Here is a 55,313-nt window from a genome sequence, read left to right on the forward strand (position 1 = left end):
CCCCCGCTGGTGGCCCACCGGCCGGAGACCACCCCGCCCACCACGTATTCGGGGCGGAAGCGGCCGGCGCGCACCCACTGGTCGGCCCACGCCCACCCGTGGGCGCTGAACAGCCTGGCCAGCTCCTTGTAAGCCAGCAGCGGCGCCACAGCGGGGTGGTCGACCCGTTTCAGCTCCCACGACCTGGTCGTCTTCAGCGTCACCCCCGCCGCCTTGAACGCCTTGACGAGCTGCTGCACCGAGTCGGGGTTGACCGGGTGGCCGAACGCCGCCGCCACCTCGGAGGCCAGCGCCTGCAGCCTGGCCGGCCGCATGCCGTGCACGGGCCGCGGCCCGAGCAGCTCGGTCAGCAGTTCGTCGTGCACGTCCGCGCGCCACGGCATGCCGTCGTGCGCCATCTCGGCCGCGATGAGCGCCCCGGCGGACTCGGCGGCGACCAGCAGCCGGAACCTTCCGGGCTCGGGCAGCGCGGCGATGCGCCCGAGCTGGTCGGCCAGCACCTCCGCGACCGCCTCCGCGCCCAGCGGCTCGGGCGAGAACAGCGTGCCGGGCGCGCTCGGCTCGTCGTCGGGGACCGCCAGCCCGTGGAGCCTGGCGTACGCGGCCCTGGCGGAGCGGGCCTCGCCGTAGCGGCCCTCGTGCGCCAGCAGCAGCCCCTCGGTAAGCGCGATGTCGTGGCAGCGCGCGACCCGCACCCCGCGCGCCACCAGGGGCGCGTAGTCCTCACGGGCGTCGGCCCAGACCCAGCGCGGGCGCTCGGACGCCTCCAGCTCGGCGACCGCCCGCGCCGGATCGGCGGGACGGCGAGCGACGCCACCGACCGGGAGCAGCGTCTCCCCCGCGACCACGACATGCACGGGTCAAGAGTGCCAAACGCCTCCGACAAAGCCGGGCCCGGGCCGGTCTCACGCCAGGCTGATGCGTACCTCGTCCTCCAGCGGCGGTTCCAGCTCCTGCCCCAGGCACCCCGTGGCGGCGAAGCAGCGCAACGTCAGCTCCTCCGGCGTGACCGTGACGTGCATCAGCTGCTTGAAGAACGGCGGGGTGTCCCAGTCGGAGAGCTCCGACAGGTAGCGGTGGAACACCCTGTCCACGGGCAGCCTGAACGGCCACGGCCAGGCCCCGAGCAGCCGCGCCGCCCACCGCATCCTGCGGGTGATCGCGACGGTTCCCTCGGGTGTCCTGACCGGCTGGTTCTTGACGTGCTCCGACATGACGCACGCGGCCTCGGCGGGGGTGAGGTAGAGCCACTTCATCCGCAGCCTGGTGGCGTAGAGCTGGCTGTAGAACGACAGCGAGTCGCCGCGCAGCGGGTAGCACCGGAAGTCGTCCTCGTGCACGCCGGCCACGTCGACGCGCTGGATGGTGTGCGTCGCGTGCATGAACGCGCCGCCGCCTCCCGACACGATGTACTGGATCACCCGGTCGCCCACCTTGACCGGATAACGCTGGTAGTTGTGCACGTCTCCGCCGATGGCCGCGACGTACCGGTGTGCGGGGTCGCGCACGATGTCGTCGATCGTGCCGCCTTCCTCAAGCGGCGACGGTTTGTACGCGTTGGCGGTGTAGATGGGCTTGCCCGTCACCAAGATCTTGGGACGGGGGTCGAGCGAGACACGCCGCAGCCACGCGGTCTGCCCTTTGTCGATGGTGTTCCTGATGCCGGTGTCGACCCCCACGATCAGCAGGCTGTCGCTCTCGATCACCCAGTACGGCCCCGGCTGCTCCGCCTGCTGGGACGGCCTGCCCCTGAGCTCCCGCGCCTCGGCCAGCCGCGCCTCGTCGATCGGCTCCGGTCTGCGCCACAGCAGCCCCCGCAGCCCGCGGTCGGGCTTCGGCTTGAGCCGGGCGTCGCAGAAGACCCGCATGAACCCGCCGAGGCCGTCGTACCAGTCGTGGTTGCCGGGGATGGCGTAGATGGGGGCGTCATAGTCCTTGTACGGGCGGAAGAACTTGTCGTCGTACTCGTTGCCCGATCCCGTCGGATAGATCACATCGCTCGCGATGACGGCGAACGACGTCTCCTTCCCGAGTTTTAACATTCCCGGAACAACGGCGTACTGGGAGGCATCTCCCTCACCGGTATCACCGAGCAGCAAGAAACTGAAATTTCCGCCGGCAGGTGCCTTGATACGAAATTCCGGATCGATCCCGCGTGCTTCCTGAGCCGCCACCCACTGCGCCCGCACCTGCCCCGACGGATCACCGAGCAACCCGGCCAGCACCTCATTACGCGAGCGCCACAACGTACGGAGATTGAGCCAGCTGAAACCCCGCCTGTCCGGTCTGAGCTGCTCGAACGTCCCCACTTGCGGACACGCCCACCCGGCGCCCGCCTCCGACACCCGCGAGGAGAGCTGCTTTGCGCGTTCGGCCGCGACTTCCACCATGACCACAGTTTTACCGTGATCTACCGATCACGCATCTTGAACGCTCCGTGCCGCCAGGGACGCGGAGGGTGCACCATGGTGTACCCTCACCACCCCAAGCAAGCGGTTGGGACCGCCGAGGGGAGGCTCCCATGACCCGTAACGGCCCTGATGACGCGACCCGCAGAGGCACATCCGAAGTGGACGCTATTGAGGGTTTACTGGCTTATGCGCAGACTCGGCCCCGTTGGGGTGGAGCGGCGTTCAAGAGCCTGGACGAAGCCATCGCGAGGAGCCGGGTTCTGGTCGGGAAGTCGCCTGAGGAGTACTCGGGGCTGCTGGCCAGGTGCCTGGCCACGGGGGCGCGGCTGATGCTTCGGCGGGGGCGCCCCATGGAGGCGCTGCCGATGGCCCAGGAGGCGGTGGCGCTCACCCGTTCGGCCGGCGGCGCCCCGCTGGTGGCCTCGCTGCACCGGCTCGCCGCCGTCCTGGAGGCCCTCCACCGCTACAGCGAGGCCGCCGCGCTGGTGGCCGAGGCCGACCGGCTCCTCCCACCCGACTGACGACCCGACGCCACCCGGCCGGCCACCCGGCCGGCCACCGGACCACCCGGCCGATCGGCCGTCCCCGGCACCCCGTGCCCCCGCCACCGCGCACACCCGCCGCCGCTGCCCGCACGCCGGCCCGGGAGGCTCAGCAGCCCCCGGCCGGGGGCACGAGCACGCCCGGGTTGAGCACGCCCGCGGGATCCAGCCGGGACTTGACCGCCTCCAGGACGCTCACGCCGACGGGACCCAGCTCGGCCGCGTACGCGTCGCGGTGGTCGCGGCCGACCCCGTGGTGGTGCGTGATGGTGCCGCCCGCCTCGACGATGGCCGTGTTCACCGCCGTCTTGGCCCGCTGCCACTGGGCGAGCGGGTCGGCGTCCTGCGGGGTGACGACGGTGAAGTACAGGGAGGCGCCGGTCTCGTACACGTGGGAGATGTGGCACATCACCAGCGGCGAGCCGAGCGCCCCGAGCAGGGCGAGCCGCACGGCGTCGTAGAGGCGCGGCAGGTTCGCCCAGAACCCGGCCGTCTCCAGCGTCTCGACGGTGGCTCCGGCCGCGAGCAGCGAGTCCCGCAGGTACGGCGCGGAGAACCGGCCGCGTTCCCACGCCACGCCGGGGTCCGCGCCGAGCGGCTCGCCGCCCAGCCGGGCCAGTACGGCGGCGCCGGCCCCCTGCCGATCCGCCACTGTGGCGCCTTCGTAACCGGCGATCAGCAGGCAGCCGGAGCCGCCCGCGCCGATGGCGTCCGGCCTGGCCGGCCCGATCATGGTCTCGGTCTCGTCGGACAGCCGCAGCACGGCCGGAAGGGGCCCCTCCTGCGCCAGCGCCCGCACGGCCGCGGAGCCGGCGGCGAACGACGGGAAGCGCCATCCCTGGTAGCGGCGCTCGGCGGGCGCGCGGCGCACCCGCAGGCGCAGCGACGTGATGACGCCGAAGGCGCCTTCCGAGCCGAGGACGAGCTGCCGCAGGTCGGGCCCGGCCGCCGACCTGGGGGCGCGGCCGAGGTCGAGGGTGCCCGCCGGGGTGGCGACGGTGAGGCCCATGACCATGTCGTCGAAGCGGCCGTACCCGGCGGAGGCCTGGCCGCTCGAGCGGGCCGCCGCGAAGCCGCCGAGCGTGGCGTACTCGAAGGACTGGGGGAAGTGCCCGAGCGTCAGCCCGCGCGCGGCGAGCAGCCGCTCGGCCTCCGAGGCCCGCACGCCCGGCTCGAACTCGGCCACCATCGACTCCGTGTCGACCGAGCGCAGCCGGTCGAGCCTGGCCAGGTCGAGCGCGACGACCCCGGCGAACCCGGCGCGGGCGGCGGCGAGCCCGCCCACGACCGAGGTGCCGCCGCCGAAGGGCACGACCGCGATCCGCTCGGCGGAGCACAGCCGCAGCAGCGCGGCCACCTCCTCGTGCGAGCCGGGCAACACCACGGCGTCGGGCGCGTCGGAGCCGTCCCCCGCACGCATCCGCAGCAGGTCGGGGGTGGACTTGCCGCGGGTGTGCCGTACGCGGGCCTCGTGCGTGGTCAGGACGTGCTCCGCGCCGGCCACGCCGGCGAGGGCCTCGACCATCGGCCCCGACAGGGCGACCGGCGGGAGCCGCACCGACTCCAGGGAGGCGGCGGGGGTGGCGGGCGCGCGTACGCCGAGCAGGTCGTGCAGCAGCGTACGGACCTGCTCGGGCAGCTCCCGGGCGCGGGCGGGGTCGCCCCAGCCCGACCATGACATGGGTTCACCAGGCATGGGTACACTGTGACACATGACGTCGATTCGTCACAATGACGGCGTTCTGGACGCCGCCCGCGACTGCGTGCTGGCCTACGGAGTGCGCAGGACGACGCTCACGGACGTGGCGCGCAGGGCGGGAGTGTCACGGATGACGCTCTACCGCCACTGGCCGGACGTGCGCACGCTGGTCGCCGACGTGATGACCAGGGAGTGGGTACGAGTGGTCGCGGAGCTTGACATGTCCGACCCGGTCCGCGCGGTCGTCGCGGGCGTGCGAGGGCTGCGCGCGCACCCGTTGTGGCGCAAGATCGTGGAGGTGGATCCCGAGTTGCTGCTCCCCTACCTGCTCGACCGGCGCGGGGCGACCCACGAGGCCGTGCTGGAGGTGCTGGAGCGGGGCTTCGGCGATCCGCGCAGGGCCAGAGCGGTGCTGCTGGTGGCCCAGTCGTTCCTGCTGTCGGCTCCCACCATGCTCGACCCCGTGACCGTGAACGACCTCGACACCGAACTCGCCGCCTTGCTGGAGGGATACCTTGACCGACGAGAGAGCAGCTGAACGTGCCACCGCCGCCCGCCCCGCGGAGAGGGTGACGGGCTGATGACCGAGCCTGCCGCCGGAAGTTCGCTGAACGCCCGCAGACGGGCCCGCGAGCTGCGCCGGGTCGCCGAGGAGCGGATGGACGTGCTGGTGGTGGGGCTCGGCGCGACCGGCGCGGGGGCCGCGCTCGACGCCGCGTCCCGGGGGCTCCGCGTGGCCGCGATCGACGCCCACGACCTGGCGTTCGGCACGTCGCGATGGAGCTCGAAGCTCATCCACGGCGGGCTGCGCTACCTCGCCAGGGGGCAGGTCGACGTGGCCCACGAGAGCGCGGCCGAGCGTGGCGTCCTGCTCCGTACGACGGCTCCGCACCTGGTCAAGGCGCACCCGTACGTGCTGCCGCTGACGCCCGCGGTCTCGCGGGGCCGGGAGCTCATGATGGCGGCCGGCTACCGGCTGGGCGACGCGCTGCGGGCCGCCGCCCGCACCCCGCGCCGCCTGCTGCCGGGCCCCACGCGGCTGACCGCGGCCCGCGCCCGCACCCTCGCGCCCGTGCTCGACGGCGACGGCCTGCGCGGCGCGCTGCTGTCGTGGGACGGGCGGCTGCTCGACGACGCCCGGCTGGTGGTGGCGATCGCCAGGACCGCCGCCGCGCACGGCGCCCGCGTGCTGACCCGCTGCCGCGCGCTGCGGCTCTCGCCCGAGGGCGCCGACGTACGCGACGAGCTGACGGGCGAGGAGTTCACCATCCGGGCCGGAGCGGTGATCAACGCGACGGGGGTGTGGGCGGGATCGCTGGATCCGCAGGTGAGGCTGCGTCCGTCGCGCGGCACCCACCTCGTCCTGTCGCCGGGGACGCTGCCCGGGCTGATCGCGGGCATGCACGTGCCCATCCCGGACGAGAGCAACCGGTTCGCCCTCGTGCTCCCCCAGCACGACGGCCGCATCCACGTCGGGCTCACGGACGAGCCGGTGGACGGACCGGTGCCGGACGTGCCCGAGGCGCCCGAGGAAGACGTCAGAACGCTCCTGGAGGTGCTGAACGGCGTTCTTGAGGCTCCGGTGACCAGAGAGGCGGTTGCGGGCGCGTACGCGGGCCTCAGGCCCCTTCTGGCGGCCGACGGGCGGACGTCCGACCTGTCCCGGAGGCACGCGGTGGTGTCCGAGGGCAACCTCGTCACGGTCGTGGGCGGCAAGCTCACGACATATCGGCGTATGGCCGAGGACGCGGTGGATCGGGCGGTCTCGGCCGCGAGGTCGCCGGGCCGGCGGAGCCGTACGAGGAAGATCCCGCTCGTGGGGGCGGGCCCGCAGCCGCCGGGGGTGCCGGTGGGGCTGGCCGAGCGGTACGGCAGCGAGGCGGAGGCCGTGCACGAGCTCGTCAAGGCGCACCCCGAGGAGGTCGGGCTCGGCATCACCCAGGGCGAGCTGCTGTGGTCGGTGCTGCACGAGGGCGCGCTCGACGAGAGCGACCTGCTGGACCGCCGGACCAGGATCGGCCTGGTCGAGCGGGACAGGGAGCGCGCGCTGGCCGCGACACGGGACGTACTGCGCGGAACACCCCACGCCCGGTAGCACCGACCCGTTAGATTAGGCTTACCTAATCTGACGGGAAGGGAGCACAGGCGTTGGCGAGGAGCTGCGAGCATCCCAGCGGGTGCCACACGGGGGAGGTGCCCACGTTGGCCAGTGCCACCGTGGGGGCCAGGCTCTGGCTGCTCATCGAATACACCGGCGCGTGGCCTTCCCGCCTGGAAAACTTCGAACTTCCTGAAGAAATCTCCGAACTCGTCCGCCGGGCGCTCGAACGCGGTATCAGGCCCCAGCTGATCCGCCGCCCGGGGAAGCGGACCCGCCAGCAGGAGCAGGGCATCCGTGTGCTATTGGGACACGCCGCAGGTGATCGTCCGTGGCTCGCGGGGGGCGTCGTCGCAGGTCCCGACGATCTTGACCTGGACGCTTTCGTGACCGGAGTGGTCCCGGAGTCCTGCATACTTGAAGACGAGCCGGTATTTCTGGTCTGCACGCACGCCAAGCGCAATGTGTGCTGCGCCCGCATTGGACTACCCCTCGCTCGGTCACTGGCCGAATCTTTGCCGGACAGAGTGTGGGAAACGTCACACGTTGGCGGCGATCGTTACGCCGCCAACCTCGTGTGCTTGCCACACGGAATTTTCTACGGCAGCATGTCTCAGGCTGCTGCACTGGCAGCGGCTAACGCGTACCGGTCGGGCGAGATCATTCTCGACCGCTACCGGGGACGCGCAGGCATCCCTGAGCCATTGCAAGCCGTGGAGCACTTCGCCCGAGCCCATACGGGAGAGCGCTCCGTCGGCGCGGTGGCCGTGGAATCCTCCAGGTCGGACGGCGACGTCACCGAAGCCATTGTGCGCTGCGGCGACGTCCGGTTCCAGGTTGTGGTTGAGCCATCGGCGTTCACAGCGCCGTGTGGCACGGCTTGCGCCGAGACGATCACCACCTACCGGCTGGTTTCGCTGGACAGGCTCACGCCTGTGCGGTACGCCACGCCTGCTCTCGCCTGACCAGGGAACATCACGGCCCGACCTTGCGTTGGAACAGTGACGCCACAAGCGTCCAATGCGGCTTAATTCCGAAATACCTCTCACGAAGGTGGTTTTCTCATGTCTCAGGTACGTCGGCAGCTCGCCCGCCCGCGCCCCAGCTGGGGTTGGCAGGATGATGCCGCGTGCCGGGGTGAGGACCTCGTGCTCTTCTTCGGCCCCGACGGGGAGCGGCAGCCCGAGCGTGACGTACGTGAGCGGAAGGCGAAGGCGATCTGCGCCCAGTGCCCCGTCCGCACCGAGTGCCTTGACTACGCGCTGTCCCGGCCCGAGAAGTACGGCACGTGGGGCGGTCTCAACGAGGACGAGCGCGCGAGCGAGCGTCGCCGTCGTATGCGCCGCGCGGCCAGCGCCGGCATCTCCGCCGCCTGACACACACCCGGCTGCGTCACCAGCATCGCGTGATCACGCAGTTGTCCCGATGAACCAGAGCCTGGCCCTCCATGTCCAGGCTCTGGCGAACCCGGTCGGAACAACTGCCTGATCAGGCACCTCACCTGGCACCATCAGCACCACCCAGCGGTCCGGCCGGGCGACGCCCGGCCGCGATCCACGGCGGCCGCCGGAAACCCGGCGTGCCCGTCACGGAGCCCGGCACCCGGCGCGTCCCCCGCGCGGGTCCGGGCTTTCGGCGTTCCCGCGCCCTCCGGGCGCGACGGCCCGTCACCCGCGCCGGCCCGGCGCGTCACGCACACCACGTCGCCCGCGCCGGCCCGGCGCGTCATGCACGCCTCATCCGTACGTCGCCCGCGTCGGTCCGGCGGGCACACGCCCGCGCCCGCACGCCCCTGCCTCGCTGACCGAAAAGAAACGCCGGGCGGACCGTAACCCGGCCCACCCGGCGACGAAACCCCGCTTCAGACGATCAGGTCGTCGAACTCTCCGTCCTTCGCTCCGAGGACGAACGCGGTGATCTCAGCCTGCGTGTAGACGAGCGCGGGCCCGTCGGGAAAACGTGAGTTGCGCATCGCTATCTCCCCCGTGGGCAGGCCGGCGACCTCGACACAGTTGCCGTTGGGGTTGCTCTGCTTGCTCTTGCGCCAGACGACGGGAAGGCGGCCGGCGGGCGTTCCGTTCCGGAACTCGTGCATGGGGGCGACTCCTCGCGATCTTACGGATGCACGTGCATCCGCGCTTGCGAGTTGACAATACGACAGCGTGCCGAGGCGCATATACCGGACGACCAAAAATCCTGGTATGCCGTGGATCACAGGCATATCAGCAGCTCAACCGGAAATGAGCCGCTCCAGGAAACGCCGGGTCGCCTTGGGCTCCTCGGCCTGGATGCTGAGCCGGTCCATGACCTCCATGTAGTGGTCGGAGTCGGCGGGTTTGTCCAGGTAGAGGGCGCTGGTCAGCTGCTCCATGTACACCACGTCGGGCAGCTCGCGCTCGGGGAAGCGCAGGATGCTGAACGGACCGCCGGCCGCCGCGTGCCCGCCGCGGTCGAACGGCATGAGCTGCACGGTGACGTTGCGCTCCGCCGTGACGTCGAGGAGGTGCGCGAGCTGCTCCCTCATCGTCTCCGGGCCGCCCAGCGTGCGGCGTACGACGGCCTCGTCGATCACCGCCCAGAACGTCAGGCCGCTGTCCAGCCGCTTCTGGCGGGCCATGCGCAGCGCCACCCGGCGGTCGAGCTCCGACCGCGCGGCCTTCTCGTGGGCCAGCTCGATCACGGCCCTGGCGTAGGCGGGCGTCTGGAGCAGCCCGGGGACGAACTGGTTCTCGTAGGTGCGGATGCTGGAGGCGGCGCCCTCCAGGCCGATGTAGACCTCGAACCACGATGGCAGCAGGTCGCCGTACTGGTGCCACCAGCCCGGGGCGTTGGCCTGCTCGGCCAGGGCGAGCAGCGGCTCGCGGTCGGCGGGGTCGGTGACGCCGTACAGGGTGAGCAGATCGGCCACGTCGCGCTTCTTGAAGCTGACCTGGCCGAGCTCCAGCCGGCTGATCTTGGCGTGAGATGCGCGAATCGAGTACCCGGCGTCCTCGCGCGAGATACCCTTCTCCGTGCGGAGCCTGCGGAGTTGGGTGCCCAGGAGGATGCGCAGCACCGTCGGGCTCCCGGGGGAATGCCTGAGCAGCCTTCCCTCCGTGCTTGGTGCGCTCACTGCATCGCTCCTAGATCATCTGCACGTGCAGATGCGATTCGCATCCGTAAACTACGAAAAGTCTTGCATCGGTAAGCACTCCCCGTAAAGATGGGCATTGGATCACCAGACCGCGCTTCGGGGGCCTGAATGACGACTTTCGACGCTCGGCCGCAAGCCGCCATCGGTTCCCGGCCTCCGCGCTGGCTCTCGTCCGTCCTGGTGGAGGGCCGTGCCGGGGAGTGCGACGCCGTCTTCCCCTTCCACCAGCGCCTCGAGCCCTCGTGCGTGTCGAGCGCGCGGCGGTTCGTCGACCAGACGCTCACCGCGTGGGGCGTGGTGGAGGTGGCGTTCGACGTCCAGCTCGTCGTCTCGGAGCTCGTGACCAACGCCATGCGGCACGGCGGCGGCGTGGCCCAGCTCCGCCTGCTCTCCCACGGCCCGGAGCTGGCCTGCGTGGTGGCCGACCACAGCCACACCGTGCCGGTGGCCGCCGCGCCCGACGTCTTCTCGGAGTTCGGGCGAGGGCTGCGGCTGGTGGACGCCCTCTGCACCGCATGGGGCTGGCTCTCCCCCGGTGACCAGCGCAAGCTCGTCTGGGCCGTGCTCGTCGGCTGAGCCCTCCTCGCGCCGCCCACCGTGACCTCGCCTCCCGTCGCCCGGCTTCCCCGAAACCATAAGCCCGGTCCACACCGCCCACCGGTTCAGGGCCTCGTCATGATCTCGCCTCTCGGAGCAGTTCGAGAACGTCGTCGTCGCTGAGCTGGTCGAAGCGTTCGTACCACTGCCCGACGGCCCTGAAGTCGGCCGGCGTCAGCAGCACCTCCACCTCGTCGGCCTCCTCCCGCAAGGACGCGACGGTCTCGCGAGCCCCGACCGGCACGGCCAGCGTCACCGTGGCGGGCTTGGCCGTGGCGACCGCCCTGAGCGCGGCCCGCGCGGTGCCGCCGGTCGCCAGGCCGTCGTCCACCACGATCACGTCGCGACCCCGCAGCGGGGGCAGCGGGCGCTCACCCCGGTAGACCCGCACCCGGCGGGCCAGCTCGCGGCGCTCCTGCGCGACCACGTCGGAGACGGACTCGGGGGTCAGGCCGAGCCGGCGCAGCAACGTCAGGTCGAACACGGGCTCACCGCCCTCGGCCATCGCGCCGACGCCCAGCTCGGGCTGCCCCGGGTAGCCGATCTTCCTGGTCACGAGCACGTCGAGCACGGCGCCGAGCCGGCGCGCGACGGGCACGGCCACCGCCACCCCGCCGCGGGGCAGCGCGAGCACCACGGGATCGCGGGCGTCCCGCAGCCGTTCGGCGAGCAGCGCGCCGGCCTCGGCCCGGTCTGCGAATAGCATCATGCTTTTCGCCTACCCGCCGGCACGGCCTCCTCGCCTCCGCACGCCCCTCCCGTCACGGCGAACGGCCACCCCGGCAGGGATCAGCGGTACCGCCAGGCACCGCCAGGCACCGCCAGGCACCGCCAGGCACCGCCAGACACCGCCAGGGACCGCCACACCAGGCGGGCCGGCGGGCGGTCGCCCGGCGGGTCAGTGGTGAGGTGCGGCCGGGGTCAGGGGCGGTTGCGGCCCGAGCGGCGCATCTCCTTGGTGATGACCTTCCACTTGTTCTGCTGCTCCTTGCGCAGCCGCGCGTCGGTCCTCGCGGCCATCCACGCCGCCTCCCGCTGCAGCTTGCGCCAGCTCTGCAGGCGCCGCTCGGGCAGTTCGCCGCTGTCCAGGGCGGCCAGCACCGCGCACCCGGGCTCCCCCGCGTGCCCGCAGTCACCGAACCTGCACTGCTCCGCGAGCGCCTCGATGTCGGAGAAGACCAGGTCGACGCCCTCGCCGATGTCGTAGAGGCCGATCCTGCGGATGCCCGGCGTGTCGATGACCAGCCCTCCGCCGGCCAGCGGGATCAGCTCCCTGTGCACGGTGGTGTGCCGGCCGCGCCCGTCGGCGGCGCGCACCTGCTGGGTCACCATGACCGGCTCCCCGGCCAGGGCGTTGACCAGGGTGGACTTGCCGGCGCCCGACGGGCCGAGGATGACGGCCGTACGGGAGCCTTCGAGGTAGTCGCCGGCCAGCCGCACGCCGTCGCCGTTCAGCGAGGAGACCGCGTGCACGTCGACGCCGGGCGCGGCCACCCGCACGTCGGCGAGCAACTGGTCGAGGCCCTGCTCGAACAGGTCGGACTTGGTGATGAGGACGACCGGGGTGCCCCCGGACTCCCAGGCCAGGGCGACGAGCCGCTCGATGCGGCCGAGGTCGGCGAAGTCGGTGGAGTGCATGGACGGCTCGGCCACGAAGACGACGTCGACGTTGGCCGCGAGCACCTGGCCCTGGCCGTCGCCTGACAGGCCGCCGACCGAGGTGCGGCTGACGCCTCCCCGGATGAACGCGGTCGTCCTCGGCAGGACCCGGTCGAGCTCGTAGCGGCCCTCGTCGAGCCAGGACAGCGCGACCCAGTCGCCGACGCACGGGAGCGCCACCGGGTCGGCGGCGGCCGCCCTGCGTACGGGAGCGGCGTATCGGGCGTGATGCTGGCCGTCGGCCGCGATCACCTCGGCGGCGCCGCGGTCGACGCGGGCGACCCGTCCGGGGACGGTGCCGGCGGGCAGCTCGGCGGCGCGCTCATCGCTCCAGCCGAGCAGGGAAAGATCGTAAGACAAGGCAGTGAACCCTTTGATGCGAGAAGGAGCCGGGCAGCTCAGACGAGGGCCCGGAGGTGGACGGACGGCATGACGAGCAGAACAGCCCGCATAGGTCCTCACCTCCTCGATCGGTTCTCGATGCGACTCTACGCATCCCTCCCCGACGTGCGCAATCACATTAAGTATCGCGATCTGTTGAACCGTGACATGGCGGCCGGCCGTACCACCTCCCGACGGACGCGAGAAAGGGGAATGATGCGGATCAGCACGTATCCCCCGCCCTCGGCCGAGGGGGCCCTCCCGATGGGCAGGCCGCGCCTACGACACTGGCTCCGGCGGGTGCGACCGGACGACGGCGTGGGCGTCGGCGACGGCGTGGCGCCGTACGCGGTGCCGGACGACGAGGTGGTCGTGTCCGCGCTCTACCGGGAATATCACCGGCCGCTGCTGGCCTTCGTGATCAGGCTCACGGCCGGCGACCGGCAGTGGGCGGAAGACGTGGTGCAGGAGACGATGATCCGTGCCTGGCGCAGTGCGGAACGGCTCGACCCCGACGCGGTCTCGCTGATGCCCTGGCTGGCCACGGTCGCCCGGCGTATCGTGATCGACGACCGGCGGCGCAGGGACGCCCGCCCGCAGGAGTCGGGCGACGGTCAGCTGGAGAGCATGTCCGTGCCCGACGGGATGGAGGGGCTGCTGCACCAGGTGGTCGTGGCGGAGGCGCTGAAGGCGCTGTCGCCGGCGCATCGTGAGATCCTCAACGAGACGATCCTGCGCGATCGTTCGGTCAACGACGCCGCGCGGACGCTGGGCATCCCCGTCGGCACCGTGAAGTCCCGTGTCTACTACGCCGTTCGCGCGCTGCGGATCGCACTGGAGGAGCGGGGGGTGACGGCATGACCTCCCGCGTCGAGCACACCGACGTCGGCGCCTACGCCCTCGGCCTCCTGGAGGAGGACGACAAGTTCGCCTTCGAGGCCCACCTGCTCGGCTGCCCCTCCTGCCGGTCCGAGCTGGCCGACCTGGCCGGGGTGGCGAGCGTGCTGCACGGCATCGGCCCTCTTCCCGAGGATCCCCGCCCGCCGTCCTCCGGCGACGTCTTCTCGCAGGGCGACGCGGCGGGCCGGCTCGGGCGCAGGAGGGCGGCGCACAGGCGGCGGCGCAAGGGGACGTTCGCCGCCGGGATGGCGGCGGCCGTCACGCTGGTCGCCGGCGGGCTGACCGTCGGCACGCAGCTCAGCGCGGGCGAGCCGCCGGTCGCGCAGGGTGAGGCGGAGAACATGGGCCCGGCCGAGCAGTTCTTCGCCGGCGGCACCCCCATCGAGGGCAAGGGCGTCGACGGGGTGACCGGCGGGCTGGTCGTGGAGGACAAAGCCTGGGGCACGCACGCGGCGCTCAAGCTGGCCGGGGTCAAGGGGCCGCTGGAGTGCGAGCTGATCTCGGTCGGCAAGAAGGGAGAACGCCGGGTGATGACCGGATGGTCCGTGCCTCCAGCCGGGTACGGAGTGCCGGGCTCGCCCGACCCCCTCTACATGCACGGCGGCAGCGCCACGCCGCTGAAGGACGTGGACCACTTCGAGGTGGTCACCTCGACCGGCAGGAAACTGCTGACCATCGAGGTCTGACCATCGCCACCGCGGACGGGGCACTCCGGCCCGCCCCGTTCGCCCCGGCGCCCCGCCGCACCCCGAGCCCGTGCGGCGGGGCGCCGCTTCACGTCAGGGCGGCCACGTCCGACACCGGGAACAGGCAGGCCGCGGTGTGACCGGGATCGTCCTGGGGCGCCAGCGGCGGGCGGGTGGCCGAGCACTCGGCGCGAGCGGCCGGGCAGCGGGTGTGGAAGCTGCACCCGGACGGCGGGTCGGCGGGCGACGGCGGGTCGCCCTTGAGCACGATGCGCCGGCGGGTCCGCTCCACCTTCGGGTCGGCCACGGGCGCGGCCGACAGCAGGCTGTGCGTGTACGGGTGGCGCGGCGCCGTGAACAACCTCTCGGTGCCGGCCAGCTCGACGATCCTGCCGAGGTTCATGACGGCGACGCGGGTGGCGATCTGCCGCATGATCGACAGGTCGTGGGAGACGAACAGGTACGTCAGCCCGCGCTCGGCCTGCAGCCGCTTCATCAGGTTGACGATCTGGGCCTGGATGGACACGTCGAGCGCGCTGACCGGTTCGTCGCAGATGACCAGCTTCGGCTCCAGCGCCAGGGCGCGGGCGATGCCGATGCGCTGCCGCTGGCCGCCGGAGAACTCGTGCGGGAAACGGTCCTGGCTGCCCGCCTCCAGCCCGACGGCGTCGAGCAGCTCGGCGACGCGCTCGCGGGCGGCGGCCGAGCGGCGGCGTACCCGGCCGTGGGTGACCAGCGGCTCGGCGACGATCTCGCCGACGCGCATGCGGGGGTTCAGGCTGGCGTACGGGTCCTGCAGCACGACCTGCATGTCCTCGCGCACCCCCAGCAGCTCCTTCTGGCGCAGGCCGAGGAGTTCCCTGCCGTCGAACCAGATCTCGCCCCCGCCGGCCTCGACCAGCCGCAGGATGAGCCGGGTCAGCGTGGTCTTGCCGCAACCCGACTCTCCCACCAGGCCGAGCGTCTCGCCCGGGTACACGTCGAAGGACACGTCGTCCACAGCGACCACCTTCGAGCTGAACTCCTTGCGTACTTGGCGCAGCGACAGCAGCGGCTCGGCCATCTACGGGCTCCCTTCGAGCAGGCAGGCGGCGCTGTGCCCGGGCGCGCGCTCCAGCAGCGGCGGCACCTCGGTGGCGCACTCGGGCACGGCAAGAGCGCACCGGGGGTGGAACGCGCATCCGCCGGGCGGCGCGAACAGGTTGGGCGGGCTGCCGGGGATCGGGTCGAGCGGCGCCCCGCCCGGCACGTCGGAGCGGGGCATGGAGCGCAGCAACGCCTTCGTGTACGGCATGCGCGGCGCGTCGAAGAGCTCGTCCACGGCGGCCAGCTCGACCGGGCGGCCGCCGTACATGACCAGGACCCGGTCCGCGGAGCGGGCCACCACGCCGAGGTCGTGCGTGATGAGCACGATGGCCATGCCGAACCGATCCTGCAGCGCCGCGAGCAGCTCCATGATCTGGGCCTGGACCGTCACGTCGAGCGCGGTCGTCGGCTCGTCGGCGATGAGGATCTTGGGCCGGCAGGCGAGCGCGATCGCGATCATGACGCGCTGGCGCATGCCACCGGAGAACTGGTGCGGATATTCCCCCGCCCGCCGCTCCGGGTTGGGGATGCCGACCTCGCGCAGCGCACGCACGGCCTGGGCCCTGGCCTCGGACCTCGACATGTCCTGGTGCAGGCGGAGCGACTCGGCAATCTGCGCGCCGACGGTCTTGAGCGGGTTGAGGCTGGTCATGGGGTCCTGGAACACCATGGCGATCTCGTTGCCGCGAATGCGGCGCATCTCCCGTTCGGGCAGCTTGAGCAGGTCACGTCCGCCCGCGAGGATCTCGCCGCCGGTGTAGTGGCAGGGAGGGGTGGGGTGCAGGCGCAGGATCGACAGGGCGGTCGCGGTCTTGCCGCTGCCCGACTCTCCGACCACGGCGAGCGTCTGGCCGGCCTCGACCGACAGCGACACCCCGTTGACGGGCCGGACCGTGCCCGCGTCCAGGCGGAACTCCACGTGCAGGTCGTTGATCTCCAGCAGGCTCATCCGCCGCCTCCCCTGAAGATGCGCAGCAGTTCGGCCGGGTCGGCCTCGACCGTTCCCTGGGGTGGGCGCGCGGCCTGGGCGAGGGCGCTCGGCTGTTTGAGCGCACCACCGGTGACCACGCTGACCACGGTGTCGCTCTCCGACACCCAGCCCTGGGCGCGGGCGCGCAGCAGCGCGGCGGTGGAGGCCGCGGCCGACGGCTCGGCCGAGACGCCCTCCTCGCCGAGCAGCCGCATCGCCTCGAACAGGTCGTTGTCGTCGACCGCGACGACCCGGCCGCCCGAGTCGTAGACGGCGCGCAACACCCGCGCGCCGCCCTGGATGGGCGCGTCGCCCGCGATGCTCTGGGCGACGGTCTTGTTGGCGTCGCCGTGGCGGCCGGCGACCGTCTTTCCCTCGGCGAAGGCGCGTACGAGCGGCGCGGACGCGGCCGGCTGCACGCCCACCATCCTCGGCAGCCGGTCGATCAGCCCGAGCCGCCTCAGCTCGCGAAAGCCCTTCCACGCGCCGTACAACCCGCCGCCGGTGCCGACCGGGTGCACCATCACGTCGGGCGCGCGCCAGCCGAGCGCCTCGCAGATCTCGTACGCGTACGTCTTCATGCCCTCGTGGCGCACGGGGTTGATGAAGTTGACGAAGCAGTAGAACCCGGCCTCCGACAGGGCGCTCACGCCGGCGAAGATCTCCAGGCTCGACCGGTAGCGCAGGCGCAGCACGCGCGCCCCGCTGAGGCTGATGGCCGCGATCTTGGACTCGTTGGCGACGTCCTCGACCAGGACCGTGGCCTCGATCCCGGCCCTGGCCGCGTAGGCGGCGAACGAGGCCCCGGCGTTGCCCGAGCTGTAGGTGAACGCCTGCGTCACGCCCAGAGCCCTGGCGAAGCCGACCGCGACGGAGAACCCGCGGTCCTTGAAGCTGCCGGTGGGCATGAGCGTGTCGTTCTTGACCAGCAGGCCCGGCAGGCCGATGTGGCGGCCCAGCCTCCTGGGGCGCATCAGCGGGGTGTCGCCCTCGCCGAGGTGGAGGGGCTCGGCGAGCTCGGGCAGCGGGAGCAGATCCGACCAGCGCCACAAGCCCAGGTGGCGGCGGCTCGCCGCGCGGTCCAGGATGTCCTGCGGCTCGGCGGGGCCGAGGTCGTAGTCGATCTCGAGCAGGCCGCCGCACGCCTCGCAGAGCAGGGCGGGGGTCTTCAGCGGGAAGGTGGCGTGGCAGTCGTCGCACCTGTAGTGCGTGGCGAGGTTCATCGGGTGTAGGCCTTCGGGTCGGCGACGTCGCGAAGGAGGTCGCCGGTGACGTTGATCGCGAGTGTTGTCATCATGATGGCAGCGCCGCTGAAGACCGCGATCCACCAGGCGCTGCGCAGATAGAGCTGGCCGTCGGCCAGCAGGCTGCCCCACGTGGGCACGCTGGGCGGCACGCCGAGCCCCAGATAGCTGAGCGACGCCTCCGCCACGATCATCGCGGCCACCTGGAGGGTGCCGATGGTGGCCAGGGGGGCGACGATGTTGGGGACGAGGTGGCGCACCATGATCTGCGGCCCGGTGTCGCCGATGGCCCTGGCCGCGGTGACGAACTCGCGTTCCCGCAGGGAGAGCACCTCGGCGCGGACCACGCGGGCGTACGACACCCAGCCGGTCAGCCCGAGCACCAGGATCATGAAGAACAGGCTCGGCCCGAGCACCGCGATGATGGCCAGCGCCAGCAGGATCGACGGGAACGCGAGCTGCACGTCGGCCAGGCGCATGAACACCTGCTCCCGCCAGCCCCGGTAATAGCCGCTGATCACCCCGATCACGGCGCCGACCACGCCGGACAGCAGGGTGGCGGCCAGGCCGACGAGGAGGGAGACGCGGGTGCCGTACATGATGCGGCTGAGCACGTCGCGGCCCAGTTTGTCGGTCCCCAGCAGGTAGCCGGGCTCGCTGCCGCTCATCCAGAACGGCGGGCGCAGCTTCAGATCGAGGTTCTGCAGGTTCGGGTCGTGCGGGGCGATGAGCGGCGCGAACAGGCCGACGAACACGACGAGGGCGATGACGCCCACGGCGACCTTGGCGGCGTGGTTGCGGCGCAGCGCGCGCAGGACTGCGGTCGGCATCAGCTCAGCCTCACCCGGGGATCCAGCAGGGCGTACGACAGGTCCACGATCAGGTTCACGACGACGAACACGGCCGCCAGGAACAGCACCGTGGCCTGCATCAGCGGATAGTCGCGGTAGGTGATCGCCTCCACGGTCAGCCGCCCGATGCCCGGCCAGGAGAAGACCTGCTCGGTGAGGATGGCGCCGCCGAGCAGGCTGCCGACCTCCAGGCCGACGACGGTGACGACCGGCAGCGACGCGTTGCGCAGGCCGTGCGAGGTGACCGCCATGAACCCGGACAGGCCCTTGGCCCTGGCGGTGCGGATGTAGTCCTCGCCGAGCACGTCGATCAGCGAGGACCGCAGCAGCCGCGCGATCATCGCGGCCGAGTAGAGGCCGAGCGTGATCGCGGGCAGCACCAGGTGGGCGGGCGAGCCGGTGCCCGAGGCGGGCAGCCACTGCAGGTGGACCGCGAAGACGAGGATGAGCAGGATGCCCACCCAGAACGCGGGCGTGGACTGGCCGACCAGCACCGAGGCCATGACGGAGGTGTCGGTCGCGCTGCCCCGCTTGACGGCCGCGACGATCCCGGCCGGGATCGACACGACCAGGGTGAACGCCAGCGCGGCCACGGCCAGGTCGACCGTGAGCGGCAGCCGTTCCATGATGACCTCGAAGGCGGGGCGGTGGAAGAACACCGACTGGCCGAAGTCGAGGCTGAGCAGGCCCGTCATGTAGGAGACGTACTGCTCGGGCAGCGGCCGGTCGAAGCCGAGGCTCGCCCGCAGCGTGGCCTCCTGCTCGGCGGTGGCCTCCGGGGGCAACATCTGCTGTACGGGGTCGCCGGCCAGCCGGACGATGAAGAACGAGACGGTGGCCACGCAGAACAGGACGAGCAGGGTGTGGCCGATCCGCCGGGCGACGAATCCCGTCATGAGGCCGCGAGCTTGGCGTTCGCCATCGCGAGGGTGCCGTTGGCGTTGGTCTTCCACTGCACCTTGTCGCTGACGGCGTACAGGATGCTCGCCTGGTAGAGGTAGAGGAACGGCGACTCCTCGATCAGCATCTTCTGCAGCTCGGTGAACGCCTCCTGGCGCACCTCCGGGTCGACCGACTGCTCTTCCCTGTCGATGAGCGCGTCAGCCTCCGGGTTGTTCCAGCGGCTCTGGCGGCGGTCGTGCCGGACGAACGACTGCAGGTTGCTGGAGGCGTCCATGGTCCAGCCGGAGTTGCCGACGAAGTACATCGCGCCGAGCGCCTTGCGGTTGTCCGAGACCAGGCGGCCCTTGAACGTGGCCGGGTCCAGCAGCGACACCTCGGCCTTGACCCCGACCTCGGCGAGCTGGCCCGCGATGGCCTGGGTGATGTCCTTGTCGGCCGTGGAGGACGAGAGCTTGAGCGAGAACCCGTCCGGGTGCCCGGCCGCGGCGAGCAGGCTCTTCGCCTTGGCCAGGTCGTGCTGGTACGGCTTGATCGCGGGGTCGAAGCCGAACGCCTGGCGCGGGATGAGGGTCGGGGTGCGTTCGGCGGCGCCGTTGAGCACCGACGCGATGAGGGCGTCCACGTCGAGCGCGTGGTTGAGCGCCTGGCGCACCCGCTTGTCCTTCAGCGGCCCCTCCTCGGTGTCGAGGGAGACGAAGAACGTGCGCACGCCCGGCGAGGTGACGACCTTGAAGCCGGGGGCGTCGCCGAGCTGCTGCGCGGCGTCGGGGGTCAGGCCGGTCACGATGTCCACCTCGCCCGACTGGAGCGCGGCCAGCGACGACGACGGGTCCGGCATGACCTTGAAGACGAGCTGCTCGACGGCGGGCTTGCCGTTCCAGTAGTCCGGGTTGGCCTTGAGCGTGATCTGGCTGTCGCGCTGCCACTGCTCGAACGTGAACGGGCCGGTCCCGATCGGATGCTCGGCGAAGGCCTTCTCGCCCTTCTCCTTGATGTGCTTGGGCGGCACGATCACGCCGCCGAACAACGACAGCTTGGCCGGCAGGATCGGGTCGGGCTCCTTGGTGACCAGGTCGACCGTGTGCGGGTCGATCACCTTCGCGCCGGTGACCAGGCGCAGCTCGACGATGGGCGACCGGGTGGCCGGGTCGATCAGGCGTTCGATGCTGTACGCGACGGCGGCGGCGTCACAGGGCTCGCCGTTGTGGAAGGTGACGTTCTTGCGCAGGTGGAAGCGCCAGGTCTTGTCGTCCTTCGACTCCCAGCGCTCGGCCAGGCCGCCGGAGAGCTTGTCGTCGGTGTCCCGGACGGTGAGCGTGTCGAAAACGTTGATCAGCACGTTCATGGAGGGCAGGTCGCCCTGCTTCTGCGGGTCGAGGGTGGTGGCGTCGGAGGCGAGCGAGACCCGCAGGGCGGTCCCGGCGCTTCCCTGTCCGCCGCCGGAGGGCTTCGTGCTCGCGCAGGCCCCGAGGGAGGCCGTCGCCGCGGCCAGGCCGCCGATCTTGAACAGGTCCCGGCGGGCCAGCAACGCACGGTCGAACATAAGCCCCCGCCTCCCTTTCTTGCGTTTCACATGGTGAAATGGCGTATCACGTGGTTGAATATGACCCGTTTCGGTTATGTCCGTCAACCCTTTTGGGACAGTCACCATGAATTCCGTGGAGAAGACGCTCGTCGTCTTAGGAGCGCTGGCCAGCCACGACCAACCCCGCCGCCTGGCCGACATCGCGCAGCGGACCGGCATCAACAAGACGACCGTGCACCGGATCCTGCAGATCTTCATCGCCCAGGGGTACGCCGTCTCGCACGGCGACGGCACGTACGCGTCGGGTCCGGCCGTCCTCGCGCTGGCCGGGGCGGCGCTCACCGACCGGGACATGACGACCCTCGTCCGGCCGATCCTGGAGAACCTGCAGCGCAACACCTCGCACACCGTGCACTTCGCGATCCGCAGCGGCTCGTCGGCCGTCTACCTCGCCAAGGTCGAGTCGCAGCAGCCGTACCGGATGGCCTCCCGCGTCGGGACGCAGATCCCGCTGCACTGCACCGCGATCGGCAAGGCGATCCTCTCCCACCTGCCCGAGGAGGAGGTGCGCGCGGTGCTGGCGGCGACCGCGCCGCTCATCAGCAACACGCCCGCCACGATCACCGACCTCGACCTGCTCATGACCGAGCTGGAGGCGGTACGGCAGCGCGGGTACGCGATCGACGACGAGGAGAACGAGCCGAACGTGCGCTGCGTCGGAGCGGTGGTGCACGACGCGGCGGGGACGGCGGTGGGCGCGGTCAGCGTGGCCGGGCTGACGCTCAATCTCGAAGAGGACGACGTGCCGCTGCTCGGCCCGCTGGTGGTGGCCGCCGCCGCCCGGGTCTCCGCGGCACTGGGGAGGAACGCATGACAGCCGGCCGCATTCTGGCCAGGGCCCACGACAAGGGCGAGTTCTCGGGCGCGGCCTGGGCCTACGGCACGTCGGCCGGGCCGGTCGGGCGGGACACGCTCGGCACGCTGAGCCGGGACGGCGCCCCGGTGGGCGACGACACCCTGTGGGACCTCGCCTCGGTCACCAAGCCGATCGTCGGGCTCGCCGTGATGGCGCTGGTGGAGTCGGGCGAGCTCACCCTGGACGACACCGTCGAGTCCTGGCTGCCCGACTACGCCGGCACGGACAAGGCCGGCATCACCGTCCACGAACTGCTCACCCACACCTCGCGCATCCCCGGCCGGCAGCCGCTCTACCGCCACTGCCCCACCCGCCGGGACCTGCTCGACACGCTCGTCCGCCTGCCGCTGCGGGAGCGGCCGGGCGTCGAGTACAGCTCCCAGGGTTTCATGATCCTCGGAATGATCGCGGAGAGCGCCGCGGGGGTTCCGCTCGACCGGCTCGTACGCGAGCGCGTCACCGCTCCCCTGGGCCTGGACGAGACACGCTTCCTGCTTCCCGAGCACGACCGCGCGCGGGCGGCGGCCACCGAGGACTGCCCGTGGCGGGGCCGGATCGTGCAGGGCACCGTGCACGACGAGAACGCCGAGGTGCTCGGCGGCGTCGCCGGGCACGCGGGCATGTTCGGCACCCTTGACGACCTGTCGAAGCTGGGTCAGGCACTGTGCAGGGGCGGCGACGGCGTCGTCGCGCCGCACACGCTGGCCGTCATGACCGGCACCAGGACCGGCGGCCGCGCACTGGCCTGGAAGGGGCACGAGCCCCGCCTGGGCAGCGGCGGCGACCTGCTCACCCCGTCGGCCTACGGGCACGACGGGTTCACGGGGACGAGCCTGTGGGTGGATCCCGAGCTGGACTTCTACGCGGTGCTCCTGACCAACCGCGTGCACCCGAGCCGTGACTCGAACGGGATCGCCCGCATCCGCCGCACGTTCCACAACGCCGCCGTCACCAGGACCCTGTCATGATCCCGGCAGCCCTCGACACGCCCCTGCGCGTGCTCGGAGCACCCGGCCGCGCCGGCGCGGCCGGCCGCCTGACGCTGGTGAACGGCCGTGCCCGCCTGACGACCCGGCCGGAGCGGGAGGCGTTCCGGGACGCGGCCGGCGAGCTCTACGTCAGTCCCGGATGGGTGGACCTGCACACCCACGTCTACGACGCCATGACGCAGATCAGCGTGGCGCCCGACCGCGCCGGTCTGGACGCGGGCGTGCACGTGGTCGCCGACGCGGGCAGCGCGGGCCAGGCCACCATCGACGGCCTCGTCCGCTACGTCCTCCCGGCGGCCAGGACACAGGTGCGCGCCTGGCTCAACATCGGCTCCCACGGCCTGGTCCATCTGCGCGAGACCGCCGACCCCGAGTTCATCGACGTGGACGCCACGCTCGCCGCCCTCGACCGGCACCGGGACGTCGTCTGCGGGGTGAAGGTGCGATCCAGCGGCGCGATCGTCGGCGCGATGGGCCTGCAGCCGCTCCAGCTCGGCCGCCTGGTGGCCAGGGAGGCGGGCCTGCCGCTGCTCGTGCACGTGGGCGAGGCCCCGCCGCTGATCGGCGACGTGCTCGACCTCCTGGACGCCGGGGACGTCGTCACCCACTGCTACCACGGCAAGACCGGCACCCCCTGGCTCGCCGGGGGCGCCCCCGCCCCGGCCCTGGCCCGCGCCCTCGATCGCGGCGTGCTGCTGGACGTGGGCCACGGAGCGGCCAGCTTCAGCTTCGGCGTGGCCGCCCGGGCGCTGGAGACCGGCTTCCCGCCGCACACGATCAGCACCGACCTCCACGTACGCAACATCGCGGGCCCGGTGCACGACCTGGCCACCACGCTCACCAAGCTGCTGCACTGCGGTATGGAGCTGGAACGGGCGATCGAGGCGGTCACGGCCACGCCACGCCGGATCCTGCGCACGGACCGGCCGTGGCTCGGCGACGACGGCACGATCCGCCACGCCACGATCTTCCGCCTGGCCGGCGCCGCTCCCCCGGGCCGCGCCTACGTGGACGCGCGCGGCGAGACCGCCCGCCCGGACCACCACGTGATTCCCGTCGCCACCGTCAGGGACGGTGTGCTGGCCGAGCTGTGACCACACCGGCGTCCCCGCGGGGGACCGGTCCCGGCGGGCGCCCCCTGACCACGGCCATGGTCAAGGGAGCGCCGTTACGGCGGCCCACCACGTGCGGGTCAGCGGGCGTCACCCTGGAGGCCCCCGGCGGGGTGCGGCGGCAGGCGTGCCGCCGGCACCGCCGTACCGAAAAATCTGCGCGAACCGGAGCACGCGCGCCCGGCTCCGCCGCGGCTCCAGGAACCGGGTGCGAGGAACCGCGCGGCTCGCTTCTCAGAGACCGGGTCCGAGGAACCGCGCGGGCGGCTCGCTCCTCAGAGGCCGGGCGCGGGGAACTGCGCGGTGAGCTCGCTGACCTCGTGGTGGACGCGCGTGATGACGTCGTCGGCGTCGCCCTTGGCGACGGCGGTGACGACCTCGTCCATCCAGGCGCCGATCTGCCGCATCTCCGCCTCGCCCATGCCGCGCGAGGTGACCGACGGCGTGCCGATGCGGATGCCCGACGGGTCGAACGGCTTGCGCGTGTCGAACGGCACCGTGTTGTAGTTGGTCTCCAGACCCGCGCGGTCGAGCGCCTGCGCGGCCGGCTTGCCGCCGATGCCCTTGGGCGTCAGGTCGAGCAGGATCAGGTGGTTGTCGGTGCCGCCCGAGACGAGGTCGAACCCGCGTGAGGCGAGCTCGTCGGCCAGCGTCTTGGCGTTGGCGACGACCTGGTGGGCGTAGTCGCGGAAGGCCGGCTGGGCGGCCTCGTGCAGCGCGACGGCGATGGCCGCCGTGGTGTGGTTGTGCGGGCCGCCCTGCAGGCCGGGGAAGACCGCCTTGTTGAGCGCCTTGGCGTGCTCTTCCGAGTCGGCCATGAGCATGGCGCCGCGCGGGCCGCGCAGCGTCTTGTGCGTGGTCGTGGAGATCACGTCGGCGTGGCCCGCCGGCGACGGGTGCGCGCCGCCCGCCACCAGGCCCGCGATGTGGGCGATGTCGGCGGCCAGCACGGCGCCGACCTCACGGGCGATCGAGGCGAAGCCCTCGAAGTCGATGGTGCGCGGGATGGCGGTGCCGCCGCAGAAGATAAGCTTGGGGCGGTGCTCCAGGGCGAGCTGCCGCACCTCGTCGAGGTCGATGCGGCCGGTGTCCTTGCGCACGCCGTAGCGGACCGGGTTGAACCACTTGCCGGTGGCCGAGACGGACCAGCCGTGGGTGAGGTGGCCGCCGAAGGGCAGGCCCATGCCCATCACGGTGTCGCCGGGCTCCAGGAACGCCATGTAGACGGCGAGGTTGGCGGGCGAGCCCGAATAGGGCTGGACGTTGGCGTGGCCGACGCCGAAGACCGCCTTGGCGCGCTCGATGGCGAGCGTCTCGATCTGGTCGATGACCTGCTGGCCCTCGTAGTAGCGCTTGCCCGCGTAGCCTTCGGAGTATTTGTTCGTCAGGACGGTGCCGGTGGCCTGGAGCACGGCCTTGGACACGTAGTTCTCGGACGCGATGAGCTTGACGGTGTCGGCCTGCCGCCGCTCCTCCGCCTGGATGAGCTCGGCGAGCTGCGGGTCGACGCTAGAGAGAGAACTCATGATTCCCCTGTCATCGGTGACGATCTGCGAAGACCCAGGCGCACGGCCTTCGCTCCTTTCGCTCCCCGGTGGTCGTTCCCACCCAATGCGCCAGTCGCGTCTCGTCCTAGACGATAGCGGATGCGGCAGGCTCTCACTTCTGCGTGATCGTTCTAGGCCGACGGCCTTGACGGTGGCGCGGCGCGCTCACCGCGCCCGGCGGGATCGGCGGGGCCGGACGGCGGATCACGCGTTGTTCGTACGGCCCACGCCCGGCCAGAGCCGGTCGACCTCGGCGTTCAGGATGGCGCCGATGAGCACGGCCAGCGCGGTGATGTACAACCACAGCAGCAGCGCGATGGGCGCGGCCAGGGAGCCGTAGACGGAGACGGGCGAGAACCACGCGGCCAGCACGGCCCGCAGCACCGCCGCGCAGACGATCCACAGGAACAACGCGAGGATGGCGCCGGGCAGCTCGCGGTACCACTTCGTCCGAACGGGCACGCTGACGTGGTAGAGCACCGTCAGGAACAACACCGAGCCGACGATCACGACCGGCCAGTAGAGCAGGTCGATGAGGATGCCGTATTCGCCGGGCAGCGTGTCTCTCAGCAGCGTGGGGCCGATGACCAGGATCGGCATGACGATGATCCCGATGACCAGGCCGACGACGTAGAGGCCGAACGACATGAGCCTGGTGCGGATGATGCCGCGCTCCTCTCCGAGCCCGTAGGCGACGGAGATGAGGTCGACGTAGACATAGAGGGCCCTGGAGCCGGACCACAGGGACAACAGGAAGCCCAGCGAGATGATCGACACTTTGCCGGCGTCGTCGCTGAGCACGTCGGTGATGAGCGGGTTGACGACCTTGGTGACGGCGTCGTCGGTGAACAGCAGCCCGGCCTGTGCGATCACCCAGGTCTTGACCTGGGTGACGACGCCGGGCCCCAGCCAGGTGCCGAGCTTGCCGATCACGCCGATCAGGCCCAGCACGAAAGGCGGCAGCGACAGCAGCGCGAAGAACGCCGCCTCACCCGCGAGCCCGGTCACCCGGTAGTTGACTCCCGCGTTGGCCGAGGCACGCACGATCGCCCACGACTTGGCGTCGAGCACCCAGCTCAGCCTGGCCCGGGCGTTGGAGGCTAGCCCCCTCTTGGGCCGGGAAGGCGCTTCGGTGGACGTCATGGCACCCAACGGTGTTCGCAGTTACTCTTCGGCACAGCCTAGCCAATGGAAACTGCCCATCGACCCGCCGCCTTACCGGAGTGCCTGGTCGAAACCGTGGTGGCGGTTGCCCCCATTAGACGCCCGGCACCCTTCCCGTGGCTAGTCGTTGTCGACGATGCGCGCGCCCAGCGGGAGGAGGGAGACGGGGATGAGCTTGATGTTGGCCACGCCCATCGGGATGCCGATGATGGAGATGAACAGCGGGATCGAGGTGATGACGTGGCCGATGGCCAGCCAGATCCCCGCGACCACGCACCAGATGATGTTGCCCAGCAACGAGAACACGCCCGCGTCGGGGTCGCGCACGACCGTCCTGCCGAACGGCCACAGCGCGTATGCCGCGATCCTGAACGAGGCGATGCCGAAGGGAATCGTGACGATCAGGATGCAGCAGATGACTCCGGCCAGTGCGTAACCCAGGGCCAGCCAGACCCCGGCGAACACGAGCCAGATGACGTTCAGGATGGTGCGCATGCTCACAGGATGTCACTGATCCTGCCGTTCGCGTCATCCGTTATCGACCCTGAGATCACCCCGAGACCGCAGCGCGTCCCCTTCCTGGAGGACCCGCGAACGCCTGCGCGATCTCCATCCATTCCCTCGCCGGATGCCCCGTCATCTCCAGCGCCGTGTCCGACAGGTGGATGCGCTGCGTGACGGCCAGGCAGAAGTCGAGCGCCGGCCCGCGTACGACGCTCTCAGCGTCGCCCGGTCCGCCCGTCCACGTGGTTCCGTCCGGCATGGTGAGCTCGGCGCGCACCGGCTCGGCGGGCAGGGGCAGCCCGCGTACGGCGAAGCTGTACGGCCTGGCCCGCAGGCCGATGGAGGCCACGTGCCGGAGCCGGGCCGTGGGCGGCCTGGTGACGCCGAGCGCGTCGGCCACGTCGTGGCCGTGGGCCCAGGTCTCCATCAACCGCGCGGTCACGAACGAGGCCGCGGACATGTCGGGCCCGTACCACGGCACGCGGTCGCGGGCGCCCAGCGTGGCGAACACCTCGATGCTGCGGGCCCGCGCGGTACGGAACCAGGCGAGCAGCCCGGCGGGCGTCCTCCCGCGCGCCTCCCGCACCAGGTGGTCGACCCAGCCGCCTTCCCCGCCGTCGGCCAGGCCGCCGCCCGCACCGTCCCCCGGACCGTCCGCAGGACCGTCCCCCGGACCGCCGCCCGGCGGGCTGAGGGCGGCGAGTGCGGCGCGGTGGCCGTCCGGGTCGGTGACCGCGCGGACGGCCGCGTCGTCGAACCACGCCAGATGGCTCACCTGGTCGCGGATCGCCCACCCCTCGGCGGGCGTGGGCCGTTCCCAGTCGTCGTCGCCCAGGGGCCGCAGCAGCGTCTCGAAGGACTCGGTCTCGGCTCGCAGGTCGTCGAGCAGTTCGGCCATGAGGTCCACGCGCGCCAGCCTAACCGGAACAACCTTCTGGGAGAATAATGCAGGTGTGATCTGCGACAGCTGCAAGGACAGACGCCACGACGACTGCCGCGGCGGCTCGTGGTGCGACTGCCAGCACCGGACCGAGCAGGAGGCCGACGACTCGCCGCTGGCCTGGCCGCGCCAGGGCTGAACGATCCCACACTCTGGACCCCTTCTTGGACATCCCGGACGCCCGGGGTACTCTCGACGTATGCCAGCGGACCCCATGCTCGTCGGTCGACGCCACGTCGACCTCCTGCGTGTCCGCAGTGCCATCTGTTGCGACGCCCGCTAACCGCAATCTTTCTTTTGCCGCTGAGCGCGTCGCAACCTCTCCTGGACCCCTGCCCTCGATGACGAGACAGGAAGATCCTTGCGCGCGCCCATGAACCGAAGGACGCGCAATGAGCACTCCTGCCGGCCGCACTCCCGTCAGCCGTCATCACCGGCGCCCGCGCGGCGAGGGCCAATGGGCTCTCGGTTACCGCGAGCCGCTCAACAAGAACGAAGAGAACAAGAAGAACGACGACGGCCTCAACGTCCGCCAGCGCATCATCGACATCTACTCCAAGCGGGGCTTCGACTCCATCGACCCGGCCGACCTGCGCGGACGCATGCGGTGGTACGGCCTCTACACCCAGCGCAGGCCCGGCATCGACGGCGGTAAGACCGCGATCCTGGAGCCCGAGGAGCTCGACGACCGCTACTTCATGATGCGCGTACGCATCGACGGCGGGCAGCTCGACCTGGCCCAGCTGCGCACGATCGCCGACATCGCCAACGAGTACGCCCGCGGCACCGCCGACCTGACCGACCGCCAGAACATCCAGCTCCACTGGATCGAGATCGAGGCGGTGCCCGACATCTGGGAGCGCCTGGAGGCCGTGGGGCTGTCCACCACGGAGGCGTGCGGCGACACCCCGCGCGTGATCCTGGGGTGCCCGCTGGCCGGCATCGACACCGACGAGGTGCTGGACGCCACGGAGCAGATCCGTGAGCTGAAGGAGCGCGTCATCGGCAACCCGGCCTACTCCAACCTGCCGCGCAAGTTCAAGACGGCCCTGAGCGGCTGCTCCGCCCACTGCACGGTCCACGAGATCAACGACGTGGCGTTCGTCGGCGTGGTCAACGAGCACGGCGAGGCCGGCTACGACCTGTGGGTCGGCGGCGGCCTGTCGACCAACCCGATGCTGGCCAAGCGGCTCGGCGTGTTCGTCCGGCCCGACCAGGTGGGCGACGTGCACGAGGGCGTCACCGGCATCTTCCGCGACTACGGCTACCGGCGCCTGCGGCACAGGGCGAGGCTCAAGTTCCTGGTCAACGACTGGGGCGTGGAGAAGTTCCGCGAGGTGCTGGAGCAGGAATACCTCAAGGAGCCGCTGCCCGACGGGCCGGCCCCGGAGCCGCCCCGCGGCAGCCGCCGCGACCACGTCGGCGTCTTCCCGCAGAAGGACGGCAATTTCTACGTCGGCTTCGCCCCCAAGGTGGGCCGGGTCGACGGCGACAAGCTCCATCAGATCGCCGACATCGCCGAGCGGCACGGCTCCGGCCGGGTCCGTACGACCATTGAGCAGAAGATGGTCGTCCTCGACGTCGCGCCCGATCAGGTCGACTCCATCGTGGCCGAGCTGGAGGCCGCCGACCTGCGGGTCAGGCCGTCCACGTTCCGCCGCCAGACGATGGCCTGCACCGGCATCGAGTTCTGCAAGCTGGCCATCGTCGAGACCAAGACGCGGGCCGCCGACCTGATCGACGAGCTGGAGAGCCGGCTGCCGTCGTTCGACGAGCCCCTGACCATCAACGTCAACGGCTGCCCCAACGCGTGCGCCCGCACCCAGACCGCCGACATCGGCCTGAAGGGCCAGCTCGTGGTGGACGAGAACGGCGAGCAGGTCGAGGGTTTCCAGATCCACCTGGGCGGCTCGCTGGGCGTCGACTCCGGTTTCGGCCGTAAGGTCAGAGGACTGAAGACCACTGCCAAGGCGCTTCCCGACTACGTCACGCGGGTCGTGTCCCACTACGACGAGCAGAAGAAGGAAGGCGAGTCGTTCGCCGACTGGGTGCAGCGAGCGGACGAGGCCGACCTGAAATGAGCACACGAGCGGTTCCCTTCCACTGCCCCTACTGCGGCGACGAGGACCTCGAACCCTACGAGGGCGAGCTCGACTCCGCCGGGCACGGCACGGGCGGCAGCTGGTACTGCCGCGCGTGCGCTCGTGCATTCAAGCTGAAGTTTCTCGGGATCGGAGTGAGGATATGACGCTGGTCGACCTCGAGGTCGTATTAAGAGATCAGCGCGGCGAGCTCGACCTGCAGGACGTCGTCGAGTCCGCCGCGACCGCTCTGGAGGGCGCCCCCGCGCGTGAGATCATCCGGTGGGCGGCGGCGACCTTCGGCGAGCGTCTGTGCCTGACGTCCTCGATGAGCGACGCGCTGCTCATCGATCTGGTGAGCCGGGTCAGACCCGGCGTCGACGTGTTGTTCATCGACACCGGCTACCACTTCGCCGAGACGATCGGCACGCGGGACGCCGTACGGCAGGTCTATGACGTCAACGTGATCGACATCAAGCCGTCGCGGACGGTCGAGGAACAGGACCGCGACCTCGGGCCGCGCCTGTTCGGCCGCAACCCCGACCTGTGCTGCTACCTGCGCAAGGTGGAGCCGCTCAACCGGGCGCTGGAGCCCTACCTCGCGTGGATCTCCGGCATCCGCCGCGACGAGTCGCCGAGCCGGACGGGCACCAAGGTCGTCGAGTGGGACGCCAAGCGGCAGATGGTCAAGGTCAACCCGATCGCCGCCTGGACGCAGGACGACGTCGACAACTACATCGCCGACAACGGGGTGCTGATCAACCCGTTGCACTACGACAACTACCCCTCGATCGGCTGCGCGCCCTGCACGCGGCAGGTCTCCGAGGGCGAGGATCCGCGCAGCGGTCGCTGGGCGGGCCTGGGGAAGGTCGAATGCGGCATTCACCTGTGATCCCCGACAGGGGTCGCCTCCCGTTGGCAGGCGGGACGGCCTCCGGCCGCGTGCCACTGGTGGCGGTGGCGCACGGGTCACGCGACCCGCGCGCCGCCGCCACCGTGGCCGCGCTGCTCGACCGCGTACGCCTGGAGCGGCCAGACCTGCCTCTGCGCGTGGCCTATCTCGACCACTGCGCCCCCGCGCTCGGGCAGGCGCTGGCCGGGCTCGACGAGGCGGTGGTGCTGCCGCTGCTGCTCACCGAGGCCTACCACAGCCGGGTCGACCTGCCCGCGGCGCTCAACGAGGTGAGAGCGCGCAGGCCGCGCCTGCGCGTGCACTACGGCGCCACGCTCGGGCCGCACCCGCTGCTGCTGTCCGCGCTGGAGCGGCGGCTGGCCGGGGCGGGCGTGCCCGCGGGCGACCCGGACACGGCGGTGGTGCTGGTGTCGGCGGGTTCGAGCGATGCCAGGGCCAACGCGGTGGTCGCGGGGATGGCCAGGCGGTGGCGCTCCGGATGGTGGTCGGTGTCGGCCGCCTACGCCTCCGCGGCCGATCCGTCGCCCGCCGAGGCGGTCTCCGCGCTCCTGCGCGCCGGCGCGCCCCGGGTGGTGGTCGCCCCCTACCTGCTGGCGCCCGGCTACTTCGCCGACAAGGTGCGCCAGACCACGCTGGAGGCCGGCGCCGAGGTCGTGGCCGACGTGCTCGGGCCGGCTCCCGAGCTGGTGCGCGTGCTGCTCGAACGGTATGCGGCGGCCCAGCGGCGGCCGGTGCCCGTCGCGGGCTGACCGTCCCTCACCCCGCCGACGTACCCACCGAGGCCGGGGCGGGAGGGGGCGGGGCCGTCAGTAGCCGCGGCCGAGGTCGCGGTTCATGTCGCGCGCCTGCCTGTGCAGGTCGCGGGTCTCGTCGCGCACCTGCCTGTGCAGCTCGCGGGTCTCGTGGCGGAGCTGCCGGCCCAGCTGGCGCCAGTCCTCCCCGTGCAACAGCTGCCAGTGCTCCCGCCAGGCCGAGAACTTGCGCTTGAGCGGCTTGGCGCGCGAGTCGCCGACCACCTTGACGTCGCCCATCACGGCGTACGCGTGCACGCGCACGACGGGCACGTTCGCCCCCGAGGCGCCCTCCAGGACGTCCACCTTCTTGTCGCCCATGATGGCCACGCCCTCAAGGTCCACGTTCACCCCGTCAGGCACGATGATCTTCACGTCGCCCATCACGGAGACGGCCATGATGTCGACCGAGTCGGTCCGCACCTCCGCCTCGCGCAGGTCGAGCACGACGTCCCCCATCACGGCGACCGCGCCGAGCTCCTGTTCGATCCGCCACGTGCCGCGCCGCTTGGAGTCGCCCATGATGCCCACGAACCAGCGCCGCTTGCGTCCCGTGGGAGCGGGCGGCGCGGGTGCGGGGGCGCCGCCCGCGGGCAGGTCCTGGGTGAGCAGGGCCAGCTCGGCCTGCGTGGCCGCGGTGTACGCGGCCTCCGTGCGGTCGGTCAGCTCGACGAGTGTGAGCCTGCCCTCCACCGAGGCGACACGGAGTTGTTCGACGACGGCCTCACGCTCGGCGTCCGACGCACGGACCTCACCCGGATCAGTCATAGTCGCAACATATCGCGTCTTGTCCGGCATCGCGCTGCGGGGGAAGCAAACTGTCTCAAGCACGTCGCCGTGACGTTGAACCTTTTCGGGGCCGCTGCGCGTACCACGCCATGACACGGGGCCCTGGCATGGCCCGGGGCGCGGCCGGACCAGGCTAGGGTCCCTGTCATGCATGAGGAACAGCTCTACCGCGCGGCGTTGAACGGCGATGGCGAGACCGTAGGCAAGCTGCTGGCCGGCGGCGCCGACCCCAACACGCCCAGTGAGGGCGAGGAGGAGGGCCTGGCGCTGTGCGCGGCCGCCGCCTGGGACCGTACAGAGGTGGCCACGACGCTGCTGACGGCAGGGGCCGAGGTCGACGGCAGGGAGACCGGCGGCTGGACGGCGCTGCTGTGGGCCGCGGCCAACGGGCACGCCGCCACCGCCAAGGTGCTGATCGAGGCGGGCGCCGAGGTCGACGCGACCAACGACGACGGCGACACCCCGCTGTCGCTGGCCGCCAGGCGCGGCGCGCTGGGCGTGGTGCAGGCGCTGCTGGAGGCGGACGCCGACCCCGAGAAGCACGACGGCGACGGCGACGCGCCGCTCGACATCGCGGCCGACTGGGTGGGCGTGCACCTGGAGAGCGCCCTGCTCGACCAGATCGAGCAGGAGGGGTGGGAATACTCCGTCACCCGCCGGCACACCAAGGACGGCACCGAGCTGATCACCGTGACCGGCAGCTCGGCCGACGGCACGCAGACGGAGCAGGTGCAGGCGCAGCGCGGCCACGCGGCCGTCGCGACCCTGCTGGAGGACGCGACGGGCGTTCACACGCCGATCGACCGGCTCGTGGCGCGAGCCGTCGCGCACCGCGACCTCGACGAGGACGCCGAGACGTGGTGGATCGTCGCCGACTCGCTGGCCAAGCGCGGCGACGAGGAGACGTACGAAGCCCTGTCGCGGCTGTGCGTGAGCGAGGACCCCAGGGAGCGCGAGTTCGGCGTGGACGCCATCGCGCAGTTCGGCGTCTCCGAGGACGACAAGCCCTACGTCGACAGGACGCTGCCGCTGCTGCAGAGGATGGTCACCACGGAGGGCCACCCGCAGGTGCTGCGCTCGGTCCTGGCCGCGCTCGGCCATCAGGGCGATCCGAGGGCGCTGCCGTACGTGCTGGACATCCTCGGGCGTCCCGGGCACACGCGGACGGCGACCGACGCGATCGCGCTGGCCGACGTGCTGCCGCCCGACGACGAGGAGGGCCTCGCGCTGCTCATCGAGATGTCGCAGGACGACGCCTCCGACATTCGTGACTGGGCGACCGCCGGGCTGGCAGGCCTGCAGGCCGACACGCCCGCCATCAGGGAGGCGCTGGCGGCCCGGCTCACCGACACAGACCTGCGTACCGTGGCCGAGGCCACGAGCGGGCTCGCGGCCCGCGGCGACGAGCGGGCGGCGCGGGGGGCCGAGCGAGTGCTGGCCGAGAGCGACGACGAGTACGCCAGAGACCTCGTCAGCCGGCCGCCCGCGGACGGGTGAGCACCCGGAGGTGAGCGCGGGCGGGCCTCCGCGAGCAGCCGAGCGCGAGCAGGTGGCCGCCCGGGGTGAGCGCGGTCAGTCGCCGTTGAGCACGCGGGTCACCCATTCCAGGGTCCCCGTGCTCAACGCCTCCTCCGCCAGGCGTTTGCCCGTCGTGGTCGTGATGGCGGCGAGCGAGCTGTCGATCCAGCCCTGTACGTTCTGGTGCCCCTGCTCGCGGTATTCGACCGCCTGGAGGAGGCACTCCAGCTTGTCGGCGTCGCGTGCGCAGACCGCCTCGAGGCTCGCCTTCTCCTCGTACTCGGCCACCGCGTCGCCCACCATGTCCGCCACCTCCGGGGAGACGCCCCGCACCTGGTCGGCGGTGACGTCCTCGTTGGAGGCCGCCTTGAGGTAGCGCTTGCCGATGTAGGGGATGTCGGTGATGCGGGTTTCCTGGGTGTCGTGGAACAGGCTCATGAACGCGGCCCGCTCGGGGTTGCCGCCCTCCAGCCGGGCGATCATGCCCGCGATGACGGCGGCGCGGAACGAGTGCTCGGCGATGCTCTCGGGGTCGCGTACGCCCGCGACCAGCCATCCGGTCCTCTTGTAGCGCTTGAGCAGCCCGAACTCGTACAGCAGCCCGGCCAGTCCCGTCACGTCTCCCATCACGTCGTCAGTCATGTGGCCCCCTCTCGTCGTGCGCGGCGGGCAGGTCCTGGATCGGGCCGCCCGCCCGCCAAGGATTCATCAGGATGAAGGACTTCGCCCAGATTCGCAACCTTTGACCATATTTCATTCCGTGCCCCCATTCATCCTTGCCTGGCGGGCCGGATAAACGAACGAATGCCGCGACCGGCCATCCGGCCACGGCATTCGTTCTGTCCCGATGGACGGCGATGAATTCGCCCGCGACGGGTGTTACTGGTCGACCGGCCACCAGTCGAAGAAGTCGAACCCGCCGTCGTGGTCGTCGTGGTGCGGCCGCGACGTCTTCGTCGGCGTCGGGGTCGGGGTCGGCGTGGGCGTCGGCGTCGGCGTCACCACGACGATGCGCGGACGGACCGGCTCGTCATGGTGGCGCTTGTGACGGAACTTGCGGTGGTGGCGGTGGTGGTCGTGATGGTGATGGTGATGGCGACCGCCCCACCAGGGGCCCCTGGGCCAGCGGTTGCAGTGGCGCTTGCACCCGAGCACCGGCTTCTCTCCGGCGACGACCCCGAACGCGGCCGGGACGACGGCAGCGCCTGCGCTCGCGCCGGCGATCCCCTGGCTGAAGGGAAGGAGCATGACGCTGGCGGCCGCGCCGGCCAGAGCCACTGACATGATGCGCCTTTTCCTCGGCGCGCGCGGTTGCCGACTTTCTGTATTCACGTGCATTCTTTTCCGTTCATGGGTAGATCGACCCAGAAAATCCGGCACCCATCATGATCGAGCGTCCGGACAGAGGCAGACTTACCCAGGAACGGAATCTCGTTTAACCCCATGAACCCAAACAACACGTCAAATCAAAGGACTCAGAAGGAGGGGTGATTCAACAAGCCTTTCGCTGTTGTTTGCCCGACAGGGAAACGGCGCGGGGGCGATCTACCCGCGTGCGCCGGGCTACGGGCCGGACAACGCGGGTGCGGCGGTCAGGACGTCCCTCGCCAGGGCGAGGTCGCCGCCCAGCTCCGCGGGGAACGTGGCAGGCTCTTCCCTGCCGCCGAGCAGGAAGCAGAACGCCACCACGTCCGCCGTGATGCTCACGTCCGGAGTGCCGGTGGTCGTGTCCCCCACGCCCAGGGGGATGCGCCACTCGCCGCCGCCGTCGCCCGTCAAGGTCAGGTGCAGGGTACGGCCCGCGCCCGCGTCCATCCCCGACAGGAGCATCGTCCAGGGCAGCAGGCGGGCGCACAGGTCGGCGGTCGGGCGGATGTGCGCCGCGATCGGGTCGGGCAGGCGGATCCTGGCCGTCCTGGCGGCGTCGGCCGTGTGGATCCAGGTCTCCAGGCCCCGGCCGAGGATGTGGTCGCCCAGCCGCGTCTCCAGGCCGTCGAGGGTGGCGGCCGTCGCCGGGTCCGCATCCGCCAGGTGGCGGCAGAGCGCGTCCGCCTGGGCACGCCAGTCCCTGCGCGTCTGCTCGGGACTGCGTGAGCGCTCGTACGCCTGCAGATCATGTGTACGGGCCAGCGAATCGGTCGTGTCGATGGGCGGCCCGAGCACGGGGGCGCCGACGGAGGCGGCCAGCAGCCCGTCCTTGGCGGCCAGGTGGGCGACGAGCTCCTGCAGGGTCCAGCCCTCGACGATCACGCGCGACCAGTCGTCATCGCCGGCCTCGGCCAGCAGGGCGTCCATGGCGGCGACCCTGCCCGCGTACGGCTCCGCCCAGGCGGCCGTGGGCGCCGCGGGCCTGCGCCGGGCTCTGGCGCCGGCCAGGAGCTGGGGACGCAACGTGTGGGCCGGCACCGCCGGGTCCGCCATCACCGCGTCCAGATAGAGACGCTCGACGGGGTCCATCACACCTCTTCCTCCGCGAGCGCGTCCGCCAGGCGCCGCAACGCCAGCCGGATGCGCGATTTCGCCGTGCCCTCGGGCATGCCGAGTTCCTCGCCGACCTGCCGGTAGGTTCTGCCGCCGAAGTAGGCGAGCTCGAGAGCCTCCCGCAGGCTGCCGGGTAACGACGTCACGGCCTGCCGCACCCGTTCGGCCTCGTCGGCGGCGAGCACGGTGTCCTCCGGCCTGACGGGTTCGCGTTCGAACAACCGCGGCCCGAGCGCCGAGACCCGGCGCCGTTCCTCCGCGCGCACGTGGTCGACCGAGCGCCGGTGCGCGATCGTGGCCAGCCAGGCGCGCAGGGTGCCACGTTCGGGGTCGTAGGCCAGGGGGCGTTCCCAGAGGACCAGGAACACCTCCTGCGTGATGTCCTCGGCGATCACCCGGTCCCTGGTGACCCGGAGGGAGAGACCGAAGATCAGCGAGGAGAGCCGGTCGTAGATCTCCCCCAGAGCGGACTCGTCGCCGCCGACCACCCGCTGGTGCAGCACGCGGTCGTCGTACGGTGCCTCCACTGGCACCACACTCCCGTTTGTTCCGGACCAAGGCGGCATGTGCGCCGCGACCCGAGCATGTCACTATTCGCCGGAAATGTAGAGCTGGATGAGGGGCGGATGTCACCGGGTGCCGGTGCGCGCCTTTCCTCCGCGTGGCCTGGTACGCGATAGGTTCGGAAGATCCACGACGGAGGGAGCACCACCATGGCCACCACTCGCACCGCCACCACCCAGTGGCAGGGCGCTCTGCTCAACGGGTCGGGCAGCGTCTCGCTCGACTCCTCGGGCGCCGGCGCCTTCGAGATCTCCTGGGCGTCCAGGGCCGAGACGGCGGGCGGCAGGACGTCGCCGGAGGAGCTCATCGCGGCCGCCCACTCCTCGTGCTTCTCGATGGCGCTCTCCCACGGGCTGGCCGGCACCGGCACACCTCCCACGTCGCTGCGGACCAGCGCCGACGTGACGTTCCAGCCGGGCGAGGGCATCACGGGCATCGTGCTCACGGTGAAGGGGCAGGTCCCCGGCATCACGGCCGAGCAGTTCCAGCAGGCTGCGGAGACAGCCAAGGCCACCTGCCCGGTCAGCAAGGCGCTGTCGGGCACCACGATCTCGCTCGACGCCGAGCTGCTCTAGGAGCGTGCCGGCCGGCGCACGGGCGCGCGGCCGGCCGGGTACGAAGGGCGATCGGCTCAGTGCGAGGCCAAGAGCGCCTCAACGTGCGACAATCAGTTCACATGCGTGAGGTCTGGCCGGGCGAGCCCTATCCACTCGGCGCCACCTGGGACGGCGTAGGCACCAGCTTCTCGGTGTTCTCAGAGGTCGCCGACCGGGTCGAGCTATGCCTTTTTCACGACGACGGCACCGAGGAGCGGGTCGACCTGCCCGAGGTCGACGGGTTCGTCTGGCACGGCTACCTGCCGGGCATCCAGCCGGGGCAGCGCTACGGCTACCGCGTGCACGGGCCCTACGACCCGTCCCAGGGTCACCGGTGCAACCCCGCCAAGCTGCTGCTCGACCCCTACGCCAAGGCCATCGACGGCGAGCTGACGTGGAACCAGGCGCTGTTCCCCTACTACTTCACCGATCCCTCCCGGCGCAACACCGAGGACAGCGGCCCCTACCTGCCGAAGAACGTCGTGGTCAACCCGTTCTTCGAGTGGGGCAACGACCGGTCGCCGCGCACGCCGTACCACCAGACCGTGATCTACGAGGCCCACGTGCGCGGGCTCACCATGCGCCACCCCGGCGTGCCGCCCGACCTGCGGGGCACCTACGCGGCCGTGGGGCATCCCGCGGTCGTCGAGCACCTGCTGTCGATCGGGGTGACGGCGGTCGAGCTGATGCCGGTGCACCACTACATCCCCGAGCACTTCCTGGTGGCGCGCGGGCTGACGAACTACTGGGGCTACAACACCATGGCCTACCTCGCGCCGCACGGGGGCTACTCCGGCGGCGGCACGCGGGGTGAGCAGGTGCTGGAGTTCAAGGCGATGGTGCGAGCGCTGCACGAGGCGGGCATCGAGGTCATCCTCGACGTGGTCTACAACCACACCGCCGAAGGCGACCACATGGGCCCCACCCTGGGGTTCAGGGGCATCGACAACACCGCCTACTACCGGCTGCACGACGGCGACCGGCGCTACTACCTCGACTACACCGGCTGCGGCAACTCCCTGAACGTGCGCTCGCCACACGCCCTCCAGCTGATCATGGACTCCCTGCGCTACTGGGTGCTGGAGATGCACGTCGACGGGTTCCGCTTCGACCTGGCCTCCGCGCTGGCCAGGGAGCTGCACGACGTCGACCGGCTGAGCGCGTTCTTCGACCTGATTCAGCAGGATCCGGTGATCTCGCAGGTCAAGCTGATCGCCGAGCCGTGGGACGTGGGGCCCGGCGGCTACCAGGTCGGGAACTTCCCGCCTCTGTGGACGGAGTGGAACGGCAAATACCGCGACATCGTGCGTGATTTCTGGAGGGGCACCCATTCCGCCCTGCCGGAGTTCGCCTCCCGGCTGACCGGCTCGGCCGACCTCTACGAGTCCTCGGGCCGCCGCCCGGTCGCCTCGATCAACTTCGTCACCTGCCACGACGGCTTCACCCTCACCGACCTGGTCTCGTACGACCACAAGCACAACGCCGCCAACGGCGAGGACAACCGCGACGGCACCAACGACAACCGTTCGTGGAACTGCGGGGCGGAGGGCCCGGTCGAGGACCCGCGGGTCGTCACGCTCCGCCGCCGCCAGCGGCGCAACTTCCTGGCCACCCTGTTCCTGTCACAGGGGGTGCCGATGTTGTCGCACGGCGACGAGATCGGTCGCACCCAGCGCGGCAACAACAACGCCTACTGCCAGGACAACGAGCTGGCCTGGGTCGACTGGTCGATGGTGCAGACGGAGCACGAGCTGCTCGACTTCGTCAGGGCGCTGTCGAAGCTGCGGCGTGAGCACCCGGTCTTCCAGCGCCGCCGGTTCTTCCACGGCCGCCATCCCGACAACGGCAAGCGCGACCTGGTCTGGCTCACCCCCGGCGGCCGCGAGATGACGGCGGGCGACTGGCACACCGGCTACGCCAAGTCGCTGATGGTCTATCTCAACGGCGAGGCGATCACCGAGCCGGGGCCGCGCGGCGAGCGGATCGTGGACGACTCGTTCCTGCTGCTGATCAACGCTCACCACGAGAACATGCCGTTCACGCTGCCCGGCGAGGAGTTCGGCGGCAGCTGGGCGCCGGTGCTCGACACCAACCACGACACGGTGGAGGACACGTTCGCCGACGAGTGGCGGGCGGGCGATCTGGTGGCGGTCACGGCGCGTTCGCTGCAGGTGCTCCGCCAGCCGCGCCGGCACGTCTGACGAGGGGCGAAGGCTCCCTGAGCCGGTTGTCGGTGGGGTGTGCCAAGGTAGAGGAGTGCGGCGCATCTATCCCGACATACAGGACAACCCGGACATCGCGCGGGCGTACGCCTACCCCGGCGACCGGCCGTGGCTGCGCGTCAACATGGTCGCCAGCACCGACGGCGCGGCCTGGCTGGAAGGCCGCTCGCGGGGGCTGTCGAGCAAGGGCGACCGGCGGATCTTCCAGACCCTGCGCGGGCTGTCCGACGTGATCGTCGCCGGCGCCGAGACCGTCCGCACCGAGGGCTACGGCCCCGTGCCACCGCGCGACTGGTGGGGCGAGCTGCGCGAGGGCCGGCCCGAGGTGCCGCCGATCGCCGTCATCACCCGCAGCCTCGCCTTCGACCTCGACGCCGAGCTGTTCGCCGGCGCTCCCAGCCGGACCATCGTGATCACCTGTGAGTCCGCCCCCCACGAGCGGCGCAAGGCGGCGGCCAGGCACTGCGACCTGATCGTCGCCGGCGACGACGAGGTCGACCTTCCGCTGGCCATGTCCGAGCTGCGCCAGCGTGGACTGACCAAGGTCCTGTGCGAGGGCGGCCCTCGCGTCAACGCCCGGTTGTCGGCCTGCGGGCTGATCGACGAGCTGTGCCTGTCGATCAGCCCGATGCTCGTCGGGGGCGGCGCGGCCCGCATTCTCAACGGCGAGCCGGCCCAGGTTTCACTCGATCTCAGCCAGGTGCTGGAGGAGGAGGGCGTCCTCTTCTGCACATACACGAGGGAGCAGAGCAGATGAGCGAACCCACCATCGCGGCCGAGCCGGAGCCGGTGCCCGACCTGCCGGTGCGTCCCCCGGTGCAGCCGATGCTGGCCAAGCCGGTCAAGGCCATGCCGAAGCAGGACGGCACGCTGTTCTACGAGCCGAAGTGGGATGGTTTCCGCTGCATCATCTTCCGCGACGGTGACGAGGTCTATCTGGGCAGCCGCAAGGAGCGGCCGTTCACCCGCTACTTCCCCGAGCTGGTCGAGGCGGCCAGGGCCGAGCTGCCCGACCGGTGCGTGGTCGACGGCGAGATCGTCTTGCCGATGGGCTCCCAGCTCGACTTCGACGCCCTGCAGCAGCGCATCCACCCCGCCAAGTCACGGGTGACGATGTTGTCGGAGCGCACGCCGGCCCAGTTCATCGCCTTCGACCTGCTGGCGCTGGGTGACGAGTCACTGATGGAGGCGCCGTTCTCCGAACGCCGCGCCCGGCTGGAGTCTCTCTTCCCCGCCAAGGGCGGCTCCATCCGGCTGACGCCGGTCACGACGAGCGACGAGCAGGCGCACGAGTGGTTCGAGACGTTCGAGGGCGCGGGGCTCGACGGCGTCATCGTCAAACCGGGCGACCAGCCCTACATCCCCGACAAGCGCACCATGTTCAAGGTCAAGCACGAGCGCACGGCCGACGTCGTCATCTGCGGCTACCGCGAGCACAAGTCGGGGCCGATCGTGGGCTCGCTGCTGCTCGGCCTCTACGCCGACGACGGCCGGCTGCACCACGTGGGCGTCGCGGCGTCCTTCCCCATGGCGCGAAGGGCCGAGCTGGTCGAGGAGCTCAGGCCCTACCTCGCGGAGCTGAGCGAGCACCCGTGGGGCCACTGGGCCGAGCAGGCGGCGGCCAACGTCGGCCAGCCGGCCGCCGGGCCCGCGAGGGGCGGGCAGCGGGTGCCCGGCGCGGTGTCGCGGTGGAACGCCAAGAAGGACCTGTCCTTCATCCCGTTGCGGCCGGAGCTGGTGATCGAGGTGGCCTACGACCAGATGGAGGGCGACCGGTTCCGGCACACCGCGCAGTGGCGGCGGTGGCGGCCCGATCGCACGCCCGAATCGTGCACGTACGAGCAGCTTGAGCGTCCAGTTAGTTACAACCTCGACGACATCCTTGCCCGCTAACCGAATATCCCGTTATATCTCGATACATGAGTACTGGCGATGAGCTGAAGGCAGCCATGTCCGCCCGCCGCGATCTCGGGCCCGACTTCGAGGACGCCGTCGTGGAGTCGTTCCTCGACAAGATGGGCCAGGAGATCGACCGGCGGGTGGACGAGCGGCTGGCCGCGTCGCCGCAGGGCAAACAGGCGGCCCGCGCCTCCGGCCCCAGCGACGCACAGCGACTGGCCCTGGCCATCGTCTCCCTCAGCCTGGGCACGCTGATCACTTTGGTGCTCGTGCTGGTCGGAGCCGGCGGGTCCTACCTGATCCCGATCTGGCTCGGCATCATCATCGTCAACGCCATCTTCAACGGCTCGCGGGGCAAGGGCTGACCACCGGGTGGGGGGCCATGCCGGCGTAGGTCTTGAAGCGCTGGAACTCGCTCATGGCGGAAGGCCCCACCGGGTGGCTGCGCCGGCACTAGGTCAGCCAGATGAGCCCGGCGAACCTGCCTCCCGGCTGTTCCCGGCGGTGGGAGTAGAGCTCCTGTGACTCGATCGTGCAGCGCGCGTCATGGCGCACGTCCGCCAGCCCCGCCGCTCGCAGTTGGGCTTCGATCCCCGCGCGCAGGTCGAGCGCGGGCGTCTGCCACGACGTCGTCGACCAGGTCTGCGGCACCTTGGACGCCACCCGCTCACGGAGTTCGGCCGGCACTTCGTAGCAGCGGCCGCACGCCCCGGGCCCGATCAGGGCGACCATCCGCCCCGGGTCCGCGCCCTTGCCGGTCATCGCCTCCACCAGCGCGGTCGCGATGCCCGCTTCGGTGCCCGGACGGCCCGAATGCGCGGCGCCGACCATACGCGCCGCGGGGTCGGCCACCAGCACCGCCGGGCAGTCGGCCCCGAGAGAGGCGAGCGCCAGCCCCGGCTCGGTGGTGAACACGCCGTCGAGCGCCGGCGGTTCGTCGCCGAACGGCTCGCTCACGAAGGCCACGTCGGCGCTGTGAACCTGACGCATGTAGACCACCGCGCGCACCTTCAGCTCGGCCGCCAGGGCCGCCCGGTTGGCCCGCACGGCCGCCGGGTCGTCGCCGACCATCCCGCCGAGATTGCGCGAACCGTAGGGCGGGGCGCTGACCCCTCCGTTCCGATCGGTGATGGCGACATGCACTCCAGGGGCCAGCAGCATGCATCCGATCCTAGAGGCAGGGCCGGCCGGTGGAGGCTCCCGTGGCCCGGACGATGGTGACCCCGCGACCCGACCGGTTGAGGGCTCCCGTGGGCCGGGCGGTGGGTGAGCTACGGTGGCAGTGATCTGCGGCACGGCGCGCCTCCGCACCGCTGGGCGGGTGGACGACCAGGGCGGCGCCGGCCGGCGCGCAGCCACGCGGGAGGAGACCCCGATGACCAGCCTTGCCGACCTGCACGCGCTGATGGCCCGGCTCGGGCATCCGGTGGCGCAGGCCGCCGTTCCTTCGGTGTCCCGGTTCGCCGACGGCGCTCCCTACCGGTTCGAGATCCCCAGCGTCGAAGGGCCCGAGGTGCTGGAGGCGGTGGTCGCCGAGGCCGACAGGCTGAACGTGCCGGTCGCCAGGACGTCGCAGGGCAGCGGCGTGATGATGCTGACGGACGCCGAGATCACGCAGATGGCGCGCATCGGCGCCGAACGCGGCATCGAGGTGAACCTGTTCCTCGGCCCGAGGGCCGCCTGGGACACCGGCGCGCAGGCCAAGCTGACGCAGGCCGTGGGCGCGGCGGCGCGCGGGAACACGATGGTGGCGGCGTGCGTGGCCGACGCCCTGCGGGCCTGCTCGCTGGGCATCCGCAGTCTGCTCGTCGGTGACCTCGGCGTCCTGGACGTGCTGCGGCGGCTCAAGGAGGACGGCACGTTGCCGGCCGGTCTGGTGCTGAAGACGTCGGTGCTGATGCCGCTCACGAACGCGCCCACCGCGGCGGTCTACGAGCGGCTGGGCGCGACCACGGTCAACGTCGGCACCGACCTGACCGTGCCGCACCTGGCCGAGATCAGGGCCGCCACCCGGCTGCCGATCGACCTCTACCTGGAGGTGCCCGACGACCAGGGCGGGTTCGTACGCTTCTACGAGGCGGTCGAGATCACCCGCGCCGCTGCCCCCGTCTACCTCAAGATGGGGCTGCGCAACGCCCCGAACATCTATCCGTCGGGCGGGCACCTCGGCGTGATCCCGAAGGACCTGGGCCGCGAGCGGGTACGCCGGGCGGCGCTGGTGCTGCGGCTGATCGAGCAGCTCGACCCCGAGCTGAAGCGACCGGGCGGCGGGCCCGCGGCCGACCTGGGCGTCCCGGTGATCTGAGCGAATCCCGTGCGGCACGGCCGGGTCCAGCCGGTGGCCGTGCTGCGGGCCCACGCCGGGCGGGTGAGGTGCCCAGCCCGTGGACCGTGGCTGGGGCGGTCAGGTGGCGAAGCGGTGGACCGTGAGGGGGCCGCCGCCCCAGCGGCCGATGGCCTCCTCGTCGGCGAAGGCCAGCACGCGCATCATGTTGCCCCCGTCGCTGAGCTGCACGTTGCGGCGCAGTCTCCGGCGCAGGTCCTCCGGCAGGGCGGTGGTGCCCGCCTCGATCGTGTCGCCGTAGTGCGGGGCGAAGGCCACGCCCGCGAAGCCGGTGCGGCGCAGCAGCGTGGGCACGGTCTCGGACGAGTAGAACATCAGGTGGTTCTTGGTGAAGCCGCTCCACGCGCTCCCGTACGCCTTGAGCAGCAGCGACCGCGCGTTCACCGTCAGGATGAGCAGCACCCCGCCGGGCGCGAGCAGGCTGCGGAACGTCGCGAAGTCGTCCAGCGGCCTGGGCAGGTGGGCGAGCACCGACCAGAGCGTGATCACGTCGAACCCGCCGGCGGCGATCTCCGGTACGTCCCCGGGCGCGCCGTGGAAGGTCCTGGCCGTGCTCAGTCGTTCGTTCGCCTGGACGACGGACTCGGGCGACAGGTCCACCCCGAAGGCCTCGAACCCGCGCTGCTCGGCCAGTTCCAGGAAGAGGCCGACGCCCGAGCCGAAGTCGAGCAGCCGGCGTTCCTTGCCCTCGTCGAAGACCGGCGAGAACGCCTTCATGGTCAGGTCGTAGCGGCGTTGCCGGTTGGCGGCGTACTTGCCGGTCAGGAAGGAGTTGTAGCCGGTGGCGTACAGGTCGCCGAGGCGTTCGGGGCGCACGTTCGGGTTGCGGTAGAGGAAGCCGCAGGAGGGGCAGCGTACGACGTGGTAGCGCCAGCCGTTGCCGCCGGTGGGCTCGAAGAGCGGCTGCTGGCGGGACTCCCCGCACATCATGCAGCTCAGGAACTCCTCGATCTCGCCCAGCGGCCTGCCGCGCTCATAGTCGGCCAGCGGCATCACGGGGGCGTTCCTGATCAGCCGCTTCCACTGCGCCTCCCTGATCAGCCGCTCCCCGGGCCGGACGTAGACGCGCTGCCCCCAGGGAACGCGGTTGTAGCGTTTGCCGTACATCAGCCGGCCCAGCAATCTTTTCGTCATCTTCACCACCCTGCGGGCGTTCTGCCCTCACAGAGACGGCGTAATGCGTCCAGTTTCGTGCGCTTTACGGGATCTTTGGCGTACGTGCCTTCCGTCCGGTGTGCTGGCCTCCGCATCCAAGCAAGCATACGCTTGGGCGCGTGGCTGACTTCCGTAACCTCATCGGCGGCGAGCTGGTGGCCGTCGGCCGGACGATCGACTCGGTGAACCCGGCCACCGGCGAGGTCTGGGCCCAGGTCCCGGCCGGCGGCGCCGCCGAGGCGCAAGCCGCCGTGACCGCGGCCACGCAGGCGTTCCCCGCCTGGTCCGGCCGGCCCGCGGCGGCCAGGGCACACGTCCTGCGCAAGGTGTCCGAGCTGTTCGGCCGCCACGCCGAGGAACTGGCCCGGCTGGAGACCCGCGACAACGGCAGGATTCTGCGCGACACGCTCAAACGGGACCTGCCGGGCATGGCGTACCTGTGGCAGCTCGCCGCCGGGCAGTGCCTCGACGCGGTCAAGGGCGACACCGTCATCCTCGGCCCCGACACCCTCGGGCTGACCCGGCGGGAGCCGTACGGCGTGGTGGTCTGCATCATCCCGTGGAACTCCCCCATCTCGACCTTCTCGGCCAAGGCGGCGTACGCGCTGGCGGCCGGCAACACGGTGATCGTCAAACCCGCCGAGCAGGCCGCCGCGTCCGTGCTGCGGCTCGGCGAGCTGCTGGCGGACGTGTTCCCGCCCGGCGTGCTGAACATCGTCAGCGGCCTCGGCGAGGACGTCGGCGACGCCCTGGTACGCCACCGCGGCGTCTGCAAGGTCAGCCTCACCGGCTCGACGGCCACCGGCCGGGCGATCACGCGGGCGTCGGCCGACTCGCTGAAGCCGCTGACGTTCGAGCTGGGCGGCAAGTCGCCCAACATCGTCTTCCCCGACGCCGACCTGGACGCGGCGGCCCGCGGCGTGACGGTCGACTCGGTGTACACCGGCAACGCCGGCCAGGTGTGCGTGGCCGGCTCGCGCATCCTCGTCCATCACTCGATCTGGGACGAGATGCTCGGCCGCATCGAGCACATCTGCGCGGGCCTCGTCCTGGACGACCCGCTCGACCTGCGGACCACGATGGGGCCGATCGTCTCCGCGGGCCAGTACGAGCGCGTGACGTCGTACCTCGAACTGGCCGCGAAGGAGGGCGCCGAGCTCGTTCTCGGCGGCCGGACGGGCGCCGACGTGGTGCCCGGGCTGCCCGGCGGATACTGGGTCGAGCCCACCCTCTACACCACCACGGACAACACGCTGCGGATCTGCCAGGAGGAGATCTTCGGGCCGGTGGCGGTGGCCATCCCGTTCGGGTCGGACGAGGAGGCGCTGGCCATCGCGAACGACTCACCGTACGGGCTGGCGGCCGGCGTGTGGACACGCGACCTCGGCCGCGCCCACCGCTTCGTCCGCGATCTGCACAGCGGCACCGTCTGGGTGAACACCTTCCGCCAGATGCCGCCGGGACTCCCGTTCGGCGGCGTGAAGGACAGCGGGTACGGCCACGACGCGGTGCTCGAGTTCACCCGCGAGAAGGCGGCCATTATCCAGATCTAGTTGGATAGATTTACCTCCCATGAGCGAGGGGATCAAGGAACAGTCCGGGCTGTCGGAGGCGGCGGCCCAGTCGCGCGCGTCGGTGCTGCGCAGCCGCGCGGAGTCGTACATCGCCCTGTCGCGGCACGACGCCGCGATCGCGGACCTGACGGAGTCGATCGCGCTGGTGCCGGACAACGCGCGCGCGTGGCGGCTGCGCGGCGAGAGCCACCGCGTCACCGAACGGTACGAGGCCGCGCTGGAGGACTTCGACGAGGCGCTGAAGCTGGAACCGGACAGCGCGTACGCCCTGGGCTCGCGCGGCCAGACCTACGCGGCGCTCGGCCGTCTCGACGAGGCCATGACCGACTTCGAGCACGCGCTGACCCTCACCCCCGGCTCGTTGTGGATCCTGGAGGCGAAGGCGGACGTCCTGGTGGACCTGGACCGGCTCGACGAGGCGCTGGCCGAGCACGCGAAGATCATCTCCTTGGACGAGGACCTGGCGTACTCGTGGGTGGCACGCGGCGACCTCTACCAGCGCATGCAGTTGTACACCGAGGCCATCGACGACTACACGAAGGCGCTGGAGACCGACCCCGCCTACGTACGGGCGCTGAGCAGGAGGGGCGAGGCGTACCGCATGACCGACCAGTACGACGAGGCCCTGGCCGACCTGAACCGCGCGCTCGAACTGGACCCGGGCAACGACCGCGCCTACGGCAGCCGGGGTGCGGTGCTGAGCGAGATGGGCGACGACGAGGCGGCGCTCAAGGACCTGGACCGGGCCATCGAGCTGGACGCCGGCTACATCTGGGCCTATCGCGTGCGCGGGGAGATCCTCCAGGAGCTGGATCGCCACGAGGAGGCCGTCGCCGACTTCTCCCAGGCCCTGCACCTGGAGTTCGGCGACTGAGCCCCACGACCGAGCCCGACCGCCGGGCCCGGTCAGCGCGGGTCGCGGCGCAGCGGATGGCCGGACGGCACCTGCACCAGCACGATGCGGTGGCCGTCGGGGTCGGCGATCCACGCCTCGATGAGCCCCCACGGCTCCGTGCGCGCCTCGCGCAGGACGTCCACCCCCGCCTGCCGCAGCCGCTCCTGCTCGGCGGCGACGTCGCGCACCTGCAGCCAGAGCGCCGCCCCCGCGCCCGCGCCGTCACCCGCGCTGCCGGAGAGCTCCAGGAAGCCCTGGCCGAGGAAGAACACGACCCCCGGATGGTCGGGCGGGCCGAACTCGCGGTAGACGGCCAGGCCGAGCGTCTCGGCGTAGAAGCGGCGGCTGCGGTCGAGTTCGTTCGGCCGCAGCAGGATCCGGCTGCTCAGCACCTCCATGCCCGGCCTCTACCCACCTCACCGCCGCGAACGCCCCAGGCCATCGAGGGGCGCGGTGATCGGCCCACCTCGCGTCGCCGCTTCGCCCGGACCTGTCAGCGGCGGCACCTCACGGCCGGGGTCACATGGCATGCGCGGCCAGCCATCGCAGGGCCGCCTCGCCGGTGCGCAGGGCGGAAATGTGCCCTTCGCCGGGAAGCAGCCAGAGCTCGGCCGTGGGACAGCGGCGGGCCAGCCACTCGCCGTGCGAACCGGGCACGACTCTGTCGTCCTGCCCATGCACGATCAGGACGGGCGCCCTCACCTGGGCGGGGTCGCAACCCCACGGGCTGACGTAGGCCAGGTCGTCGTCGATCAGCCCGCCGGGCCCGCCCTCCACCGCGGGCCCGACCACGCTGCCGAACCACGCCCAGTCCCCGGCCAGCGCGTCGTGATCCGCCGGGGTGAACATCTCCGGGTCGTATGCGGCCGCCGCCGTGTGCCGTTCCTTCTCCGCGCGGCCCATGACGGCGGCGCGTAAGGAAGCCTGCCCCGAGGCCGACATGCCCGAGAACCAGTCGAGACCGTCCGCGGTGTAAGGGGCCGGCCCTGACACGCAGACCACGGCCCTGACCCGATCGGGCAGCAACGCCGCGCATGCCACAGCGTGCGAGCCGCCCCCGGAATGGCCCATCACCGCGAACCTCCCGACGCCCAGCTCGTCGGCCACCCGCACGGCGTATCCGGCCGCCGAGGCCAGGTCGCGGCCGGGCGACGGCGTGGAGCCGCCGTAGGCGGGGCGGTCGTAGGCCACCCAGCGGATGCCGAGCCGCTCGGAGACCGGGAACAGCGGCGCCGGCGGCGAGCCGAGGTTGGGCGTGCCATGGTGCCAGAGAACGACCGGCCCGTCGCCGGCCGCTGCCGGACCCGTGTCGTACACGTGAAGGGTGCGGCCGTCACCGAGATCCAGGTCGTGTTCACTGATCACGCGGCAAGACTAACCTCACGGGCCGACAGAACGCGGAGGCCTCCGTACGGGCGGCGTACTCTCCGTACGGGCGGCGTACGGAGGCCTGATCGCGACCCGTCAGAGGCTCAGCAGAGCGCTGACCGGCAGGCGGGTGTCGTACAGCGGGCGGATGGCGATGCGCAGCAGCGCCAGCGCGTTGTCGTCGCCCGCGACGCGGTTGGCGCTCAGCTCACCGCAGGACTGGCAGAGATGGATGATCAGCCACTCACCGTCCTGCCGCACGCTGACGCTGAGCGCCGCCATCCGGCCCCGGCAGGCGGCCCGCCTGTCTCCGGGGATCCGGTGGTCGACGTGCAGGCTCGTCAGGCAGTGCGGGCAGTGGTTGCGGTGCGCGGTGCCCGGGGCGATCATCGGCACGTCAAGGCGGCACCCGACGCAGCGGAACGCGTCGCCCGGGGCCTGATGGTGTGCCTTGCGCCGTTGCGGGCGTACCCGCTCCGCTTTCCTGCGCGGCATCAGAGGTCGCCGAACGCTTCGAGCGGGAACGGCGGCTGCGCCAGCGGGCGTACGGCCATGCGCATGAGAATGAGCTGGTTGTCGTCCCCGCAGATGGGGTTGGACGTCAGCTCGCCGCAGCGGGTGCAGCGGTGGATGAGCATCCATTCGCCCGTACGCAGGACCGCGATGGAGATGGGGATCATCCGCGACCCGCACTCCGACGGGCCGCCTTCCACGTGGTCGAGCACGTGCTGCGAGTGCAGGCAGCTCGGGCAGTGGTTGCGGCGGGTGCCGTCGGGCGCGTTCGCGGTCACGGTCAGGCCGCAGCGTACGCACGGGAACGTCTCGGTGGTGGTGATGGAACGGTGGATGGACAACCTGGGTACTCCTTGCCGAACGGATCCTGAAAGAGCAGCAAGGGTGCGCCGAGCGAGCCTCGCGGGCACGCGGCTGGTACGGCAGGCGGTCCGGCGGGTCAGGAGCTGACCTCAGAGGCGGGAACCGCCCATGCCGTGGCGAGGCGCGCATGGCGCCATGGCAGGCATTCATCCCTCCACTTCCTGGGCCGAGACGGCCCACAGCCGTCGCTGTGCGGACGGAGCGAGCGTAACGAGCCCGACGGGGCGTTGGCGAACGGTTTTCGCCGGCCTTTTCGCCGGCCGGGCGTCCATGGTGCGTGCGCATGGGTGCCCGGCAGGCCGGGTGCCGGTGGTTCGTGCGCTGGGTGCCCGGCAGGCCGGGTGCCGGTGGTTCGTGCGTATGGACGCGAGGGTCCGCCGCGTCCCGTGCTCAGTTCCCGGGATGGTACGGCGCCGCCAGGTGCGCGTACACGATCGTGTTGTCCTCGTAGCTGTGCGCCCGCCGGTCGAACGCGCCGCCGCAGGTCACCAGCCGCAACCCCGGGTAGGAGAGCTTGGCGTAGACCTTCTTCGCGGGGAAGCGGCGTTTCGGGGTGTGCTCGACCCTGTCGACGACGAAGACGGCCACCGAGCGGTCGGCGCGCAGCACCTGCACCTGGTCGCCGCGCTTGACGTCCTTGAGGCTGGCGAAGACGGCGGGGCCGGTCCTGGTGTCGAGGTGCCCGGTGATCACTGCCGCGCCGCGCTGGCCGGGGACGGGACCGTAGCGGTACCAGCCGGCCTGGTTCGGAGGGTCGAACGGCGGGTTCTCGATGGCTCCGCCGGCGTCGAGGCCGAGCTCGATGAGCGGGGCGGCCACGCCGATGGACGGGATGTGGACGGCCGTGGGCCGGACGGCTCGCATGGGCTCGGCCACCCGGGACGGCGGCACGTCCGTGAGCGGCGCGCCGACGGCCGGGGCGGGCGGCTCCTGGCGTACGGTGGCGGCGGGCTCCGGGATCATGATGCCGCTGAGCCCGAGGCCGATGAACAGCACTCCGGCCAGCGACACCACGGTCGCCACCAGCACGATGGCGCGCTGTCCCCGCGCACGGCCCTCAGCGGGCCCGGCCACCCTAGGTGACACCCTTGCGGCGCCGGATCGCGAGCCCGGCGAGCCCGGCTCCGGCGAGCAGCGCCGTCCCGCCGAGGGCGAACGGCCACACCGGCTCGCCGGACGCGAGCGCTCCGCCGCCGGTCTCCGGATGCCCCCTCGGCACGCGGTGCTCGTCTTCGGCGGCCGGGCGCCAGGGCTCTGCCGATTCCACCGTCCCCGGCCAGGAGCCGGCTGGTTCAGGCTCGTGCGACCAGGAGGTGTCGGGCTCGTGATCGCCCGGCCGAGGCTCGGGCGCGGGCTCGCTGGGGGCCTCGTCGCACAGGATCGGCAGCGGGAGCAGGCAGGTGGGCAGCTCGACCGGCACCAGATCGTCGGACGAGGCGGCGGCGGGGCCGAGGCCCATCGAAAGGCTCGCGCCCGCGACCGCGATAGCGGTCATCGCGCCGGCCACGAGACGTCGCGCTCTTGCCATGGAAAGGCTCCAAGATCGGTTGGACGTCCCCCGATACACAAGAGAGCCTTGCGAACTATTAGATCCGGAGTCAAGTTATGTAATCGAAGTGAAACCGACCGGACACGGAGGGTTTGGATCCGTCCTCAGGTGGCAGAAGAACAGGCCGCATCGGGACGAAAGGTCAGGGGTGAGCCGCCGTGAAGGGCAGCCTGCAGTTCATCGGCAACGCGACCGTGCTGATCCGCTACAACGGCTTCACGCTGCTGACGGATCCCAACTTCCTGCACCGGGGACAGTTCGCCTACCTGGGCTACGGCCTGGTCTCACGCCGCCTCTCCGACCCTGCCGTCCGGATCGAGGACCTGCCGCCGCTGGACGCGGTGGTGCTGTCCCACATGCACGGCGACCACTGGGACCGGGTGGCGCGCAAGGGACTGGACAGGGCGACGCCGATCGTCACGACGAGAGCGGCGGCCGGCCGGCTGCGACGCGGCGGCTTCCGGGCGAGCGTGGGGCTGGAGGAATGGCAGCAGCACGAGGTGCACGGCCCCGGCGGCACGGTGCGGATCACCGCGCTGCCCGCCAAGCACGCGCCGGGTCCGGCCGAGGCGCTGCTGCCGCCCGTGATCGGCACGATGCTGGAGTTCTGCAACCAGGACGAGCGCGTGGAGCTGACCATGCACATCAGCGGCGACACCCTGCTCGACCGACGCCTCGACGCGATCCCGCGCCGCTTCCCCGACATCGACCTGGCCGTCGTGCACCTGGGCGGCACGAAGTTGCTCGGCACGCTGCTGGTCACCATGGACGGCGAGCAGGGGGCCGCCTGGGTGGACCTGATCCACCCGCACACCGTCGTGCCCATGCACTACGACGACTACACCGTCTTCTCGTCACCTCTCGACGACTTCCGCCACCACATCGAGCGGGCCGGGCTGTCGGACAAGGTCGTCTACCTGGAGAGGGGCGAGGTGCGCGAGCTGGCCCCGCACCAGCTCCTGCGCTGACCCGTCATCACGCGCCCGCACGACTGCACGCGGTGGACGCCGTCCGCGCCCCGGGCCACGCGCCCGCGTCTACTCCTCCTCCTTGCCGGACCTGGCCCGGCTCGGCTGCACCCGCATCGGCTCGCCCGGCATCTTCGGGTAGTTGGGCGGGTAGGGCATGTCGCCGCGCTCGTCCTCGGCGAACAGGTCGAGCAGCGGCTCGATGGAGTAGGCGCGGTCGTCGATGGCCGCGTGCACGTCGCCCAGCTCGGCGAAGCGGGCCGGCACCGTGCGCAGGTCGAAGTCGCGCGGGTCGGCGTCGGCCAGCTCGTCCCAGGTGAGCGGTGTCGAGACCGGCGCGTGCGGCTTGGCCCTGATGGAGTAGGCGCTGACCACTGTGCGGTCTCTGGCGTTCTGGTTGTAGTCGATGAAGACCCGCTCGCCGCGCTCCTCCTTCCACCACGCCGTGGTCACCAGGCCGGGATCGCGCTCCTCCACGGCCCTGGCCAGGGCGATGCCGGCGTGGCGCACCTGGATGAAGTCCCAGCGCGGCTCGATGCGCACGGCGATGTGCGCGCCGCGGTTGCCCGACGTCTTGACGAACCCGTCCATCCCCAGGTCGGTCAGCACCTCGCGGGTGAGGAAGGCCGCCTTGCGCGCCGCGTCGAACTCGAGCCCGGGCTGCGGGTCGAGGTCGATGCGCAGCTCGTCGGGATGCTCGACGTCGTCGGCGCGCACCTGCCACGGGTGGAAGTCGATGGTGCCGAGGTTGGCGCAGTAGGCGATGGCGGCCACCTCGGTCACCCGCAGCGACTGGGCGGTGCGCCCGCTCGGGAACGTCACCGTCACCGACTGGAGCCAGTCGGGATGCCGGGGCGGCATGCGCTTCTGGTAGATCGCGTCGGTCTGCACGCCGTCGGGGTGGCGCTTCAGGTTGGTCGGCCGGTCCTTGAGCGCCCGCAGCGCTCCCTCGCCGACGCTCACGTAATATTCCACCAGCTCCCGCTTGGTGGCGCCGATCCCAGGAAAATAGACCTTGTCGGGGTTGGTGACCTTGACGGTCCGCTCCCCCACCTCGAGTTCTATGTACGGCGATGCCATGCCACAGAACCTACTCCCCTCCTCCGACAAGGCGGGGTGGGCCCGTCCCGGAGCCTCCTCGGTGGCGGGACCGAGGGCTCGACGGGACGGGCCGCCAGACCGTCCGCCGCCGTTCCGGGCGCTGGCGCGCCACCCGGCCGGCCGTGTCGGATCCCCCGGCGGCGCCAGCACGGGCGTGGGCTGTGCCGCTCGGCGGGATCCCCGGACGATCTCACCCCTTGGCAGGAGGCGATGAACACCCCCTTGCCGACAAAGACGCGAATTCGCACCAGAATGGATGCTTCCCCGGCGGAGATCTCTTTTTGCCGGAAGTCGTACTCTGGAGACATGGACAAGGTCGTCAAGAGCGAGGCCGAGTGGCGGGCCCAGTTGTCACCAGAGGAATACCAGGTCCTCAGGGAGTCCGGGACCGAGCGCCCGTTCACGGGGGAATACGTCGACACCAAGACCGAAGGGGTCTATTCGTGCCGCGCCTGCGGTGCTGAGCTCTTCAGGTCCGACACGAAGTTCGAGTCGCACTGCGGCTGGCCGAGCTTCTTCGAGCCGTCCGACTCGGACGCGGTGAAGCTCATCGAGGACCGCAGCCTCGGGATGGTGCGTACGGAGGTGCGCTGCGCCCGATGCGACTCCCATCTGGGGCACGTGTTCCACGGCGAGGGTTATGCGACGCCGACGGATGATCGCTACTGCATCAACTCGATCTCCCTTACCCTTGAACCCAAGGGGTGATCGGATAACGACAGTGCGTGCCGACCGCCTCCACGGGGTAGGAGAATCGTGTGCGTCGTGTCCATCTTCGCCACCGCTGGGTGACGATCGAGACCATCGGACGCGTGGTGACGCAGCGGTGCGAACGGTGCGCCAAGACGCGGGTGCGGGTCGCTAGCCGGCGACCCGCTCAGCCCGGCGCCGGATAGGTGATCCGGCAGCTGGTGTCGGAGGGTCCCAGGATGTTGGCCAGCACCGGATTGCCGTTCTCCCCGAACTCCGCCTGCACGAACACCACGGGACGGCCCACCCCCCGGGCGCGCAGGTAGGCGAGGCCGCGCTTGCAGAGCGTGAGGGCGGTGGCGGAGTTCTGCGCCGACTGCGGCAGGTCCGTATAAATCCGCAGATATCCGCCGACCGTGCGGATGTCCTTGAGCCGCTTCTGCGCCTTGTCGTCCGCCCCCCAGCGCGTACGAAAGAACTCCGCCGCCTCGCGGTCCGTGTGCCGCGACGGCCCGTCGGCGCGATGACCTGCGGTGCCACCCGGCGCCGGGTCGCCCGCCACGCCGCCCCCCACGTCACCCGGGTCGCCCGGGTCGCCCGTGCCCGCCACCAGCCCCCGCTCGGCAGGCTCCGGGCTCGCGGCTCCCGCTTCGGGGCCGGCGGCGCCGCCGGTGGTCCTGGGCGGCGCGGGCGTGCGTACCTCGCGTGAACTGACCTGCGCGCCGGCCTCCGCGGTCGCGCTCGCCCCCGCGCCGGACCGGCCGGGCGGCGACGAGCCGCTCCCCCGTTCCGCGGCCGTCCGCGGGCCGTCCGCGGCGGTGGGCCGCTCGGCGGAGGTGGCGGTCGGCGCGCCGCCGACGACCTGGTTGACGCCGAGCAGCGCGGCGGCCCCGGCCAGCGCGATCGCGCCCGCCAGCAGCCCGCGCCCACGGGTGCGGCGCCGGTGGCGCACCCCGCGCCGGCGGATCGCCCTGTGCCCGTGTCCGCTCCGCGCGTGCGTCGCCGCGTGACGGCCGGCCACGCGCCGCCGGCCGGACCTGCCCGACTTGTCCACCCCGCCTCCCTGCCCGGACCCGTACGGG

General features: G+C 71.4%; 58 protein-coding genes, 1 pseudogene and 1 riboswitch. Of the genes and pseudogenes, 27 read left to right on the forward strand and 32 right to left on the reverse strand.

Features of this window, described 5'->3' with window-relative positions:
- Both E1295_RS16520 and E1295_RS16525 read right to left on the reverse strand, forming a co-directional pair.
- A pseudogene (locus tag E1295_RS16520) lies at positions 1–857 on the reverse strand (bifunctional 3'-5' exonuclease/DNA polymerase); the annotation flags it as partial.
- Between the two features lie 48 nt (positions 858–905).
- Positions 906–2,345, reverse strand: a complete 1,440-nt coding sequence (locus E1295_RS16525) for a metallophosphoesterase family protein (protein WP_425465347.1) — start codon at positions 2,343–2,345, stop codon at positions 906–908.
- 224 nt (positions 2,346–2,569) lie between these two features.
- Between E1295_RS16525 and E1295_RS16530 the strand changes: the two genes are divergently transcribed.
- Positions 2,570–2,932 carry a hypothetical protein gene (locus E1295_RS16530; RefSeq protein ID WP_132631168.1) on the forward strand — a complete coding sequence of 121 codons (363 nt, stop codon included), beginning with the start codon at positions 2,570–2,572 and terminating at the stop codon, positions 2,930–2,932.
- A gap of 130 nt (positions 2,933–3,062) precedes the next feature.
- Here E1295_RS16530 and E1295_RS16535 read toward each other — a convergent pair whose 3' ends face one another.
- Positions 3,063–4,634: an FAD-binding oxidoreductase gene (locus tag E1295_RS16535; RefSeq protein ID WP_132631222.1), complete on the reverse strand. Its 1,572-nt coding sequence runs from the start codon at positions 4,632–4,634 to the stop codon at positions 3,063–3,065.
- Positions 4,635–4,665: 31 nt separating this feature from the next.
- On the opposite strand from E1295_RS16535, the gene E1295_RS16540 reads away from it, so the two are divergent.
- The 4 genes from E1295_RS16540 to E1295_RS16555 all read left to right on the forward strand — a co-directional run bounded on the left by E1295_RS16540 (position 4,666) and on the right by E1295_RS16555 (position 8,126).
- Positions 4,666–5,190 (forward strand): TetR/AcrR family transcriptional regulator, encoded by a 525-nt coding sequence (locus tag E1295_RS16540; protein ID WP_132631169.1) that lies wholly within the window; start codon positions 4,666–4,668, stop codon positions 5,188–5,190.
- A gap of 42 nt (positions 5,191–5,232) precedes the next feature.
- Positions 5,233–6,747 carry a glycerol-3-phosphate dehydrogenase/oxidase gene (locus tag E1295_RS16545; protein ID WP_132631170.1) on the forward strand — a complete coding sequence of 505 codons (1,515 nt, stop codon included), beginning with the start codon at positions 5,233–5,235 and terminating at the stop codon, positions 6,745–6,747.
- 98 nt (positions 6,748–6,845) lie between these two features.
- Entirely contained in the window at positions 6,846–7,715 is an 870-nt protein-coding gene (locus E1295_RS16550) for a sucrase ferredoxin (protein ID WP_246080083.1), read from the forward strand.
- Positions 7,716–7,814: 99 nt separating this feature from the next.
- Positions 7,815–8,126, forward strand: coding sequence for a WhiB family transcriptional regulator (locus E1295_RS16555; RefSeq protein WP_101784355.1), 312 nt, complete (start codon positions 7,815–7,817; stop codon positions 8,124–8,126).
- A 485-nt stretch (positions 8,127–8,611) separates the two neighbouring features.
- On the opposite strand, the gene E1295_RS16560 is transcribed toward E1295_RS16555, so the two are convergent.
- Together E1295_RS16560 and E1295_RS16565 are read right to left on the reverse strand one after the other, a co-directional pair.
- Entirely contained in the window at positions 8,612–8,845 is a 234-nt protein-coding gene (locus E1295_RS16560) for a DUF397 domain-containing protein (protein WP_132631172.1), read from the reverse strand.
- Positions 8,846–8,980: 135 nt separating this feature from the next.
- Positions 8,981–9,805, reverse strand: coding sequence for a helix-turn-helix domain-containing protein (locus tag E1295_RS16565; RefSeq protein WP_181958002.1), 825 nt, complete (start codon positions 9,803–9,805; stop codon positions 8,981–8,983).
- A gap of 186 nt (positions 9,806–9,991) precedes the next feature.
- On the opposite strand from E1295_RS16565, the gene E1295_RS16570 reads away from it, so the two are divergent.
- Positions 9,992–10,459, forward strand: coding sequence for an ATP-binding protein (locus E1295_RS16570; RefSeq protein ID WP_132631173.1), 468 nt, complete (start codon positions 9,992–9,994; stop codon positions 10,457–10,459).
- A 97-nt stretch (positions 10,460–10,556) separates the two neighbouring features.
- Here the strand turns inward: E1295_RS16570 and E1295_RS16575 are convergent, their stop codons facing one another.
- Together E1295_RS16575 and rsgA are read right to left on the reverse strand one after the other, a co-directional pair.
- The gene (locus tag E1295_RS16575; RefSeq protein ID WP_132631174.1) at positions 10,557–11,189 is read right to left on the reverse strand and encodes a phosphoribosyltransferase; all 633 of its coding nucleotides are present in this window, start codon (positions 11,187–11,189) and stop codon (positions 10,557–10,559) included.
- Between the two features lie 212 nt (positions 11,190–11,401).
- The gene (gene rsgA / locus E1295_RS16580; RefSeq protein WP_132631175.1) at positions 11,402–12,499 is read right to left on the reverse strand and encodes a ribosome small subunit-dependent GTPase A; all 1,098 of its coding nucleotides are present in this window, start codon (positions 12,497–12,499) and stop codon (positions 11,402–11,404) included.
- A gap of 321 nt (positions 12,500–12,820) precedes the next feature.
- On the opposite strand from rsgA, the gene E1295_RS16585 reads away from it, so the two are divergent.
- Both E1295_RS16585 and E1295_RS16590 read left to right on the forward strand, forming a co-directional pair.
- Entirely contained in the window at positions 12,821–13,381 is a 561-nt protein-coding gene (locus tag E1295_RS16585) for a sigma-70 family RNA polymerase sigma factor (protein WP_246080085.1), read from the forward strand.
- On the forward strand, positions 13,378–14,106 hold the full coding sequence (locus E1295_RS16590) for an anti-sigma factor family protein (protein ID WP_132631177.1): 729 nt from the start codon (positions 13,378–13,380) through the stop codon (positions 14,104–14,106). The genes E1295_RS16585 and E1295_RS16590 overlap by 4 nt, the downstream gene beginning before the upstream one ends.
- Before the next feature lie 88 nt (positions 14,107–14,194).
- Here the strand turns inward: E1295_RS16590 and E1295_RS16595 are convergent, their stop codons facing one another.
- Genes E1295_RS16595 through E1295_RS16620 form a run of 6 tightly spaced genes read right to left on the reverse strand, consistent with a single transcriptional unit; the run spans position 14,195 to position 20,703 of the window.
- Positions 14,195–15,169, reverse strand: a complete 975-nt coding sequence (locus E1295_RS16595; protein ID WP_132631178.1) for an ABC transporter ATP-binding protein — start codon at positions 15,167–15,169, stop codon at positions 14,195–14,197.
- On the reverse strand, positions 15,170–16,141 hold the full coding sequence (locus E1295_RS16600) for an ABC transporter ATP-binding protein (RefSeq protein ID WP_132631179.1): 972 nt from the start codon (positions 16,139–16,141) through the stop codon (positions 15,170–15,172). It abuts the gene before it with no gap.
- Complete coding sequence (locus E1295_RS16605) at positions 16,138–17,385, reverse strand: threonine synthase (protein ID WP_132631180.1); 1,248 nt, start codon at positions 17,383–17,385, stop codon at positions 16,138–16,140. Before E1295_RS16605 ends, E1295_RS16600 begins: the two co-directional genes overlap by 4 nt.
- A complete protein-coding gene (locus E1295_RS16610; protein ID WP_132631181.1) occupies positions 17,382–18,236 on the reverse strand; it encodes an ABC transporter permease in 855 nt (284 codons plus the stop codon). The genes E1295_RS16605 and E1295_RS16610 overlap by 4 nt, the downstream gene beginning before the upstream one ends.
- Complete coding sequence (locus tag E1295_RS16615; protein WP_132631182.1) at positions 18,236–19,153, reverse strand: ABC transporter permease; 918 nt, start codon at positions 19,151–19,153, stop codon at positions 18,236–18,238. Before E1295_RS16615 ends, E1295_RS16610 begins: the two co-directional genes overlap by 1 nt.
- Positions 19,150–20,703, reverse strand: coding sequence for an ABC transporter substrate-binding protein (locus E1295_RS16620; RefSeq protein WP_132631183.1), 1,554 nt, complete (start codon positions 20,701–20,703; stop codon positions 19,150–19,152). The genes E1295_RS16615 and E1295_RS16620 overlap by 4 nt, the downstream gene beginning before the upstream one ends.
- Positions 20,704–20,818: 115 nt before the next feature.
- Between E1295_RS16620 and E1295_RS16625 the strand changes: the two genes are divergently transcribed.
- From E1295_RS16625 to E1295_RS16635, 3 genes are read left to right on the forward strand one after another with little or no spacing between them, the layout of a single operon-like run.
- The gene (locus tag E1295_RS16625) at positions 20,819–21,559 is read left to right on the forward strand and encodes an IclR family transcriptional regulator (RefSeq protein WP_132631184.1); all 741 of its coding nucleotides are present in this window, start codon (positions 20,819–20,821) and stop codon (positions 21,557–21,559) included.
- The gene (locus tag E1295_RS16630) at positions 21,556–22,569 is read left to right on the forward strand and encodes a serine hydrolase domain-containing protein (RefSeq protein ID WP_132631185.1); all 1,014 of its coding nucleotides are present in this window, start codon (positions 21,556–21,558) and stop codon (positions 22,567–22,569) included. The genes E1295_RS16625 and E1295_RS16630 overlap by 4 nt, the downstream gene beginning before the upstream one ends.
- A complete protein-coding gene (locus E1295_RS16635) occupies positions 22,566–23,684 on the forward strand; it encodes an amidohydrolase family protein (RefSeq protein ID WP_132631186.1) in 1,119 nt (372 codons plus the stop codon). The genes E1295_RS16630 and E1295_RS16635 overlap by 4 nt, the downstream gene beginning before the upstream one ends.
- Positions 23,685–23,977: 293 nt before the next feature.
- Here E1295_RS16635 and glyA read toward each other — a convergent pair whose 3' ends face one another.
- The 4 genes from glyA to E1295_RS16655 all read right to left on the reverse strand — a co-directional run bounded on the left by glyA (position 23,978) and on the right by E1295_RS16655 (position 27,815).
- Positions 23,978–25,228, reverse strand: coding sequence for a serine hydroxymethyltransferase (gene glyA / locus E1295_RS16640; protein ID WP_132631187.1), 1,251 nt, complete (start codon positions 25,226–25,228; stop codon positions 23,978–23,980).
- 25 nt (positions 25,229–25,253) lie between these two features.
- Positions 25,254–25,336: riboswitch (ZMP/ZTP riboswitch) on the reverse strand.
- Positions 25,337–25,453: 117 nt separating this feature from the next.
- Positions 25,454–26,392 (reverse strand): YihY/virulence factor BrkB family protein, encoded by a 939-nt coding sequence (locus tag E1295_RS16645; RefSeq protein ID WP_246080086.1) that lies wholly within the window; start codon positions 26,390–26,392, stop codon positions 25,454–25,456.
- A 141-nt stretch (positions 26,393–26,533) separates the two neighbouring features.
- On the reverse strand, positions 26,534–26,908 hold the full coding sequence (locus E1295_RS16650) for a YccF domain-containing protein (protein ID WP_132631188.1): 375 nt from the start codon (positions 26,906–26,908) through the stop codon (positions 26,534–26,536).
- A gap of 55 nt (positions 26,909–26,963) precedes the next feature.
- Positions 26,964–27,815, reverse strand: coding sequence for a TIGR03084 family metal-binding protein (locus tag E1295_RS16655; RefSeq protein ID WP_166427262.1), 852 nt, complete (start codon positions 27,813–27,815; stop codon positions 26,964–26,966).
- Positions 27,816–27,870: 55 nt separating this feature from the next.
- Here E1295_RS16655 and E1295_RS51860 point away from each other — a divergent pair, with 55 nt between their 5' ends.
- From E1295_RS51860 to E1295_RS16675, 5 genes are all read left to right on the forward strand, one after another.
- Entirely contained in the window at positions 27,871–27,996 is a 126-nt protein-coding gene (locus E1295_RS51860; protein WP_281284753.1) for a hypothetical protein, read from the forward strand.
- A gap of 60 nt (positions 27,997–28,056) precedes the next feature.
- The gene (locus E1295_RS52450) at positions 28,057–28,140 is read left to right on the forward strand and encodes a putative leader peptide (protein ID WP_354532976.1); all 84 of its coding nucleotides are present in this window, start codon (positions 28,057–28,059) and stop codon (positions 28,138–28,140) included.
- Positions 28,141–28,249: 109 nt separating this feature from the next.
- Entirely contained in the window at positions 28,250–29,938 is a 1,689-nt protein-coding gene (locus tag E1295_RS16660) for a nitrite/sulfite reductase (RefSeq protein WP_132631190.1), read from the forward strand.
- A 163-nt stretch (positions 29,939–30,101) separates the two neighbouring features.
- The gene (locus E1295_RS16670) at positions 30,102–30,830 is read left to right on the forward strand and encodes a phosphoadenylyl-sulfate reductase (protein ID WP_132631192.1); all 729 of its coding nucleotides are present in this window, start codon (positions 30,102–30,104) and stop codon (positions 30,828–30,830) included.
- A gap of 59 nt (positions 30,831–30,889) precedes the next feature.
- Complete coding sequence (locus tag E1295_RS16675) at positions 30,890–31,600, forward strand: sirohydrochlorin chelatase (protein WP_246080091.1); 711 nt, start codon at positions 30,890–30,892, stop codon at positions 31,598–31,600.
- A 57-nt stretch (positions 31,601–31,657) separates the two neighbouring features.
- On the opposite strand, the gene E1295_RS16680 is transcribed toward E1295_RS16675, so the two are convergent.
- Complete coding sequence (locus E1295_RS16680; protein ID WP_132631194.1) at positions 31,658–32,410, reverse strand: DUF1707 SHOCT-like domain-containing protein; 753 nt, start codon at positions 32,408–32,410, stop codon at positions 31,658–31,660.
- Between the two features lie 168 nt (positions 32,411–32,578).
- On the opposite strand from E1295_RS16680, the gene E1295_RS16685 reads away from it, so the two are divergent.
- Positions 32,579–33,928, forward strand: a complete 1,350-nt coding sequence (locus tag E1295_RS16685) for an ankyrin repeat domain-containing protein (RefSeq protein ID WP_246080087.1) — start codon at positions 32,579–32,581, stop codon at positions 33,926–33,928.
- 75 nt (positions 33,929–34,003) lie between these two features.
- Here the strand turns inward: E1295_RS16685 and E1295_RS16690 are convergent, their stop codons facing one another.
- From E1295_RS16690 to E1295_RS16705, 4 genes are all read right to left on the reverse strand, one after another.
- The gene (locus tag E1295_RS16690; protein ID WP_246080088.1) at positions 34,004–34,591 is read right to left on the reverse strand and encodes an HD domain-containing protein; all 588 of its coding nucleotides are present in this window, start codon (positions 34,589–34,591) and stop codon (positions 34,004–34,006) included.
- A 237-nt stretch (positions 34,592–34,828) separates the two neighbouring features.
- Positions 34,829–35,233 carry a hypothetical protein gene (locus E1295_RS16695; RefSeq protein ID WP_132631195.1) on the reverse strand — a complete coding sequence of 135 codons (405 nt, stop codon included), beginning with the start codon at positions 35,231–35,233 and terminating at the stop codon, positions 34,829–34,831.
- A 279-nt stretch (positions 35,234–35,512) separates the two neighbouring features.
- Positions 35,513–36,406 carry a maleylpyruvate isomerase family mycothiol-dependent enzyme gene (locus tag E1295_RS16700; protein ID WP_246080092.1) on the reverse strand — a complete coding sequence of 298 codons (894 nt, stop codon included), beginning with the start codon at positions 36,404–36,406 and terminating at the stop codon, positions 35,513–35,515.
- Positions 36,406–36,963, reverse strand: a complete 558-nt coding sequence (locus tag E1295_RS16705) for a sigma-70 family RNA polymerase sigma factor (protein ID WP_220448747.1) — start codon at positions 36,961–36,963, stop codon at positions 36,406–36,408. Before E1295_RS16705 ends, E1295_RS16700 begins: the two co-directional genes overlap by 1 nt.
- Positions 36,964–37,143: 180 nt before the next feature.
- Here E1295_RS16705 and E1295_RS16710 point away from each other — a divergent pair, with 180 nt between their 5' ends.
- From E1295_RS16710 to E1295_RS16730, 5 genes are all read left to right on the forward strand, one after another.
- Positions 37,144–37,569 (forward strand): OsmC family peroxiredoxin, encoded by a 426-nt coding sequence (locus E1295_RS16710; protein WP_132631198.1) that lies wholly within the window; start codon positions 37,144–37,146, stop codon positions 37,567–37,569.
- A 101-nt stretch (positions 37,570–37,670) separates the two neighbouring features.
- The gene (glgX, locus tag E1295_RS16715) at positions 37,671–39,791 is read left to right on the forward strand and encodes a glycogen debranching protein GlgX (protein WP_132631199.1); all 2,121 of its coding nucleotides are present in this window, start codon (positions 37,671–37,673) and stop codon (positions 39,789–39,791) included.
- A 55-nt stretch (positions 39,792–39,846) separates the two neighbouring features.
- The gene (locus E1295_RS16720; protein ID WP_132631200.1) at positions 39,847–40,569 is read left to right on the forward strand and encodes a pyrimidine reductase family protein; all 723 of its coding nucleotides are present in this window, start codon (positions 39,847–39,849) and stop codon (positions 40,567–40,569) included.
- Positions 40,566–41,705, forward strand: coding sequence for an ATP-dependent DNA ligase (locus tag E1295_RS16725; RefSeq protein ID WP_132631201.1), 1,140 nt, complete (start codon positions 40,566–40,568; stop codon positions 41,703–41,705). Before E1295_RS16720 ends, E1295_RS16725 begins: the two co-directional genes overlap by 4 nt.
- A gap of 26 nt (positions 41,706–41,731) precedes the next feature.
- A complete protein-coding gene (locus E1295_RS16730; protein WP_132631202.1) occupies positions 41,732–42,076 on the forward strand; it encodes a hypothetical protein in 345 nt (114 codons plus the stop codon).
- A gap of 88 nt (positions 42,077–42,164) precedes the next feature.
- Here the strand turns inward: E1295_RS16730 and pgeF are convergent, their stop codons facing one another.
- Positions 42,165–42,872: a peptidoglycan editing factor PgeF gene (gene pgeF / locus E1295_RS16735; RefSeq protein WP_132631203.1), complete on the reverse strand. Its 708-nt coding sequence runs from the start codon at positions 42,870–42,872 to the stop codon at positions 42,165–42,167.
- Positions 42,873–43,086: 214 nt separating this feature from the next.
- Between pgeF and E1295_RS16740 the strand changes: the two genes are divergently transcribed.
- Complete coding sequence (locus E1295_RS16740) at positions 43,087–44,016, forward strand: U32 family peptidase (RefSeq protein WP_220448748.1); 930 nt, start codon at positions 43,087–43,089, stop codon at positions 44,014–44,016.
- A gap of 99 nt (positions 44,017–44,115) precedes the next feature.
- On the opposite strand, the gene E1295_RS16745 is transcribed toward E1295_RS16740, so the two are convergent.
- Positions 44,116–45,189 (reverse strand): class I SAM-dependent methyltransferase, encoded by a 1,074-nt coding sequence (locus E1295_RS16745; RefSeq protein WP_132631204.1) that lies wholly within the window; start codon positions 45,187–45,189, stop codon positions 44,116–44,118.
- Positions 45,190–45,329: 140 nt separating this feature from the next.
- Between E1295_RS16745 and E1295_RS16750 the strand changes: the two genes are divergently transcribed.
- Together E1295_RS16750 and E1295_RS16755 are read left to right on the forward strand one after the other, a co-directional pair.
- Positions 45,330–46,763 carry an aldehyde dehydrogenase family protein gene (locus E1295_RS16750; protein WP_132631205.1) on the forward strand — a complete coding sequence of 478 codons (1,434 nt, stop codon included), beginning with the start codon at positions 45,330–45,332 and terminating at the stop codon, positions 46,761–46,763.
- 19 nt (positions 46,764–46,782) lie between these two features.
- Positions 46,783–47,658, forward strand: a complete 876-nt coding sequence (locus tag E1295_RS16755; RefSeq protein WP_132631206.1) for a tetratricopeptide repeat protein — start codon at positions 46,783–46,785, stop codon at positions 47,656–47,658.
- Positions 47,659–47,690: 32 nt separating this feature from the next.
- Here E1295_RS16755 and E1295_RS16760 read toward each other — a convergent pair whose 3' ends face one another.
- The 6 genes from E1295_RS16760 to E1295_RS16785 all read right to left on the reverse strand — a co-directional run bounded on the left by E1295_RS16760 (position 47,691) and on the right by E1295_RS16785 (position 51,451).
- On the reverse strand, positions 47,691–48,077 hold the full coding sequence (locus E1295_RS16760) for a VOC family protein (protein ID WP_132631207.1): 387 nt from the start codon (positions 48,075–48,077) through the stop codon (positions 47,691–47,693).
- A 121-nt stretch (positions 48,078–48,198) separates the two neighbouring features.
- Complete coding sequence (locus tag E1295_RS16765; RefSeq protein WP_132631208.1) at positions 48,199–49,044, reverse strand: alpha/beta fold hydrolase; 846 nt, start codon at positions 49,042–49,044, stop codon at positions 48,199–48,201.
- Positions 49,045–49,143: 99 nt separating this feature from the next.
- On the reverse strand, positions 49,144–49,542 hold the full coding sequence (locus tag E1295_RS16770; RefSeq protein ID WP_132631209.1) for an RNHCP domain-containing protein: 399 nt from the start codon (positions 49,540–49,542) through the stop codon (positions 49,144–49,146).
- Positions 49,542–49,901, reverse strand: coding sequence for an RNHCP domain-containing protein (locus tag E1295_RS16775; protein ID WP_132631210.1), 360 nt, complete (start codon positions 49,899–49,901; stop codon positions 49,542–49,544). The genes E1295_RS16770 and E1295_RS16775 overlap by 1 nt, the downstream gene beginning before the upstream one ends.
- Before the next feature lie 412 nt (positions 49,902–50,313).
- On the reverse strand, positions 50,314–50,997 hold the full coding sequence (locus E1295_RS16780) for a class F sortase (RefSeq protein ID WP_246080089.1): 684 nt from the start codon (positions 50,995–50,997) through the stop codon (positions 50,314–50,316).
- Between the two features lies 1 nt (position 50,998).
- Complete coding sequence (locus tag E1295_RS16785; protein WP_132631211.1) at positions 50,999–51,451, reverse strand: hypothetical protein; 453 nt, start codon at positions 51,449–51,451, stop codon at positions 50,999–51,001.
- A 179-nt stretch (positions 51,452–51,630) separates the two neighbouring features.
- On the opposite strand from E1295_RS16785, the gene E1295_RS16790 reads away from it, so the two are divergent.
- Complete coding sequence (locus tag E1295_RS16790) at positions 51,631–52,440, forward strand: MBL fold metallo-hydrolase (protein ID WP_132631212.1); 810 nt, start codon at positions 51,631–51,633, stop codon at positions 52,438–52,440.
- A 69-nt stretch (positions 52,441–52,509) separates the two neighbouring features.
- Here the strand turns inward: E1295_RS16790 and ligD are convergent, their stop codons facing one another.
- Positions 52,510–53,520, reverse strand: a complete 1,011-nt coding sequence (ligD, locus tag E1295_RS16795) for a non-homologous end-joining DNA ligase (protein ID WP_132631213.1) — start codon at positions 53,518–53,520, stop codon at positions 52,510–52,512.
- Between the two features lie 327 nt (positions 53,521–53,847).
- Between ligD and msrB the strand changes: the two genes are divergently transcribed.
- Positions 53,848–54,249 (forward strand): peptide-methionine (R)-S-oxide reductase MsrB, encoded by a 402-nt coding sequence (msrB, locus tag E1295_RS16800; RefSeq protein ID WP_132631214.1) that lies wholly within the window; start codon positions 53,848–53,850, stop codon positions 54,247–54,249.
- 169 nt (positions 54,250–54,418) lie between these two features.
- Here msrB and E1295_RS16805 read toward each other — a convergent pair whose 3' ends face one another.
- Positions 54,419–55,285: a hypothetical protein gene (locus E1295_RS16805; RefSeq protein WP_132631215.1), complete on the reverse strand. Its 867-nt coding sequence runs from the start codon at positions 55,283–55,285 to the stop codon at positions 54,419–54,421.
- Positions 55,286–55,313: the final 28 nt, after the last annotated feature.

It is taken from the genome of Nonomuraea mesophila, assembly GCF_004352805.1.
GTDB classification, from domain to species: domain Bacteria; phylum Actinomycetota; class Actinomycetes; order Streptosporangiales; family Streptosporangiaceae; genus Nonomuraea; species Nonomuraea longispora.

Coding starts and splice junctions, on each gene's coding strand:
- E1295_RS16535 (WP_132631222.1), bottom strand. CDS start 4,634: ATGTCATGGTCGGGCTGGGGCGACCCCGCCCGCGCCCGGGAGCTGCCC.
- E1295_RS16540 (WP_132631169.1), top strand. CDS start 4,666: ATGACGTCGATTCGTCACAATGACGGCGTTCTGGACGCCGCCCGCGAC.
- E1295_RS16545 (WP_132631170.1), top strand. CDS start 5,233: ATGACCGAGCCTGCCGCCGGAAGTTCGCTGAACGCCCGCAGACGGGCC.
- E1295_RS16555 (WP_101784355.1), top strand. CDS start 7,815: ATGTCTCAGGTACGTCGGCAGCTCGCCCGCCCGCGCCCCAGCTGGGGT.
- E1295_RS16560 (WP_132631172.1), bottom strand. CDS start 8,845: ATGCACGAGTTCCGGAACGGAACGCCCGCCGGCCGCCTTCCCGTCGTC.
- E1295_RS16570 (WP_132631173.1), top strand. CDS start 9,992: ATGACGACTTTCGACGCTCGGCCGCAAGCCGCCATCGGTTCCCGGCCT.
- E1295_RS16575 (WP_132631174.1), bottom strand. CDS start 11,189: ATGATGCTATTCGCAGACCGGGCCGAGGCCGGCGCGCTGCTCGCCGAA.
- E1295_RS16590 (WP_132631177.1), top strand. CDS start 13,378: ATGACCTCCCGCGTCGAGCACACCGACGTCGGCGCCTACGCCCTCGGC.
- E1295_RS16595 (WP_132631178.1), bottom strand. CDS start 15,169: ATGGCCGAGCCGCTGCTGTCGCTGCGCCAAGTACGCAAGGAGTTCAGC.
- E1295_RS16600 (WP_132631179.1), bottom strand. CDS start 16,141: ATGAGCCTGCTGGAGATCAACGACCTGCACGTGGAGTTCCGCCTGGAC.
- E1295_RS16605 (WP_132631180.1), bottom strand. CDS start 17,385: ATGAACCTCGCCACGCACTACAGGTGCGACGACTGCCACGCCACCTTC.
- E1295_RS16610 (WP_132631181.1), bottom strand. CDS start 18,236: ATGCCGACCGCAGTCCTGCGCGCGCTGCGCCGCAACCACGCCGCCAAG.
- E1295_RS16615 (WP_132631182.1), bottom strand. CDS start 19,153: ATGACGGGATTCGTCGCCCGGCGGATCGGCCACACCCTGCTCGTCCTG.
- E1295_RS16620 (WP_132631183.1), bottom strand. CDS start 20,703: ATGTTCGACCGTGCGTTGCTGGCCCGCCGGGACCTGTTCAAGATCGGC.
- E1295_RS16630 (WP_132631185.1), top strand. CDS start 21,556: ATGACAGCCGGCCGCATTCTGGCCAGGGCCCACGACAAGGGCGAGTTC.
- E1295_RS16635 (WP_132631186.1), top strand. CDS start 22,566: ATGATCCCGGCAGCCCTCGACACGCCCCTGCGCGTGCTCGGAGCACCC.
- glyA (WP_132631187.1), bottom strand. CDS start 25,228: ATGAGTTCTCTCTCTAGCGTCGACCCGCAGCTCGCCGAGCTCATCCAG.
- E1295_RS16645 (WP_246080086.1), bottom strand. CDS start 26,392: ATGACGTCCACCGAAGCGCCTTCCCGGCCCAAGAGGGGGCTAGCCTCC.
- E1295_RS16650 (WP_132631188.1), bottom strand. CDS start 26,908: ATGCGCACCATCCTGAACGTCATCTGGCTCGTGTTCGCCGGGGTCTGG.
- E1295_RS16655 (WP_166427262.1), bottom strand. CDS start 27,815: ATGGCCGAACTGCTCGACGACCTGCGAGCCGAGACCGAGTCCTTCGAG.
- E1295_RS52450 (WP_354532976.1), top strand. CDS start 28,057: ATGCCAGCGGACCCCATGCTCGTCGGTCGACGCCACGTCGACCTCCTG.
- E1295_RS16660 (WP_132631190.1), top strand. CDS start 28,250: ATGAGCACTCCTGCCGGCCGCACTCCCGTCAGCCGTCATCACCGGCGC.
- E1295_RS16670 (WP_132631192.1), top strand. CDS start 30,102: ATGACGCTGGTCGACCTCGAGGTCGTATTAAGAGATCAGCGCGGCGAG.
- E1295_RS16680 (WP_132631194.1), bottom strand. CDS start 32,410: ATGACTGATCCGGGTGAGGTCCGTGCGTCGGACGCCGAGCGTGAGGCC.
- E1295_RS16685 (WP_246080087.1), top strand. CDS start 32,579: ATGCATGAGGAACAGCTCTACCGCGCGGCGTTGAACGGCGATGGCGAG.
- E1295_RS16690 (WP_246080088.1), bottom strand. CDS start 34,591: ATGACTGACGACGTGATGGGAGACGTGACGGGACTGGCCGGGCTGCTG.
- E1295_RS16695 (WP_132631195.1), bottom strand. CDS start 35,233: ATGTCAGTGGCTCTGGCCGGCGCGGCCGCCAGCGTCATGCTCCTTCCC.
- E1295_RS16700 (WP_246080092.1), bottom strand. CDS start 36,406: ATGGACCCCGTCGAGCGTCTCTATCTGGACGCGGTGATGGCGGACCCG.
- E1295_RS16710 (WP_132631198.1), top strand. CDS start 37,144: ATGGCCACCACTCGCACCGCCACCACCCAGTGGCAGGGCGCTCTGCTC.
- glgX (WP_132631199.1), top strand. CDS start 37,671: ATGCGTGAGGTCTGGCCGGGCGAGCCCTATCCACTCGGCGCCACCTGG.
- E1295_RS16725 (WP_132631201.1), top strand. CDS start 40,566: ATGAGCGAACCCACCATCGCGGCCGAGCCGGAGCCGGTGCCCGACCTG.
- E1295_RS16730 (WP_132631202.1), top strand. CDS start 41,732: ATGAGTACTGGCGATGAGCTGAAGGCAGCCATGTCCGCCCGCCGCGAT.
- pgeF (WP_132631203.1), bottom strand. CDS start 42,872: ATGCTGCTGGCCCCTGGAGTGCATGTCGCCATCACCGATCGGAACGGA.
- E1295_RS16740 (WP_220448748.1), top strand. CDS start 43,087: ATGACCAGCCTTGCCGACCTGCACGCGCTGATGGCCCGGCTCGGGCAT.
- E1295_RS16745 (WP_132631204.1), bottom strand. CDS start 45,189: ATGACGAAAAGATTGCTGGGCCGGCTGATGTACGGCAAACGCTACAAC.
- E1295_RS16755 (WP_132631206.1), top strand. CDS start 46,783: ATGAGCGAGGGGATCAAGGAACAGTCCGGGCTGTCGGAGGCGGCGGCC.
- E1295_RS16760 (WP_132631207.1), bottom strand. CDS start 48,077: ATGGAGGTGCTGAGCAGCCGGATCCTGCTGCGGCCGAACGAACTCGAC.
- E1295_RS16770 (WP_132631209.1), bottom strand. CDS start 49,542: ATGCCGCGCAGGAAAGCGGAGCGGGTACGCCCGCAACGGCGCAAGGCA.
- E1295_RS16785 (WP_132631211.1), bottom strand. CDS start 51,451: ATGGCAAGAGCGCGACGTCTCGTGGCCGGCGCGATGACCGCTATCGCG.
- ligD (WP_132631213.1), bottom strand. CDS start 53,520: ATGGCATCGCCGTACATAGAACTCGAGGTGGGGGAGCGGACCGTCAAG.
- msrB (WP_132631214.1), top strand. CDS start 53,848: ATGGACAAGGTCGTCAAGAGCGAGGCCGAGTGGCGGGCCCAGTTGTCA.